The following is a 57,671-nucleotide window of genomic DNA, read 5'->3' as shown; positions in this document are numbered from 1 at the left end:
TAAAATGAAATAAATCTGTGTTTTTTTCTTCTTCTTTTAAGACCATTGTCATTAATTCCGATAAAAACATCACTATAGCACTTTTATAGATGTTACTATACAATGTGTTATATATGTAATTAGACTTTATGTCTTTTAAGTAATGTAATGATTGGTTAGGTTTGTAATTTTCTTCAACTGCTAGCTGCATTAAAGGTTGAAAATAAACGCTTTTAGCTCGGTTAGTTTTTGAAGATTTGAGCCCTCCTTTTATAAGGTAGCTTAATGCACCTCTATGCTTAGTATATGCACGAACAATTAAATCGTAATCTTTATACTTTATTTTACTAAGTACAATAATATTGGATTTAATGAGCATAAGAACTATAATTATCTTATAATAAGAAGCTTTATTATTTTACTTTCAAAAGAATCTAAATCATTAATTATGACAAGATATACTCCTGAAGCTACTACATTATTTGCTAAGTTCTTACCGTTCCATATTGCGGTTCCCCCATCAATAGCAAAATTAGTTCTGAGGTTAGAGTTACGCCTATTAACTCGTGATTGCGCTTCTGCCACAAGATTACCTTCAATGTCTGTGATTTTAATATTTACATTTTCCGTTAAACCAACAACCTTAACACCTTTATTAATATCGTTTAAGTCATTTGCTCCTAAAATATCGTACTCTGGTCTAACAGGATTTGGATATGCATACGCATCATCTAATTCTTCTACTGGAGACGTACCTCCAGCCTTAAATGAAAGCAAGCCATTAGGTGTTGACAAATAAACAGTACCATTACTCTCATCTATTGAAATATCATTAATAGTATTTGTTGGTAATGGTGAGTTTGCTGTAGTAAAATGATAAATAGTTGACTGTCCATTTGGACTAACGTAAAATACTCCAGAGTCTACTGTACCAATCCACTTATTATTAGACCCATCTACTTCAATATCAGTAATTTCTTGATTTTCAAGTAATTCTCTAGCTAAACCGTCCTCTAAAAAAATTATTGGCTCAACAAAAGGGTTTTCTTCTTCATAAAAGCCTGAGGTATTAAAAAGCACTCTAAGCCCATTTCTTGTACCTATCCAAAGTTGATTTGATTTATCTAGTGCTAATGCTCTAATTCTAGATGAGGTTAACCCTTGGGTTTCGTCTTCTATTTGTCTTATCCTAGTGTCTTCATTTTCATTAAATGCAATAAGCCCATTACTAGCTGACCCTATCCATTTTGTCCCAGTATTATCATCAATCACTATATCGTAAAACCCTAATTCATCATTTACTGGGTCGACAATAAATGATGCAAAACTAAATGTTCGCCATTGATTATTAGAAGGATTATAAGATTTTAATGCCAAATCCACTCTACTTGTCATGTTCCAAAGATTTCCATCAATATCAAAGGCAGAAGCTCCTGTTCTGATATCAATTAAATCTGGTAAAGAAGGGATAATAAGTGATTGAAGCGGACTATTTGTTTCATCAAAAAAATTAGTAGGTTCAAAATTGTTAAACTCTAATATCCCATCTATAAAAGAGCTTACAAATACCTGATTAGGGTTAGATGGGTTAATTGTAATTTTGTTTAACTCTCGCATTCCTAGAAGGCTATCAAATGGTATATTTGTCCATTCATCCTCCCTTAATATACTAACACCTCTACTATTAAGTGGGTATGGATTTAATCTATCTGTATACTCCCCAAAAGTAACCCATAAGCCTTGTCTAAAAGCTTGAATTTTAAAGCCATTATTTCTTAAAGGTCCATCTGGTCTAATCTCAACAAAAGTACTCGTGTCACTAATGTTTGTTCGCAACACTCCAAAAGTACTTGTGCCAATGTAAATGTCTGTACCAAAACTAATTGCTGATGAATATTGTGTCTCAAAATCTGTTGTTTGATTTACCTGAGTAATTAGATTTGCTGAGGAATTAAATACATAAACAGAATTACTATTTGTATATAACAACTGGCCATCAACAGATTCTGAATCTAGTGGTAATACATCAAAATTAAAAACAGGTGTTAATACATCATTAATAAACTCTATTAGATTTCTATCTGTACGTAAACCATATAAACGGTTTTCTACGGTTTCTACCGATGTATAGCTTCCACCTGTAACTGTTTGCCATTGATTGGCATCTATTAAATTTGGATTGGTTAATAATCCTTTTCTAAGACCATTTCCATCATTACAAGCTGCATATATAAAGCCGTTAAAAACCGTTGTTTTCTCAACAGGTATCTGTGTGTTATTATTTCCTATGAAATAAGTATCACCAAACTCTAAACGTTCTAAATCATAAACCGAAATGCCAAAATCTGTAGATATATATGCCAAACCTTCGTACTCATAAAAATCATTAATGGTTTTTATACTTGGATCGATACTTTCCTTTTCAAGAATATCTACTACAGTTAATACGCTTTGGTCAGACTCGAAATAAATTTCCATAAGACCTGTTTTATATCCAATAAGTAGTAATTGATTTTCCTCGCTATATTGTATTGTAGAAATTAATTCTCCTGAAAGTCCTTGTATGGTTGTAATCTTCTCAATTTCATTAGAGTTTACATCATAGCTGAAAATTACATTTTCTGAAGCTGCGAAAATTTTAAACTCACTACGCGATACATCAATAATGTCGTAGTAAGAAAAAAAGTCTTGCCAGAGTGCAGTAAAATCTTGCGCTCCTGATTTATAAATCGTGAAGAAAATCACAAAAAAAACGAGAATGTATCGTTTTATCATTTCAATTTAAGTTTGTTCAAATATATTTATTACTAACGTTATTTTTTGCGTTATCATATATAAAAAAAGCTCCTACAAGTTTTGCAGGAGCTTTTTTAAGTATCTAGTTATAAATTAAACCACACCTTGGGCTAACATAGCATCGGCTACTTTAACAAAACCTGCAATATTTGCTCCCGTTATATAATCTATAGAACCGTCATCATTTTTACCATATTTAACACAAGAATCATGTATATCTTCCATAATATCTTTTAGTCTAGCATCTACTTCCTCTCTAGTCCAACTTAATCGTAATGAATTTTGACTCATCTCTAAACCTGAAGTTGCAACACCACCAGCATTAGATGCTTTCCCTGGTGCAAACAAAATCTTAGCTTTTTGGAATTCATGAATTGCCTCTGGTGTTGATGGCATATTTGCGCCTTCAGATACACAAATACAACCATTATCTATAAGTTGCTTAGCTTCTTCTCCATTTAACTCGTTCTGAGTTGCACAAGGCAATGCAATATCACAAGCCACTGACCATGGTCGCTCTCCTTTGAAATATTTTGCATTTGGATACTTATCTACGTATTCGCTAATTCGTCCTCGTTTTACATTTTTAAGGTCCATAACATACGCTAACTTATCCGTGTCTATACCATCTTCATCTAAAATATAACCTCCAGAATCAGAAAAGGTTAACACAGTTGCACCTAATTCAATTGCTTTTTCTGCTGCATATTGTGCTACATTTCCTGAACCAGAAATCACAACCTTTTTCCCATTAAAAGAATCGTTTTTAGTTTTTAGCATATTTTGCGCAAAGTAAACGTTTCCATAACCTGTAGCTTCAGGACGAATTAATGATCCTCCCCAAGAATGTCCCTTACCTGTTAATACACCTGTAAAAGAATTCTTTAATTTTTTATACATTCCAAACATAAACCCAATCTCTCTCGCGCCTACTCCAATATCTCCAGCTGGTACATCCGTATTATGACCTATGTGTCTAAAAAGCTCTGACATAAACGCATGGCAGAAACGCATAATTTCATTATCACTCTTACCTTTAGGATTAAAGTCAGAACCACCTTTACCGCCACCCATTGGTAATGTTGTTAAGGCATTTTTGAAAACTTGCTCAAAAGCTAAGAACTTTAAAATACTTGCATTTACTGAAGGATGAAAACGTAAACCTCCTTTGTATGGACCAATAGCAGAGTTCATTTGTATTCTATAACCTCTATTTACTTGAAGTTCTCCAGTGTCATCTACCCAACAAACTCTAAAAGAAATAAGCCGTTCTGGCTCAACCATGCGAAGTAAAATATTCTTTCCATGATAAATATCATTTTTAACTATATAAGGAATCACTGTTTCAGCAACTTCTTCTACTGCTTGTAAGAATTCTGGCTCATGGCCATTACGCTTCTTTACTTCGTCTAAAAACGCTTCAATTTTATCTTTCATTTGATATATTATTAGTGTATTCTTAATTTTAAGTCACAAAGATACATTATCTGTAAAAAAATTGATTTATTTTTTTAATATTATCAATATCTTTTTAATATTTAATTTTTAGCTTCGTTTAATCTATGTACACAATAAATATGCATTTCGTCCGTTTTATTTTGTATTTCGTCGATATTTTTTATATTTGTCCATGATTAAGCCCAAAAAAGAGCTAAACCTATGATTATTAACCTGAGGCAGTTACTCATTATTTGCGTTGTAATTTTAACAACACAAGTTTCGCAAGCACAACTTGGTTTTTCTCACGAAGTGGGTGTCATTACTGGACCAGTGCAGTTTCGTTCAGATTTTGGACAACGCTTTAATGAAGAAAATAACATTGGAAATACTGGTTATGGTATTGGACTAATCCATTATATAAACTTTTCTTATAGAGCAGATTGTAATTGCTATACATCTGATACATATTTTAACGATCATTTTAAACTAAGAAGTGAGATTTCTTATAATAAAACTAAATTAGACCACTTTGGTCGTTGGGTTGATGGAAGTCAGTTTGGTATAGATGGACAGAGATTAAGAGCACATTCTGGCGAAGCCAATAATTTTGATATTGGTATGCAACTTGAATACTTTCCGCTAAGTATTAGAGCTTTTTCGTCTCATACTGGTGGTTGGGCTCCCTTTATTAGTTTAGGTGCTCATTATACCATGTCATCACCTAAACAGTTTACAACCTTTGGGCGTGATGGAGGCCCTTCTGATAATAATATCTTTAATCCTGATAACATATATGGCCCTTGGATTGCTGCCAGTGGTGGTGAATATCCAATAAACGTAGACCCAATAAATGCTTGGTCAGTAGTTTCTAGTATTGGAACACGATACAAATTGACCATACTTTCAGATTTAATGATAGATTTAAGGTTTCAATACTACTTTAGTGATTGGATTGACGGTTTAAATCATAAATTACCATCTAATAAGTTTAATGACGTATTGATTTGGTTAAACTTTGGCTATATCTATTATTTGGACTAAAAATTAAAAACATAAGCAAAAAAGACCGAATTTCCATTCGGTCTTTTTTGCTTATATAGGTAAATAATTAACCTATGGCTTGTTTTAAATCTGTAATTAAATCTGCTTCATCCTCAATACCAACACTTAATCTTATTAGTGCGTCTACGACACCCGTTTTTTCTCGTTCTGCTTTTGGTATACTTGCATGGGTCATACTAGCTGGATGACCTGCTAAAGACTCGACACCACCTAAAGATTCCGCTAGTGTGAAAATCTTCAAATTTTCAACAATTTTAATCGCTTCATTATAATTATTTCCTTTAGTGACAAAAGAGACCATACCACCAAAATCTTTCATTTGTGATTTTGCAATATTATGGTTTGGATGACTTTCAAAACCTGGCCAATATACTTTTTCAATCTTGGGGTGATTTGCTAAATATTCTGCGACAGCTTTACCATTTTCGCAATGACGTTGCATACGAACATGCAGTGTTTTTATTCCTCTTAAAGCCAAAAAACTATCCTGAGGTCCACAAACTGCACCACTAGCATTTTGTATAAAGTACAAACGTTTAGCCAAGTCTTGATCTTTAACGACTAATCCTCCCATAACCAAATCGCTATGACCTCCAATATATTTTGTTGCAGAATGCATTACAATGTCTGCACCTAAATCTAAGGGTTGTTGAAGATAAGGTGTTGCAAATGTGTTATCTACTGCTAGCAATACATTCCTTCGTTTTGCAATTTTAGCAGTCGTCTTAATATCAATGATATTCATCAGTGGGTTTGTTGGTGTTTCTACCCAAATGAGTTTTGTGTTTTCATTGATATAGTCTTCAATTTGTTCGGCATTTTCCATACCAATAAAATGAAACTTAATTCCAAAATTCTTATAAATACTCGTAAACAAACGATAGCTTCCGCCATATAAATCATTAGTTGAAACCACTTCATCTCCAGGTTCGAGTAATTTTAAAACGGCATCAATTGCTGCCAATCCAGAACCAAAAGCCAAGCCATAACTTCCGTTTTCTATGCTAGCTAATGCATTTTCTAAAGCACTGCGAGTTGGGTTGTGCGTTCGAGAATACTCATAACCTTTATGACCACCTGGTGTAGATTGTGCATATGTAGAAGTTTGGTAAATTGGTGGCATTACGGAACCATAAGCAGGATCGTGTTGTTGGCCACCATGTATCGTTTTTGTATTGAATTTCATAAAAAATAACTTTCAAAGCATAACAAATTTAACCCTTAATTCGTTGTATTCAAATGTATAGTATACCTTTATTAAATATTAAATAAAAGTCCTTTTTGGTTTGAAAAAAATAGTTCTACTCCTAATCTCTTCAATTTTCTTTTTTGCATGTAACGAAGAGGTAAAGCCACTCGAATTTGAAACTTCTGTAATCGATAACTCCTATAAAGCAGATATTGAAGTTGCTTTTGATAAAGCTAAAGCAACTTCTGATATTGCCAAAAAAATAAATACTTCAATCACTTCAGAAATATTGAAATCTATACCTAATTCTGAAACTCATAAAACTATTGAAGATGCCTTAAAGGCTTTTGATACAGACTATACTGATTTTAAAAGTAAATTCCCTGAAAGTGAACAAAGATGGACCTTAGCAATAGAAACGGAGGTTTTATATAAAACTGAAAGTATAATAACAATGGGGTTAAGTACCTATTCTGATACTGGTGGTGCTCACGGTAATGATAGTATTCACTTTTTGAATTTTAATCCAGAAACCGGAAACCGATATACAAATGAAGAATTATTTAGTGACTTAGAAGGTTTTAAAAAACTTGCTGAAACCTACTTTTTAGACCATATGAAAAATGAAGGTTCTGATATTTCAGAATTTTTCTTTGGGAAGCCTTTTCAACTTCCTGAAAATATTGGTTTTAATGAAGAAGGTATCATTTTATTATATAATGTGTATGAGATTGCATCCTATAATCAGGGATATACAGAGTTTGTAATTCCTATTGAACATGTAAAACAATTTCTAAAATCTAACTAGAGTATCTTTTTGTAATTCCTTTTATAATAGGGCCGACCGTTAATCCTTGGCCTACGATAGAAACAATAACAACGATATAAGTCATGACTAGAAATAAATCTTTGTTCATGTCTGCAGTTAAACTAAGAGCCAACGCAATAGATATACCTCCGCGTAACCCTCCCCAAGTCATAATCAAAGTTGTTTTTGGCACGAAATCTAAACGTTTTGCAAAGATTTTTACCGGTGCAAAAAGCGATATATACCTACAGGCTAAAATAACAGGTATGGCTATTAAACCAGCATAGAGATAACTTGTATCTAGTGTTAGTACTAGCATTTCCATACCAATCATTACAAATAAAATTGTGTTTAGCAACACATCTATTAATTCCCAAAACTTGTCTACATAAGCTTCTGTAACCTCAGACATTGATGTCTCTCTAATGGTATCATTCCCAACAATTAAACCTGCAGTAACCATAGCTAAAGGTGCAGATAGATGTAATTTATGAGCTAAAAGTGTTCCGCCCATAACAGCTGCAAGTGTAATAATAACCTCTACTTCATAATTATCAATGGACTTCATTAATCGATAAGCAATCCAACCTAATAATCCTCCAAGTAATATTCCTCCACCAACTTCTTGAATAAAAAGTGTAGCAATTTCAGAAACTTCAATAACAGCATCTGGTTTCTTTGCAATGGCATAAATGGTTAAAAATATAACAACACCAACGCCATCATTAAATAGAGATTCTCCAACTATTTTTGTTTCTAATTTTTTTGGCGCACCTACTTTTTTTAAAATTCCTAAAACTGCTATTGGATCTGTTGGAGAAATTAATGCTCCAAAAAGTAGACAATGAATAAAAGTTACATTAAAACCCATTGCTGTTAAAAGTGGATACATTATAGCACCTACTAGAAGTGTGGACCCTAAAACACCAATAGTTGCAAAAGCTAAAATAGGCCAGCGCTGTATTTTAAGTTGGTCAAAATTAGTATGCAATGCTCCTGCAAAAAGCAAAAAACTTAACATAACGTCTAAGAGTAAAGTTCCAAAATTTATATTTGAAATAAATTCGCGTTCGGTTTGCAAAATAGTGTCATCAAATTGTCCAATAATGACAGCCCCCAGAGTGAATATAATCGTAATAAGCATTAAACCAATAGTAATCGGCAACTTTAAAAACTTAACATTTATATATCCAAAAAGCGCAGATATAACTACTAATATTGATGCAATGCCAAAGTAATCCATAATCTTAAAGTGCTTTTATTAATGCTAAAATATAGCCGTAGTGAATACCTTCATGAAAATTATTAAACGCCAAAGCTTCGTCCACATTTGTCAATATACTTCCTGTTGAAACAGTATAGCCTTTAAAGTCTTTAAAAACACCTTTATTATAATCTTCTTCAGTTTGGTTAATCGGGGTATATAATAAATTTCTTATCTCATCTACTTCCGCTTGGCTTACGTAATGCTCTGTTTTTGTACCTTTTCTATATAGAGAAATCATTTCGTCAGACAATACACTTTCTAATCCAGACAATTTATAAACCAATAATTGTTGCGTTACTATACAATGCGCGATATTCCAAATGATATTATTTTTGAATCCTGTTGGCACTTTATTTAACTGTTCTAAAGTAAATCTATCTAAAAACCCTTCTAGCAGAATTCTATTTTTTCTGGTAATATCAATATCGTAATGCATTGTCATATATTTTTATTAAAAGTACAGTATTTTACTTTGAAATGGAGTTTCTTTGCAATTGCAAATTAAGTGATTCTTTAAAGATGAAAAAAATATATTACCTCAGTACTTGTGACACCTGTAAGCGTATTATAAATGAGTTAAACTTGCCTTCAGATTTTATACTTCAAGACATCAAAACAGAAAATATAACCAAAGCTCAAATAGAAGAAATGAGAGCTCTGACAGATAGCTATGAAGCTTTATTTAGTAAACGTGCACGTCTATACAAAGAATTAGGATTAAAAGAAAAGTCGCTTTCAGAAGAGGGTTATAAAAGTTATATTTTAGAGCATTATACATTTTTAAAACGTCCTGTGATTTTATATAAAAATCAAATCTTTATTGGCAACTCTAAAAAAACTGTAGAATCTGCTAAACTCGCTATAAATGAATAGTAGAGCTTTTGCTATAGTTGCATTATTTCTTGTACAGCTTTTGTATGGTCTTAACTATACGTTTGCAAAAGTGATTATTAACGAAAATTTTGTAAAACCTCTTGGCCTAGTAATATTACGAGTTGGAGGTGCTACATTACTATTTTGGTTAATTAGCCCTCTAATCCCAAAAGAAAAGATTGATAAGAAAGATTACATCAAGTTCTTTTTTGCTGCAATATTTGGGGTAATGATTAACATGATATTATTCCTAAAAGGTCTTGAGTTAACTACGCCTATACATGCAGCAGCAATAGTAACAATCACTCCTGTAATTATCTTAATATTATCCTCTTTTGTTTTAAAAGAAAAAATTACACTTTTAAAAGTCATAGGTGTTGTTCTTGCCTTTAGTGGTGCAATCGTATTAACTATTTATGGCAAATCTGCTCGAGCTGGCGATGATATTGTTTTGGGTAATACTCTAATTTTTATCAATGCCATTTCTTACAGCATCTATATTATTTTAATTAAAAAACTAACAGAAAAATACCATCCGTTTACGTTTATAAAATGGTTATTCTTGTTTGGTTTTATACTAGTGCTTCCTTTTGGGTTTAAGGATATTACTCAAATGGAATGGACCACCTTTACACCATACGCATGGATAGCTTTACTATTTGTTGTTGTTGGTGCTACCTTTGCCACTTATCTTCTAAACCCTTTAGCATTACGTAAACTTAAGGCTACCACAGTAGGGGTATTTATCTATTTACAACCTGTAATTGCTGGTTTATTTGCCATTATTATGGGTGCTGATGTAGTAGATACTGTAAAAATCTCAGCTATGGTTCTAATATTTTTAGGAGTATATTTAGTTACCATAAAACCAAAAAAGGTTAAATCTTGAGTTTAAAAACCGAAATATTTAATACTGTAGATAACATTCCTCAAGCCTATTGGGACACGCTTAACTGCTGCACAAATATTTATTATTCTCCTAAATTTTTAAAAGCTTTTGAGCTAGCAAATACAGATATAGTTTTTAACTATGTTTTTGTAACGAGAAATGGTGAAGCCATAACTTTTGCCAATACACAATTAGTTACAATTGGTGTTGAAACTATTACTCAGAATATAAAAATGAATGCATGGATAAAACGAAATATTAATCGTTTGTTTTGTGACAACCATATACGAATTTTGTTTTGTGGTAATGTTTTTTTAAGTGGAGAGTATGGCACATTTTTAAAAGAGGGCGAAGAAAAAATTGAAGCGTTTGAAACACTTGCCGAAGGTATTAAGCGGCTTTCAAAATCGTTAAAAAAGCTTAATGGTCTTTTTGTAAAAGACTTTAAAAACGAATCGCTTTATATTACAAAACACCTCAGCAAGTTTGGTTATACACCTATGCAAGTAGAGCCAAACATGATTATTACTTTAAAACCAGAATGGCAAACTTTTGAAGATTACAAAGCTGCATTAAAATCCAAATACCGTGTAAAAGCAAACAAAGCAGATTCTAAAAGTGCTGTTTTAGTTTCTAAAAAGTTTAATGCACAAGATATAGAAACCTATAAATCGCAGTTGCAAGAGCTCTACCAGAACACGATTGACAATGCCGATTTTAATGCACAAATCTTAAACTTAAATACCTATACTTTTTTAAAAGAAAGCTTTAATGACGAGTTTACAGTAATAGGCTATTTTTTAGAAGATAAGCTCGTTGGATTTTTATCTGCTATGAAAAATGAAGACCATCTAGATGCTCATTTTATTGGTATAGATTATAGCAACAACAAGGCATTTGGCATCTATCCCCGAATACTCAATGATTATGTAAGGCTTGGCTTAGAAACAAAAGCTAAGCGCATTAATTTAGGGCGTACAGCATCAGAAATAAAAAGTACACTCGGTGCAGAACCAGAAACTTTAACCTGTTATTTTAAACATAAAAGAGCAATTCCAAATACACTAATAAAGCCCTTTGTAAAAAATGTAACGATTAAAACATTTAAACAGCATAAGCCTTTTAAATAAAATTATTTTTTAGCTAAACGTTTCTCCAGCCAAACTATTTGGTCCTCCTCGACATATTTTAGCGGTATAATTATTTCTGGATAGCTTTTATGGTAATTTATTGAGTATATTTTGAGATATTGGGTATCAGTTTTGTAGTAATCAAAAGATTTCCAATTTCTACTCCAGTTTTTTATTTTACTTGAAAGTTCGAGTTCTTCATCATTTAACTTAAATTCAATTTCGGAATTAACCTCTTTCAGTTCATCTAATTTATCACGAAATAATTTTTTTACAATACTTCTTTCTCTTCTATTCTTATAAAAACCATAAATACTATGTAACAAAAAAACAATACCGATAATAATAAAAAAGTAGTACTTCTTATAAAAGACTTGTTTTGTCTCATCAATAAAAACTATACTCTTTATATAGTTGTCACCCGTAAACAATGGATATATAAAACTAATAGCTAAAATGAACTCAATTATTATAGGAGTTAAAGATTTAATTCCAAAAAAATGATTTACATAATTTTTCTCTCGTTCTATGAAATAGTAATCAATTTCAGATGAGGCTATTTTAATTACATTTTTCACAATTTGAAATTACAAAAACAGAATGATTAAATACTCATGTTCTTAGGTTTAACACCATGCTTCCGGGTATCTTCTTTAGTCAATACTTTAAACCCTTCAGATTTAGGAAATTTGTCTGCTAATTCAAGTAAACTTTCAGGTAACCCACATAGCTTTCTAGCTTTCAAGTCTATCCAACCACCTTGCATTTCGCAATAGGCAAGGTTTCGGCCTTTATGATTATAAAAATTATGTTCAAACATAAAAAACATACCATCTTCACTCAAGCCAGAAACTTCTATTGTTACGGTTATCGGCATGCCAATAAACGATTCTTTAAAATAGTACATGTGCTCATAAAACACTACTGGTCCAATACCGTGTTTATGTATTTCTGGCATAGAAAATCCTTGCTCTGCAAAGAAAGACATCCGTGCATGACTCATAAAATTGGTATACGCAGAGTTTGCTAAATGGCCATTAGCATCAACATCACTCCAACGTATTTCAAATTGTTTTTTGTACATATTTACGTTCATTATAATGAAGCCGTAAAGATAAAATAAAACCGTTCTATTTTGTACCTTTGGCCAACTTTAAAGTTCTGTATTATATGATACAATCCATGACTGGTTATGGAAAATCTGTGCTTCAGCTTCCTACCAAAAAAATAACAATAGAATTAAAATCGCTTAACAGTAAAAATCTAGACCTCAATGTACGCATGCCATCTATGTATCGCGCAAAAGAGTTAGATATACGTAAGCTCATTGCGAAACATTTGGTAAGAGGAAAAGTGGATTTTTCGTTGTATGTCGAAGTTACAGGAGAAGATACCAGTTCAAAAATTAATAAAACCGTAGTTAAAGAATATATAAAGCAGCTGAGAGATGTGGTTGATGGCGGTGACACAACAGAAATGCTTAAAATGGCGGTAAGATTACCAGATGCTGTTATTACTGAGAGAGATGAAATTGATGAAGATGAGTGGTCTTCAATTCAGTCAGAAATTAATAATGCTCTTAATCATATTAAGTCTTATCGTGAAGACGAAGGTGCCATTTTAAAGCAAGATTTTGAAACTCGTATTGCATCATTGCGAGATTTGCTAAACCAAGTTATAAAAATGGACCCTGAGCGTATCGATGGTGTTCGCTCAAGACTTGAAAAAGGCATTGCAGATATTAAAGAAAAAGTTGATGAAAACCGTTTTGAACAAGAACTCGTTTACTACATCGAAAAATTTGATATTACTGAAGAAAAAGTACGGCTAGATAATCACTTGGATTACTTTATATCCTCTTTAAATTCTGCAGATTCAAACGGTAAAAAACTTGGGTTTATATCGCAAGAAATAGGAAGAGAAATAAACACAATTGGTTCAAAATCTAACTATGCACCAATGCAAAAATTGGTCGTACAGATGAAAGATGAGCTCGAAAAAATTAAAGAACAAATGCTAAATGCTCTCTAAACATGAAAGAAGGTAAACTCATTGTATTTTCGGCACCATCAGGCTCGGGAAAAACAACTATTGTACGTCATTTGCTTAAGCAAGAAGAGCTTAACTTAGAGTTTTCAATTTCTGCTACATCTCGAGAAAAACGTGGTAAAGAAATTAACGGCAAAGACTATTATTACTTATCGCTTAAAGAATTTAAGAACAAAATTAAAGCTGACGAATTTTTAGAGTGGGAAGAAGTTTATCGCGATAATTTTTACGGGACTCTAAAAGAAGAGGTTGAGCGTATTTGGGCAAAAGGGAAACATGTAATTTTTGATATTGACGTATCTGGTGGCTTACGTATAAAGCGGAAATTTCCAGAACAAACCATTGCCATTTTTGTAAAACCTCCTGACTTAAACGAACTGGTAAAACGACTAAAGGAGCGTGGTGAGGAAAGCGAAGAAAAAATAAGCATGCGTGTTTCTAAAGCACCAGCTGAGCTAGCCACTGCACCTTTGTTTGATGAAATTGTAGTAAATTCAGATTTAGATTCGGCATTAGAAAATGCTTATAACTTAGTTTCAGAATTTGTAAACAAGTAGTACATGAAAATCGGTCTTTATTTTGGTACATTTAACCCTATTCATGTTGGGCACTTAACCATTGCCAATCATTTAGCTGAGCATAGTGCCTTGGATCAAGTTTGGTTTGTGGTTACGCCTTTAAGTCCTTTTAAAAAGAAAAGTAGTCTACTAGACAATCATCAACGTTTAGAGATGGTTTATAGAGCTACAAAAGACTACAATAAATTAAGACCTAGTGATATTGAATTCTCATTACCTGAACCAAACTACACTATAGATACACTAACTTATTTGCTTGAAAAATTTTCAGAACATGAGTTTGCTTTAATCATGGGAGAAGACAATTTAAAGAGTTTTCATAAGTGGAAAAATTATGAGGTTATTTTAGACAATCACGACATTTATGTATATCCTAGAATTTCTGAAGGTAATATTGAAACTCGGTTTGATGGCCATCCAAAAATTCACCATGTAGATGCACCTATAATGGAAATTTCTTCAACATTTATACGTAAATCTATTAAAGCTGGTAAAAACATAAGACCTCTTCTACCCGAACATGTTTGGGAGTATGTGGATGAGATGAATTTTTATAAATAGCTAGATGAGCTTCTTCACGGCGTTTAGAATGACACAAACGTTTTTAAAAATGGTAAAACGCATTTTCTAAATGTTCAATCTTAAATGCTCCTTTTTCTTTTACAATAGCTATAATATCAAAACGCACCTCAACGTCTAAATCATTAACGGAGACATATTCATCAACTGCTTTGACTAGATTCTTTATTTGTTTAGGTTTTACAAAATCTTGAGGGTTTCCAAAATCTGTTGTTGAGCGCGTTTTAACTTCAACGACAGCTAATATATCATCTTTTTGAGCGATAATATCTACCTCAGCTTTTTCAAAACGGTAATTCTGTGCAACAATATCGTAATTGTTTTCAATAAGAAAATCTACTGCTAATTGTTCGCCTTTTTTGCCAAGTTCATTATGTTGCGCCATATCCCTAAAATAGAAAAATAGTATTACATTTATTGTGTCAATCAATTCAATTTATTAAATCATCTATGGATTTCCCTTTTAGCTTTGGACAAAAAAGTTCATTACTATTAATATTCTTTTTTCATGGTATTGTGTTTTCGTTTTTATCCTTACGAAAAGGAATCGTTCACAATAATAAAGCAAGTAAATGGTTGAGTTTATTACTGTTTTTGTATGCCATGTATATCACACCTTATATGTTAGGTTATGCTAATTGGTATTCTAAAAAAATTACGGCAGACATTCTATTTTTTATACCATTTATGCAGGTATTATTAATTGGACCTGTTGTCTATTTTTACACCAAAAGTCAATTAAATTCAGGTTTTAAACTCGCTAAAAAAGACTATATTCATTTTATACCGGCCATATTATATGCCATATATAGCTTAATTGTTTTTGTTACCGATAAATTGATTTTAGATGAGTATTATTTCTATGCAGACTATCGAGACAAGGATATGTCAAATTGGTATCAAGCAACAGGATTAGTGTCTATGGCATTCTATCTTGGTTTGAGTTTGCGCTACTATTCAAATTATAAAAAATTGCTTTTTGACAAAGTGAGTTATGCGGATTCTATTTTGTTTAAATGGATTAGAAACTTCATGATTGCCTTTTTGGGTATTCTCATATTACGAGTGTTATTTTTTATTACTAATCCCGAATGGGGCGAGTTTGGAAGTCAGTTTTGGCACTATATTGCATTTTCATTTGTGTTTTATTATATCGCTGTTACTGGCTACAGTAACATTATAAAACAGACGACATTATCCGTTGAAAAATTTAAAGTGGTTAATGTCTTTGAAGATGACGTTTCAGTTTTTAAAGATGAAACTACAACAAACGGTAGTGAAAAAGACCATACAATATGGAAAGAAAAGCTTTCTAAATTAATGACAGAAAATCACTTATTCGAAAATCCGCGTTTAACACTTTCTGATGTCGCTAAAGAATTAAATACAACTACAAAGACCATATCTTCTGTTGTAAATTCTGGTTTTAATATGAATTTTAATGATTTTGTAAATCATCATAGAATTGAATCTGTAAAAGAAAAATTTGAAAATGGTGAGCAAAATACGACTACTCTTTTGGGGATTGCTTTAGATTGTGGTTTTAATAGTAAAGCTACATTTAATAGAGCTTTTAAAAAGAGTACCTCTCTTTCTCCAAAAGATTATTTAGAAAAATTAACAAAAGAATAGGTCTCAAATCAAGATTTGAAGCGTTTAGCGTACTATTTACCATGACATTTGTATCAAATCAAAATAACGTCATGAAAAAATTACTTACACTATTCGCTTTACTAATTTCAATTGTACTAGTTGCTCAACAACAGATAAAGCAAATTGATTCTATTGTTAACTCTAAACTATCAGACAATGATCCTGGGTTATTTGTAGGTGTTGTAAAAGACGGGGAAATCATTTACGAAAACTATAAAGGTTTAGCTAGCCTACAACACAATACAAAAATTGATGCCAGTTCACGCTCTAATATTGCATCTACAGCAAAGCAGTTTACCGCCTTAATGATATTAAATTTATCTCTTGAGCAAAAGCTAAGTTTAGAAGATGATATTAGAAAATACTTACCTAATCTCTATCCAAAGATAAAAGAGAAAATTAAAATAAGACACTTAGTTAACCATACAAGTGGTGTTAGAGACTTTTACGATTTAATGAGTATACAACAAGAGCCTTGGTGGAGACGTGAAGGTCTAGACAATGATAATGCCATTGAACTATTAGAAAAACAAGAAGATTTGGCCTTTGAGCCTGGCTCAAGATACATGTACAGTAATTCTGGATATACCTTGCTAACTAAAATTATTGAAGTAGCTTCAGGTGAAAAGTTTCATGATTATTCAGAAAAATTCTTTAACAATCTTGGGATGAAGAATACCATGTTTCTCAAAAACTATATGGCCGTTATTCCAAACCAAGCCTTACCATATTCTGATTGGGGTGATGGTGTTTGGCAACAATATCCTATGATAACAAATTTATATGGCGATGGTTTTTTGTTTACCTCACTTAAAGACCAACTTATTTTTGAACAGGCTATACAAAATGCAAAGTTTAATAATAACCGATTACTAATCGAGAGTCAAAGCCCAATACCTAATAGTGAAATAAAGACCTATGGTTTTGGACTTGAGCTAGGAGAAAGACTAAACTATAACTCTGTCCATCATTCTGGTGGGACAGGATCTTACCATTCGCAAACCATTCGCTTTCCTGAAGAAAAACTAACGGTCTTTGTAATGAGTAATAACAGTAATTTATGGAGTGGTGCTATTGCAGATGAAATAGCAAAATTACTGCTACCAAAAAAAGAAGCAGTTATTGCTTACGACAAACGTTTGAAAGAAGTCTCTAATACTATTGCAACAACCAAAATTTTAGGTCAATACCTTTCACCAGGAAACTATTTGATTAGAATAGAAAGAAAAAACAACAAATTAACTTGGAGAAACGGCAATAACAACCCAATAGAGCTTAAAAAAGAAGCACAAAACCTATACAGCATATCGTACAACTCTAAAACTAAAATAGGCTTTTATAAAAACGAATTAATCTTATTCTATCCATCTGGAAAAGCAAGTGTTTATAACAAAATACCTAAGCAAGAAGTGACACTTGCGGATTTAGAAAGCTATGTTGGGCAATATTACAGTACAGAATTGGATGTTAGTTTTACACTTACATTAAAAAATAATAAACTCATTATTGCACTTGATGGTTGGAAAAAGAAACATGAGGTAGAAATATTAAACCCTAATGAGCTTTTAGTCTTTGATTATATTCTCAAAATTGAGCGCGACCAATTCGACAGAGTTACTAACATTCTTCTCACGACCAATCGCGTTCTAAATAATAAATTCATCAAAAAAACGAATTTAAAATTTCAACCAAAAATTAAAACTGAAAACGGGTCTATTAATGTCACAACAATAGGCTCAAGAGATGGCCAATCCTCACAAATTTTACTCACAAAAAATTATGCCAATGGGAACGAGATATGGTCACAACAATTTGGTGGTAAAAGTTATGACAAGGCAAGTTCTATTTTAGCAACAGATGATGGCTATTTAATCATTGGCTCTACAAGTTCTTATGGCAAAGGCAACTATGACATGTTTGTTGTGAAGACTGATAAAAAAGGTAATAAAATATGGCAAAACTCCTATGGCGATTTTTATAATGAGTATGGATACTCTGCCGAGAAGACTGATTCTGGTTACATAGTAAAGGGCACTATTCAAAAATGCTCTTCTAATACAGATGTGTTTAATAGAACATGTACTACCAATGTATGGTATGTATATATTGATAAAAACGGAAAAGAATTATCAAACGAAATTTTAGAAGAGATTAATGAGACTTATAATTAGCATCTATATAATCAATAGCTTCTTGTTGGGTTAATACCGCAAACTTTTTGTAACGATTGTGTACATCTACAATTTCATCCAAGGCCTTTTCAACAAGGCCTTTGTTTTTCCATGTATTGAGATGTGCAACAACTGTTTTTAAACAGCCTTTCTTGTAAGCTATTTGCCCTAATACATGGATTAAGGTGTCTGATACACGTTTGGTTTCATCAAACTCTAAAGTTTTTAATAACGGTAGAATATCTTGTGGGTGTGTTCGCCCTCTCAATTCAATACCATGACAAATCTCTCGTCGTATTTCTTTGTCAGGATGTTTTAGATACATTTTAGCCCAAGCCAAAACAGGTTCAGGATTTCGCTCTCCCATTTTCTTAATAGATCCAATAACTGCATTACGCACTCTGTGGTGCGCATCAAATAAACCTATATCCATTATATGCTCAATCTTATCAAAATGAAATTTCCCAATCTCACCTGCAGCATTAATAATGGTTTGACGAATTAATTCGTCTTCATGCTTTACTAATTCATTTAATAGGTGAAAAATACTTGATTGTAATTTGGGTTGTGCGTAGAAAATTTTTCCGATAGCTAAATACCCTGTTTTACGAATATAAGTATCATCATCAGAAAAGTATTTAAGAATTGATAAGGAATTATTGTGTTTTAAATCATTTTCAATCTCTCGATTGATGCCTTCTACAAGTAAACTTCTCTCCTCTTTGGATAAATCGTAAAATCTCATATAATTAATTTACTAACACAAGTTTATAACCTACACCATGAACATTTTCAATAATAATAGATCTATCTGCCGAAAGCTTTTTTCTTAGTTTTGAAATAAAGGTATCCAAACTTCTACCAACAACAACGCCATTATCTTCCCAAACTCTTTTTGTTAGTTCGTCTCTTGTAATAATTTGATTTGGGTTGGTAACAAAGATGGCTAATAACTCGCATTCTTTTTTTGAAAGTGCAATTTCAACAGCTTCTTTAATTAACTTATTTTGGTTCTGATAAAACTGAAAACTTCCAATCTTAATATAGTCTTTATTCTGCTTTTTAGTTTTAATAGCTTGTTTCTTCTTATATATCAAAAACAGTAATACTAAAAAAGTAATTAAAGTACTACCATACAATATTGTCTTTCTATTCATCAATGAGGCTACTCTTCTTGTAAATCGCACTTCAATATGGTAACAACCCAAAGGTAAATTTCTACTCATACAAGGGATAATGGTGCTTTCTTCATCGATGCTCATCTCATAGCTATAAGCAACCTCATCATCTATACACTGAATAACTTCAACTAGGTAATGCTCAGGCAAATTTGCCTTCTCAAAATTAGTTTGTATAAGCGAAACAAGCCTGGAAGGCTCGAAAGATAGTTCTTCTTCAAAAGACAATCTATATTTAGATGGCTTTAGCGCAATGATGGGTAAAATCAAAGATGTAGAATCTTGATGAGATAGTAGTAACTGATTTCCAACTTCTCGAAAAGAAATTTTAACGCGCTCTGAAAATTCATCATTTTCATCATGTGAACAAGAAAACGTTAAGACAAAAAACAAAAAGATAGAGCTTAAGTAAATTGAGTATTTCTTCATAATTACTGTAAATAACATACAATTTCATGACTTTTTACAACTGTTGACACTTCTTTTACATTTTTTTGACACTCTTGTTTTTATCTACCTCTAGTTTTATCAAAACAAAAAATCAAAATCATGAAAAAACGACTATTATTTATCGCAATTATACTTTTTACAGCTTTTACTTATGCTCAGAATACGGCTTCTAACTCAATAGAAAAACTTGACATTAATACTTCTAAGAGTGAAATCAAATGGTCTGGCGAATATGCTTTCTATTTTGGTGGTCACAAAGGTATTATTGATTTTAAAGAGGGGTATTTCTTAAAGAAAAATGACCTCATATCTGGAGGTGAGTTTATTATTGACATGAACAGTATTGTATGTACTGATAATAATAAAGTCGATAAAGACTCTGGCTTAGTTAATCATTTAAAAGACCCGGATTTTTTCGATGTAAAAAAATATCCAACAGCAAAATTAGCAATTACTAGTGTAACGTATCACAACCATACACAAATGAAGATTTATGCAAATCTTACCATAAAAGATGTTACCTTACCAATAAATTTTCGGGCCGAAGTTGATTACCAGAAAAAAGAGATGACCACACGATTTAAAATAGACCGCACACTTTGGGGTATTACTTACAACTCTAAAGAGATTGAAGGCAAACTAAAAGATGGTCTTATCTCTGATGCTATAGGTTTTGAAGTAAAACTGAGTTTGTAAAAATTATGAAAAAAATCATATCAATTATTGCCATCCTACTATTTGCAGGACTACACAGTCAAGAAGAACATATAGGCATATTAGAAGCAGATAGCACTTGGAAAAAAGAGCTTATTAAAATGCCTTTAGGATTTGCTAAAGAAATCAATTACGAAGGTTTTGAAGACATTAGATTTGCCAATGGTTGGTCAAAAAAAGAAAGTCCCGAGTTTTGGGCTTATACTTTTGCTTGGCATGTAAAAGGCATACAAAAACAAACCGAAGAAAATTTAACGACACATCTAAAAGCTTATTTTGATGGCTTGATGCTACCTAATGATAACGCTAAACAGAACATCTCTGGAGCAGTAATATCTTTCAGTAAAACTAAAGGTCAAGAGTCTAGTTTTACCGGGGTAATAAAAACTTACGATAGGTTTCATACCAAAGCCCATATTACCCTTAATTGCACAGTAAAAGCCTATTATTGTAATACGCTAAACACAACCACTGTTTTATTTAGGTTTTCATTACAACCTTTTAATCATAAGGTTTGGGATACGTTTAATGACGTAAAACTTAGTGATGAGGTTTGTGAGGACTAATTATTTGAGAAGAATGAGTGCGTTTTTTTAATTCTAATTTTTATAAGTAACTGAAGACTTTTCTTTTGTTACTTCTAACTCAATTGTTTTACCAAAAACCATAGCTCTATTGTCTTTTTCATGACCAGCTGGCATATTAAACGCAATCGGAAAATCATATTCCGCTAAAGCATCTAAAACCAATTGCTCAACAGAACTTCCCCAAAGTGTAGTGTTTTTTCGCATTTTGGACATATCGCCAACAACAAGACCTTTACAGTCTTTAAAATATCCTGCACGTTTTAAGCTTTGTAGCATACGGTCTATATGGTATTTATACTCACCTATTTCCTCAATAAACAAAATCTTACCAGAGGTATCAATACTAGTTTCAGAACCTAGCATGGTATGCAACATTGTTAAATTTCCACCAACTAATTGCCCAGATGTATTACCAACCTTATTGTACTTAGAACCTTCTAATGTGTAATCAACTGGGTTACCGAAAATTGTAGATTTAAAAGTATTTAATGTTTCTCGAATATCATCCAAATCCTTGGTTAAGCTTACGCACATCAATGCATGTATCGATTGAAATCCTTGATTATGAAATTGGTTATGCAATGCCGTGATATCCGAATAGCCAATCAGCCATTTTGGCTTTTTTTTAAATTTAGTAAAATCAAGTTTGTCTAAAATTCTTACAGTTCCGTAACCACCTCTCGCACACCAAATAGCACTTATTTTAGGGTCGTCTAATGCGTTTTGAAAATCCTCACATCTTTGCTCATCAGTTCCAGCAAAATGGTCAGCCTTACTAAACACATGTTTGCCTACTACAGCATGTAAACCCCATTTTTTTAATAATAAAACAGCTTGTTGTACTTCGCCTTCTCTGTTTTTTAATATTCCTGAAGGCGCTACTATAGCTACTGTATCACCTGCTTTTAAATATGGAGGTTGGATCATTTCAGAATTTTGTTTTGTTGAGTTTTGAGCATAATTAATCAGACCTGCAAAAAGTAAAAAAAGTAGAGGAATGTGTTTGCTTTTCAAAATCATAAAAAGTGCTTTGCGTAAATATATAAAGTATAATTAGTAAGACCTCTAAAAGTTAAATTTAATATTATTTTAACGAAAAACATCTAAAGCCCCTGCATAATACGTAGATAATCAATATATTATGTATCCCAAATTATTTCTTAATTAAAAAATCTACTTATGGCTGTTATTACTTCATGTATCACAAGTTCATTACAACCTTACGTTCCTTCCACTGAAAACCCTTGGAATAAAGAACGCGTAAGGCATGTATACAGACGCCTTGGCTATGACGCATCTAAATCAGATATAGACAACGGATTATTGATTTCTCCAAATGAATTAATAGATCAACTAGTTGATGAGTCTAAAGACGCGCCTGCATTACCAACACCGCCTTGGGCTGATTTTACATATTTTGATTATCAAAATATGGGGCTTGATTTTGATGATGAAACTCAAGCTAATCATCAAGAATTAAGAATAGTCTTAAAAAATTTGATGCTCTCCACAGGTTTAAAAGCTAGGATGATGATGTTTTGGAGTAACCATTTTGTAACTCGGCTAGAAGATTATTACACGAGTAACCATCTTTATGAGTATTATGCCACTTTAGAGCAACATGCTCTTGGGAATTTTAAAGATTTTACTAACGATGTGGGTTTAACAAGTGCAATGCTATTGTATTTAAATGGTTATCAAAACAGAAAAAACAACCCTAATGAAAATTATGCACGTGAGCTTTACGAATTATTTACCTTAGGTGCCGATAACGGTTATACACAAACAGATATTACCGAAACTGCAAAAGCATTAACAGGCTATAACGATAGAGAACATTGGACAGCTCCAATTACATTTAACCCTAATAAGTTTGACGATTCTGTTAAAACTATATTTACTCAAGAAGGAAATTGGGGTTATGATGATGTGATACGCATTCTATTTGAAGAAAAAAGTCCATTAATAGCAACGCACATATGCCGCAAGCTATATACTTATTTTGTCAGTCCAACACCTAATGAAGATATAATATCTGAAATGGCTAATATTTTTGAAATTGACTTTAATATTTCTAATGTTTTAAAATCTCTATTTAAGAGCGACCATTTTTTTGATTCAAAATCTATTGGAGTTCAGATTAAAAGTCCTTACGATATGTTTATGTCGTACTTAAATATCACAAGATTTAGTATTCAACCTGATTATTTTGAAGGTTTTCAATGGTTTACCTCAACACTAGGCCAAACCATGTTTGAGCCCATTGATGTTGCAGGATGGCAAGGCGACAAAGACTGGATTAACTCTAGTACATTAACTGGCCGTTGGCGAATTTTGGAATGGGTTGTATGGCATACTTGGGAAAACTATACTGAAGAGTTAAGAACATTTGCAAAAATAAGTTCCGATAACAGTAATGACCCATATATAATTGCAAAAAGTATTATTGACAGATTTATGCCTCTAAATCTTCATACTACTGAGGATTATCAGACTGCTACTGACATCTTTAAACATGACGTCCCAGAAAATTACTACGAAGATAGCATTTGGAACTTAGATTGGGACTCCGCTCCTTTTCAAGTTATTCTTTTGTTATTGCATCTTATAAAAATCCCAGAATTTCAACTTAAATAACCTACTGCCATGTGTAATCACGATTTAAATAAACATAAAATAAAAACCGCCAATGCTCATGATATGGAGCATAAAAAATGGAATAGACGCTCATTTTTACAAGCTTTAGGGCTTGCAGGCGCTGGAACCATGATGATTGGTGGCGCTCCTTTATCTGCATCTACAAATACAAAACTTGCAGCTGCTATTAGTGCATCTGAAACTGATAGAGTATTAATAATTATACGATTAAAAGGTGGTAATGACGGGCTTAACACTATAGTCCCTATTTATGACTATGACAACTATGCCATATCAAGACCTTCTATAAAACATAATTTAAATAATCTTATAAACTTAGGTTCTGATTTTGGTATGCCTAATTACATGGGAGATTTACAAAGTTTATGGGATAATGGAGGAATGAAGGTTATCCATGGTGTTGGTTACGAAAACCCTAACCAATCTCATTTCTCGAGTTCGGATATTTGGGCATCAACAGATGCAAATAACACCACGCAATCAGGATGGTTAGGACGCTATTTTGAAGAGCTTTACCCTGAATATATATTAAATCCCCCTGAAGTTCCTGCTGCCGTACAAATTGGTAGTATTGGAAACCTAATCTTTGAAGGCGATTCCAACAATTATGCTTTTTCAGTTGCAAATCCTAACCAGCTTGAAGCAATAGCTCAAAATGGCACAGTTCACGATATGAACAATTTACCTGATTGTATTTATGGTGAGCAATTAGAGTTCTTAAGAGGCACAACAAATACAACTTATAAATACGCCAATACAATTCATGAGGCTTTTGAAAATGGCGTAAATACATCAGAATACTTAGATGAGAAATTAGGCAAACAATTAGCTATAGTGGCAAGATTAATAAAAGGTAATTTAGGCACTAAAGTATATATGGTAACTCTTGGCGGTTTTGACACACATGCCAATCAAGCAGAAAAACATCAAGAGCTTTTAACAGATTTATCACATTCAATTAATAAATTTTATGAGGATTTAGCCTCTATTGGCATGGATGACAAGGTATTATCAATGACAATAAGTGAATTTGGTCGTCGTACTTACGAGAATGGCTCTAATGGTACAGATCATGGTACTGCAGCTCCATTAATGTTATTTGGACCAGCAATTCAAGGCAATGGTTTTATTGGCAATCACCCAAGTTTAACAGCACTTGTAAACGATAACTTAGATTATGAACAAGACTTTAGAGCCATTTACGCTTCGATAATGGAAAATTGGCTATGTGTTAATAGCGATTTAGTTAATGAAGCCCTACTAAATGTTAATTATGAGCGTGTTGATTTAGGGTTTAATTGCAGCGCCCTAGATGTTGATGATTTTAATAGAGATCGTTTTAAACATTTTGTTATTTATCCAGATAATGATACCATTATTAAATTTATAAACCCATTTACACAACATACAGTCGTTAAACTCTACGATATAATGGGAAGAGAGATAGCCACGCTTAAAAACGAAATGTTATTTGCGGGGGAGCACAGTATTAATGTAAAAAACACAATAAAAACTAAACTTAGCCTTGGACAATATATCTATAGAATATCTGTAGGCAATCAAAATTTTAGCAAGTCTTTAATTATAAGATAGTCCCGTAAAATTATCCCTCATGAAGCCTCTAGTGATTACTAGAGGCATTTCGTTTTATAACTACAAGTAAAATCGTAATTTTGCGCTTCAGTAAAAATTAGAAAATTTATGTCTAAGCGTTATACCATTACAGCAGCACTTCCATATACTAACGGACCAATACATATCGGTCATTTAGCTGGTGTTTATGTTCCTGCAGATATCTATTCAAGATATTTAAGACTAACAGGTAATGATGTTGCTTTTATTTGTGGTAGTGATGAGCATGGTGTTCCTATAACTATTAAGGCAAAAAAAGAAGGTGTTACACCTCAAGATATAGTAGATAAGTATCATGCAATTATTAAGACGTCTTTTGAAGATTTTGGTATTACATTTGACAACTATTCGCGTACTTCAGCAAAAGTTCATCATAATACGGCTTCAGAGTTTTTTAAAACTCTGTATGATAAAAATGAATTTGTTGAAGAAGTTTCAGAGCAATTGTATGATGCTGAGGCTAATCAGTTTTTAGCCGATCGTTTTGTTATTGGAACTTGCCCAAAATGTGGTAACGAGGAGAGTTATGGCGATCAGTGTGAAAATTGTGGCACTAGCCATAACGCAACTGATTTAATAAGTCCAAAATCAGTAATCACGGGCAATGTACCTACTCTAAAAGAAACAAAACATTGGTTTTTGCCTTTAAATAAACACGAGCAATTCTTAAAAGAATGGATTTTAGAGGGGCATAAAAAAGACTGGAAACCTAATGTTTATGGACAAGTAAAGTCATGGATTGATGATGGCTTGCGCCCTCGTGCTGTAACTCGAGATTTAGATTGGGGAATTCCTGTACCTATAGAAGGTGGCGAAGGTAAAGTGTTATATGTATGGTTTGATGCTCCTATAGGTTATATCTCTGCTACTAAAGAGTGGGCTGCACGAGAAGGTAAAAATTGGGAAGATTATTGGAAAAATGATGATACGACTTTAGTTCACTTTATTGGTAAGGACAATATTGTATTTCACTGCATTATTTTCCCGGCAATGCTTAAAGCAGAAGGCTCATATATTTTACCCGAAAATGTACCTGCAAACGAGTTTTTAAATCTTGAAGGCAGTAAACTATCTACTTCCAAAAATTGGGCGGTTTGGTTACCAGATTATCTTCAAGATTTTCCGAACCAACAAGATGTGTTGCGTTATGCCTTAACGGCAAATGCTCCAGAAACAAAAGATAACGATTTTACCTGGAAAGATTTTCAGGCAAGAAATAACAATGAGTTAGTTGCTATTTTTGGAAACTTCATTAACCGAGTTGTAGTACTTACAAATAAATATTATAACGGCATTATTCCTGAGCCTTCAGATTTATCTTCTATAGACCAAGAAACTCTAGCTGCTGTAAAAGCGTATCCATCTGTTATTTCAAGCTCTATCGAACGTTATCGTTTTAGAGAGGCTAGTCAAGAATTAATGAATTTAGCGCGTTTAGGGAATAAGTATCTTGCTGACGAAGAACCATGGAAGACAATAAAAACTGATGAAGAGCGAACAAAAACAGTGATGTTTGTAGCACTACAAATTGCGTCTGCTCTTTCTGTTTTATGTGAACCGTTTTTACCGTTTACATCTGCTAAGATGAAAAACATATTAAACTCTAGAGATAACTCTTGGAATAATATTTCAAGTAAAGAAATTTTATTACCTGCTGATCATCAAATTGGTAAAGCCGAATTATTATTCTCTAAAATTGAAGATGCTCAAATCCAAGTGCAACTCGACAAACTAGAAGCAAGCAAAAAAGCTAACGAGGCAGCAAATAAAGCCATAGAACCTCAAAAAAAGGAAATTACTTTTGATGATTTCACTAAACTAGACATTAGAGTTGGCACTATCTTAGAGGCTGAGAAAATGCCTAAAACCAAAAAACTTTTAGTACTTACAGTAGATACAGGTATCGATACTAGAACAATAGTTTCTGGAATTGCTGAAAGCTTTAAGCCTGAAGATGTGGTTGGTAAACGTGTTACAGTTTTAGTGAATTTAGCTCCAAGAAGACTAAGAGGTGTAGAAAGTCAAGGCATGATTTTAATGACAGAAAATGAATCAGGTGATTTAGTTTTTGTTAATCCAGATATTGCTGAAGTAGACAATGGATTAAAAATTAGTTAAAAGTCTAGCTTAAGGAATAGTTTTTAATGAGATTTATATAAAATCTTTTATTATGCTCAAGACTACTTTCTTTAATATTTCATTATTTTATTTTCTATTACCACCTTTAGTCAGTGTTAATCTTAATGCCCAATCTAAAGATATTATAGGTGCTTTTGAAAATTATACTAAAGCACCTCGAGAGCTCGCCTATATCCATCTTAATAAATCTACATACATAAAAGGAGAGATGATTGGTTTTGCTGCATATATTTTAGACAAGACTAATAAAACACCTTCTACCAATACTACAAATCTATACGTAACGATATTGAATAACAAAGATTCAATAATTAAAAAAAAACTATTAAGAGTAAATAATGGTTTCTCAAATAACGTCTTCGAAATTGATAGTGCATTTACATCTGGAATATACACTTTAAGAGCTTATACAAATTGGATGCGTAATTTTGATGAAGATAATTTTTTTGAGCAAAAAATTGAAATAATTGATCCTGATACTCAAACTCAAATCGAGACAAAAAAACAAAATAGCTTATACCAAATCCAAATACTCCCCGAAGGAGGTCATCTTCTTAAAAATGTACAAAACACTGTTGGAATTATTGTAAAAAACAAAAATGGCATTGGTTTAGCTAATGCTAAAGGTCACATTACTAATAACGCAGGGGAGATTCTGTCCGAATTTACACTAAACAATTTTGGAATAGCTAAAACTTTGTTTATCCCAAAAACTAATGAGCCGTACCAAATAGTAGTTTTTAATGATGATAATATTACCCATAGCATTGATAACATAAAAAATAGAGGAATCAATCTTTCATTAAACAAAGCTAAGAATGGAATCATTCTTACTTTTAGGACTAATGATAGCACAGTAAGCTCTATTAAGGCTAAAACATTCAAAATAATTATACATAACGGTTACGACTTTTATGATATCGATTTAAATTTCAATAAAGAAAAAGAAATCAGTAAGTTGATAAAGGAAGAATATTTATTCAAAGGGGTAAATATTATAACCGTTTTTGATAATGACAATACGCCTATTTTAGAGAGAATGTATTTTAATTTTAATGAGATTAAACCCTTAAAATCAAATATATCCTTTATAAAAAAGGACAGCGATTCCTTAAATATTAAATTTAGTATTCCGACAAATAATTATGAATCCAGCCTAAATAACGTAAGCGTCTCCGTTTTACCCAGAAAAACGAAATCATATAATTTCCATTCAAATATCCTCTCTAAAGTATATTTAGAGCCTTACGTTAGAGGATTTATTCAAAACAGTGGATACTATTTTGAAAACATATCTGATAAAACATTATATGATTTAGATAATCTACTATTAACGCAAGGATGGAGTAGCTATAACTGGGATAAGATTTTCAGTCATAAGCCCTTATATAAATATAATTTTGAAAATGGTATAAGTACAATTGTAAATATTAATGGGAAAGACAAATCGGGTAGTTACTTAACTTATCCTTTAAAAAACAATAGCTCACAAATATTTGTTATTGACGATAGCAGAAATAGCTTTAACCAAAATGGATTATTTCCCGAAGACATAGAGTATTATGGTATATCTAAATCTGATAAAAAAAGAAAAAAAAATAAGCCAAAAATATATGTTAATTTTTCTCCATCAAAAATACCTGTATTTAATATTAAACGTAATTTCTCTAAAAAATCACCTGCTAATTATAAGAAAACCAAACAATTAATTTCTAAAATCGAACCTGCATGGAATAATACAGATACTGAGCAACTAGATGAAGTTGTGATTACTGCTAAAGATAAAGAAGCAACTAGAATAGAAAAAATAAAAAATAGCTCTTGGGGAAAAGTTAAATTTTTGGACGATAAAATAAGAAGAGGTGGAATGACACTAGCCATATATCTTAATTCTTACACACCTTATAATGCAAGCGACTGGGATGGTATATTGCGAATAGTAGACCCTAGTCCTCGATTTTTTAATAATCCTATTCCTTACATTATTTTAGATGGTGTTATTATAAATGATTTTGGTTTTTTGGGTAGGTTTAGCCTTGCCAATGTAGATTACATAGAAGTAAATAGAAGTGGACTTGGTTCAGGGCTTAGTGGCGGTGGCGGAGGTTATATCAAGATTGTGACTAACCCATTAAAAGTTCAAAAAAACAATCAATCTACAGCAACCAACACTGTACGATATCCTTTTCCATTAACATTTAGTAGTTCAAAAAAATTCTATACTCCTGTTTACAAAAATTATAATTCTTCATTTTTTAATGAATATGGCACTATAGCTTGGTTTCCTAATTTACAAATTGATGAAAATGGATTGGTGAAATTTAATTTTCACAATCCTGATATGGTTCCAATAACACTATATATTGAAGGAACTTTAGGTAATGGTAAATTCATTTCAGAAAGTAAAACTATACAACTAAATAATTAATTTGCTTAAAATAGCATATCATCCTATTTACAGACATCAACTTCCTTTGGGACACCGATTTCCTATGGAAAAATACGAATTGTTACCCCAACAATTACTTTATGAAGGCACCTGTACAAATCATAATTTTTTTGAACCTACTCGGCCTAATGACAAGTATATTTTGGCGGTACATGAACCGGACTATTTTTATGATTTACTAAACATTACACTCAATCAAAGAGCTGCTAGAAAAATTGGATTCCCGCTCAGTGAAATCTTAGTAGAACGAGAACGTTTTATAACAGATGGCACAATTAAAGCAAGTGAGTTTGCATTAAAAAACGGTATTGCTATGAATATTGCTGGTGGTACACACCATGCTTATACCAATCGTGGAGAAGCTTTTTGCATGATTAATGACCAAGCTGTTGGTGCAAGATATCTTCAAAGTAAAGGCTTAGCAAATAAAATTCTTATTGTAGATTTAGATGTACATCAAGGCAATGGCACTGCAGAAATTTTTAGAGATGATGCTTCTGTTTTTACATTTTCAATGCATGGTGCTAGTAATTATCCTTTTAAAAAAGAGCAAAGTGATCTTGATATCCCTCTTGAAAATAATACTGATGATAACTTATATCTCAAAATTTTAAAAGACACTTTACCTCGGCTTATAGATGCGCAACAACCAGATTTTATTTACTACTTATCTGGTGTCGACGTTATAGCTAGTGACAAATTAGGCAAATTAGCGATGACTATTAATGGTTGTAAAGCTAGAGATCAATTTGTATTAGAACAATGTAAAGCCAATAATATTCCTGTTATGTGTAGTATGGGCGGAGGCTATTCTCCAGATGTTAAAACTATAGTAGATGCACATGCAAATACATTTAGATTAGCGCAGGAACTATTTTTCTAAGCAGAATTCCGACTTGCGTTAATATTGCCAAACATAGCACGCGTAACAATTTTTTCAAAAATGGCTATTTGAGCTTCGTCTCTAACAGCACTATTTTCAAGGTCTTTGATTTTTTTTAATGCATATTGTTGTATCGTAAGTAAGGGCAACACTATAGACTCTCTAACCTCTATAGATGATTTACCTACTGGCTCATTTTCCATTAACGTATTGTATCCCGAGAGCTTTAAAATTAGGCGCTTTGATGTTTTGTATTCTTCGTGTATCAAGGTCCAAAACTCACCAAACTCCTTATTTTCTTGCATATATTTTGTCAAATCAAAAAAGGACTTGGTTAAAGACATCATACTATTTTCTATTAATGTTTTAAAGAACTTAGATTCATTGTAAAGTTGTTTCACTTTATCAAATTCATTATTATCTTCATAGACCTTGAGTGCTGTACCGACACCAAAAAAACCTGGTACATTCTGTTTTAACTGGCTCCAACTTCCTACAAATGGGATTGCTCTTAAATCTGAAAAGACAAGTTCATTGGATTTGCCGCGTTTAGATGGCCGGCTACCTATATTGGTTTTTGCATAATATTTTAGCGTACTCATATGCTGTAAATACGATAAGAATTTTGGATGACTCTTAAAATCTACATATGCCTGATAACTTATTTCTGCTAGTCGGTCCATTAAGACTTTATGCGCTTTAGACATCTCAAGATTTTTATCATTAAGGCTATTAGAAATTCCCGAACTTATCAATTGTTCCATATTGTATTGAGAAGATGCTAATGTTCCAAAATTAGAACTAATCGTTTGCCCTTGAATCGTTAATTGTATTTCTTTATCTTCAATCGTTGGCCCAAGTGAAGCATAAAATTGATGTGTTTTTCCACCACCTCGCGCTGGAGGCCCTCCACGTCCGTCAAAGAAAATAACATCTATATTGTATTTACGAGACATCTCTGTCATAGCTTCTTTAGCTTTAAAAATAGCCCAATTTGCCATTAAATAACCACCATCTTTAGTTCCATCACTAAAACCTAACATAATAGTTTGTTTGTTCCCTCGATGCTCTAAATGTTTTCGATAGCTAGGGTTTGTATATAACTCTTCCATAACCTTTGGAGCTGCAATTAAATCCGGAACAGTCTCAAAAAGGGGAACAACATCTGCTGTAAGCTCATCGTTAAAAGCTATTATTTTTAGCATTGCAAACAATTGCAGTACATTTAAGGTCGTTTGATTATTACTAATAATATATCGGTTACAAGCGACTTCTCCATTTTTATCTTGAATGGTTTTCATTGCTCTAATGGTCTCTACAATGTTTATAGCCAACTCATCTTTAAATTTAATATGACCTATTGACCCTTTTACCTCGGAAAGATGTTTTAATTGCTTTGATATTTCAAAATCGAAAAAATCCTCAGGAAACAACTCGCTTTTATTCTCAATAAGCTCTGCAACTAAATTTCTAAACATGGCATCGTGCACACGACTGTCTTGACGAATATCTAAGCTCGCAAAGTGATACCCAAATAATGTTGTTTTATTTATAAGAGACGTAACTTTATTTACATAAAGTGATTGATGTTCTGTTATTAATAGCGTTCTTATTTTTTTTAGTTCAGTAACAAAGGCATCATAAGAAATCTGGTCTTCTTTGTCTAATAATGTATTATGAAGCTGATGATTAAGCGCTATAATTTGCTCCCTAACACCTTTAAAAGTAAGGCGTCGTCTTAAATACTTAACATCCTTTATGTATTTTTTAATAATAGATTCTTTAAGTTTTTTGGCAACATTAAGTGTTATTTGAGGTGTTACAAATGGGTTTCCATCTCTATCTCCTCCTGGCCAAAAGCCAATATTTAAAATTGAATTGTCGATTTCTTCTTCATCAAAAATATTTTGTTGTGCATAATCATAAATACTTCCAAATGAATGATAAAATACATTCTTTAAATACCAAATGAGGTTTACCGCCTCATCGTATGGCGTCGGTTTTTTTTCTTTAAAAAAAGGGGTTTTACCCAGTTGTCCTAATAGACTATTAATTTCCTGAAGATTATCTTCTTTGACAGCTTTCGATAAATCTGTAATTATACCAAGTACTGTTCCTGGATAAAACTGAGTCGGATGGGCTGTAAGTACAATCCTTACCTTAAACGTTTTAAGATACTCCTGTAAGAGTTGTTTTTTGTTTTCAGCTTCAGCAGTTTCCTTTAAATTCCTGAGTGTTCCTATCCCTTCCATATTATTTACTACAGGGAAAGCCGCATCCTCCACTGCATCAAACAAAACAACTTGCCGTTCTATATATTGAATAAACCTAAATAATAAATTTATTTGACTCTTTGCACTGCGTCTAGCTTGATATTTTTTAAAAAAAGTATCTACTATTGTAGTTGGATTTTCACCAGCATCAAAGCCTTTCTTGCAAGTCTCATAAAACAATGGTAACAGGGCAACTGTTTTAGAAAGTGTGTCAAAAGGCAAGTTCATAAAAATGCCATTATATATCTGGTACTTTTGTAACACTTGAGTATTAAATCTAGATAACTTAGGCTTTATAAACATTTTGTATATATTTTCTCATTAAAAATACTAAAGAGAAATTAGACTAATTATGAATTAGCTGAAAAAAAGCTTAAGTCACTTTACTATTATTTTATTTGTCTTTTTTACTATGTATCTTTGATAAAAACATAAATTATGCTATCAAAAACTATAGAAACTGCATTAAACAAACAAATAAAAATAGAGGCAGAATCCTCTCAAGTCTATCTAGCCATGGCTGTATGGGCAGAAGTGAAAGGCTTAGAAGGGATTTCTAATTTTATGTATGATCAATCTGATGAAGAACGTGAGCACATGCTTAAATTGGTAAAGTTTGTTAATGAACGTGGTGGTCATGCACATATTAGTGAACTTAATGCGCCAAATGTATCGTTCGATTCTTTTCAAAAGATGTTTGAAAAACTTTTAGAACATGAAATTTTTGTGTCTGAGAGTATTAATGAATTGGTACACATTTCTCTTCAAGAAAAGGACTATGCGACACATAACTTTTTACAATGGTATGTTGCTGAGCAAATTGAAGAAGAAGCTACCGCAAGAACCATCCTAGATAAGATAAATATGATTGGTGACGATAAAGGTGGACTTTATTTATTTGACAGAGACATACAGCAGTTGACCGTTGTTAGTTCTGCTGCTCCAGACCCAGGCGTTTAAATGTTAAAATTTATTTAGATTAAATATAAATAATTACATTTGCACAGTTATTTAATTAAATAATTGTGGGCAAAAAGAAAGATAAAAAGCTTAAAAGTGAACGAATCAAAGTCCTTGAGACTTCTGGTTTAGATGCTTTAGGTAAAATCAAGTCTAAATGTTGCAAAAAATATAAAAAGGCAGAACACAAACGCTGCAAAAAGTGTCCTTGCTTTGATTTACTTAAAAAAGTAGCTTAATTAAGCTACTTTTTTATTTTCTATATAAAATTATAATTATTCGTAATTTTTGGCAAAGCTTTTAGACTAAGCAACAATGCAATATCAATTTAAAGAGTTTTCTACTGAAGCTATCTTTTATCTTAATGACCAAAAGGCTCTAGAATCATTTAAAACTCCTAAACAAACAGAACTTTATACTTTTATATGGGCAAAATCTGAGCCTATTGAATTAATTATAGATAGTGTTCCTTTTACTTTAAACCCTCAAAGCATTTTAGCATTAACACCTATTCAATATCTTCAGGTTAATGATAATTCCGAAGCGATTATCTATCAATTCAATCGTGAGTTTTATTGCATTAAAGATCATGATCAAGAAGTAAGTTGTGTTGGTATTTTATTTTTTGGTAATACTAATATTCCTGTTATTACACTTAATAAAAAGGAACAGCGCAAATTTGAAATACTTCATGAAGTATTTATTGACGAACTAGAAACTAAAGATAATATACAAGCCGAAATGCTGCGTATGCTCATGGCGCGATTTATTATAAAAAGCACACGTTTATTAAAAGCAAAAAGTGGCATTGTAGAAACGCCTAAGAGCTCTAAAGTAGATTTACTTCGATCATTCAATTTTTTGGTTGAGCAACATTTTAGAAAAGAACATAGTGTTGGTTTTTATGCCGATATGCTTTTTAAGTCTCCAAAAACTTTGTCCAATAACTTTGCAAAACTAAATCAAAGTCCTCTTCAAATTATACATGAACGGATTGTTTTAGAAACAAAACGGCTCCTTATTTATACAGATAAAACTGCCAAAGAGATTGCCTACGAAGTTGGTTTTGATGACGCTTCACATTTAAGTAGGTTATTTAAAAAGCATACTGCTCAATCACCTTCCGACTTTAAAAAAAAGCTAAAAACATCTCCTTAGGAAAAATTGACAATTATTAGGGCAAATTCTTCATTTTTCAGATAGGTTTACTGTCTCATCTTTGCATTGTAATTATAAAACAATAATACGATGAAAGAGACACACAAATCCATATTTAATTTAATAGAAATATTTAGAAGTACTCCTAAAAAAATTCTTAACACAATAAGTGCCGCAACATATTGTGAGCACAAATCCATACATGACTACTATTGTGATTCTGAAAAACCTTATATAAGTAGCAAAGATTCATAAAGGGAAATATTGACAAATCAAAAGGAAAAACAAACATTCCTTAACCCTTAAAACGGTAGCAACTTTGTACCAACAAAAAAACACTGAAATAGTTTCAGTTTATCAAACAAATAATAACAATTAAAAAAATAAAATTATGAGCACATTTAATGTTCCAACAAGAGAAGACGTAAGCACAAATAACCAAGCAATTTTTGACAACCTCAATAAAGGACTTGGTTTTGTACCAAACTTATATGCAACTTACGCATATAGCGATACAGCATTAGAGAACTATTTAAACTTTGCTAATGCTAAAACATCTCTTTCTGCAAAAGAAAAAGAAGTAGTAAACTTAGCTGTTAGCCAGGTAAACGATTGCATTTATTGTTTATCAGCACATACTGCAATTGGTAAAATGAATGGTTTTACTGACGAACAAATATTAGAATTAAGAGCAGGTTATTCTTCTGTTAATAACAAATTGGATGCTTTAGCTAAGCTTGCAAAGAACATTACAGAGCTTAGAGGAAAGACTGACGAAACAGTTTTAGAAAACTTTTTTAACGCAGGATATACAAAAGCAAACTTAATAGATACAATTTCATTAGTTGGAGATAAAACCATATCAAACTATATACATAGCACAACTAAAGTCCCTGTAGACTTCCCTGTAGTAGCTCAACCATTAGAATTAGAAACTATATAAAAATTATAATTAACCAAGCGCACTAAAGCGCAAAAACACAAACAATAAAATATCATGAAAAAAGTAATTTCAATTTTAGTAATCGCATTAACTTTCACAGTAATAGGTAATGCTCAAGAAACAATGAAAAAAGATACAATGATGAAAGATGACAAAATCAAAGTTGTTTCTTTAGAACAAACAAAAGGAGCTTTTACACAAGAGTCTATTACATTAGCTGAAGGCTCTTATGTTTTTGAAATCTCAAATAATAATGTAGGTCATAAAGTAGGTTTTGTTTTAGTACCAAAAGGGAAAGACGCAAGCAAGCCAGAAAACCATATTAAAACGGCTTATGTAACTAAAGCTGTAGAAAATAACACAAAGGGCACGTCAAAAACTACAAACTTAGCTAAAGGAGAGTATGTATATTTTTGCCCTCTAAACCCGACACCACAATACACATTGATTGTAAAATAATATTGATATAAAATTAAAAAAAGGAGGGTTTTTCTATAAAAAGCCTCCTTTTTTTGTTAAATGAAAAGAAAAAATGTTAGTGTTTCGTTATTTTTGCGTCTCAAAAAAGGAAAGTTTATAGTTATGAAAAGAAATTACATAAAAACAATATCGTTATCATTAATGTTTTTTATGACATTTTTGTCATCAAATGCGCAAAATACTACAGAAAACATTCTCACAGTTTGTACAATGCCTACAACTGATGAAGTTAATCGGACTTATACACCTACTTCAGAATCAATATTAAGTAGATCCACACCCTGCTCTGATTTTCAAGTTACATACATAGGTTTTGCTGGTTTTCCTGAAGCCCAAGCTGCCTTTGAACGAGCTGTAGCTATTTGGGAGAACGTATTAGACTCTCCTGTTACCATTAGAGTAAGAGCTGAATTTGAAACTTTGGGCGCTGGTGTTTTGGGTAGTGCTAGACCATTTACATATCTCGAAGTACCTGGCAAAGAACCAGGCGTATTATATGCTGCTGCTTTAGCTGAGCAGTTAATAGGTGAAGATAGAGATGGTCCTGGTGGGATTTCATTTGATATAACCTGTAACTTTAGCAATACAACCAATTGGTATTTTGGAACTGACCCTAACTCAATTGGAAATAATCAATTTGATTTTACTACAGTTGTCTTACACGAGCTTGGACATGGCCTTGGATTTGCAGGATTTGGTGGACGATCTAATAATTTAGGAGCTCTGCGAAGAAGTTCTAATGGTGCCTTTTTTAATAATACTGCTAGTGGAGGATTTATAAGTATTTGGGACACATTCATAGAAGGCCCAAATATAATCTTACAAAAGTTTCCTATAACTGATGAAAACACTTTCCCTGACCCCTCAAATCAAATGTTAGGTGCTTTTAGAAGTGATGAGTTAACTTGTACTAGCCCTATAGCAATTGCCCAAAATGGTGGAGATGAACCAAAAACTTATGCTCCTTCAACTTTTAATCAAGGTTCAACATATAGTCATTGGGATGAATCTACTTTTAATTCTACCCCAGACGCCTTAATGACTCCTCAGGTTGCTAGGGAAGAAATTAATTTAAACATCGGTAATGTAACTCAAGGTTTTATGGAAGATATGGGATGGTCATTATGCCAAGGCTCTTTGAGTACAAATAATTTTGCTTTAGAGAATGTAAAAATAAGTCCAAATCCTTTTACGCAATCTATTACTATAGAATTACCTTCTCAGATTACAAATCAAGAATTTAATGTGTCTATAGTAGATATTAATGGACGTATTGTTTCGAATTCTGAAGCTAATAATACAAATGGTCAAATCACAATCTCTAACTTAGATAATCTTAAAAACACACTTTACTTTTTAACTATAGAAAGTAAAACATCAGACCTAAGTATTACGAAAAAGATTATTAAGCAATAATTTCTTTAACAAATTATATGAAAAAGGGAAGCATAAATGCTTCCCTTTTTCTTTTTCAGTTGTTATAGAGTTTTCTATTTCCCTAACATTAATAGTTCATTACAAACAACTTCTGTAGTATATCTTTTTATACCATCTTTATCTTCCCAAGAACGTGTGGTTAGTTTACCTTCTATAGCAACCTCTTTTCCTTTACCAACATACTTCTCTACAATTTGCGCTGTTTTCCCCCAGGCCACAATATTATGCCATTGCGTATCGGTTACTTTTTCGCCTTGATTGTTCTTATAACTTTCATTTGTAGCGATTGAAAATTTTGCCAGTGTTTTTCCTGATTCAAGATTAATAATTTCTGGGTCATTCCCTAAGTTACCAATCAACTGTACTTTGTTTCTTAATGTGTTCATGTTTTCTAAAATTTTAATGTTAAACAGTTAATACTATCGAGTTTAGGTACTGAAGCTATTCCAGTAGTATTTCGACAGTACAAATATTAGTAGGTAACCTAATTAAAGTCGGTAGTTACGTATTTAAATTCGTTTGTAAATATTTGTAGTCGTTTGTAAATGGATAATTTGTATATTGTAATAGTTTAATATCCCTTAAAAATTAGATGTTATCAGTAGAAAACCTATTTATATAGAAACACCAAGACTTATACTTAGGGAATTTAGAAGAGAAGATATTAACTCACTTTTTGAACTAGATTCTAATCCAATTGTGCATAAATATTTGGGAAATAAACCAGTAAAAGATATAAGTGAGTCAGGGGAATATATTGAAGAATGCTTACAAAAATACATCAGTCACGGCATATGTCGGTTAGCTGTTATTGAAAAGCAAAGTAACGCTTTTATTGGATGGTCTGGTTTGCGATTTATTGATGATTATACTTTTAATAACAAATCAAATTTCTATGATGTTGGCTATAGATTCATCCCTAAATATTGGGGCAAAGGCTACGCTACAGAAGCAGGAAAAGCATCCGTAGACTTTGGATTTGATATTTTAAATCTTAAAACGATTTATGGCATTACAGAATTAGGCAATATAGCATCGCATAAAGCTTTATTAAAAATAGGTCTGAATTATATCGAAGACTTTAACTATAAAAATGAAGAAGTTTTAAGATGGTATAGCATTAAAAACCCAAGATTATGAATAAAACATGTCCAGAATGTGGAGACAAAATAATTGGCAGAGTAGATAAAAAATTCTGTAGCGATGGTTGTAGAAATGCTCATAACAATCGTATAAATAAAGATTCTAAAAACTTAATTAGAAACACTAATAATAGATTACGAAAAAATTACAGAATACTTGAAGATTTAAATCCTGATAAAAAAACAAAAACCTCAAGAGCAAAACTTATAGAAAAAGGATTTGATTTTAATTATTTTACAAGCATATATACTACTAAAGCTGGAAAGATATATTACTTTGTTTACAACCAAGGTTATCTCCCTTTAGATGGCGATTATTATGCCCTAGTAAAACGTGATGACTAACCTTTAGTACTACTATTCCAGTTTTCGGATTTAAGTTGCAGTGCCGCTTTAAGGATGTCTTTTTGACTAATCTGCCCTACTAGCTTACCATTTTCTACTATAGGAAAACGACGTCTCTTAGAATTAAGAAACTTATTTGCAGCATCAAAAATATCCATGTTTCCATCAATGGTTTCAACATTTTTAATCATGCGGTTTTCAACCATATCTTCTTCTAATGGCATATTGTAATAGCGACTTTCACTTAATTGTTTTAAGCAATCACCTTCAGATATTATGCCTACTAATTCGTTTTTTTCATTGACTACAGGTCCTCCAGAAATTTTGTTTTTAATTATAGCCTCGACTACAGAATGTACTTTTTGATTAGGGCTAAAAGTTATTAAGTTTGTGGTCATATAATCTTTAACCTTAAGTGCTTTTTGAGGCATACTCGCTTGTTGCTTACGTGCTCCTTGAAAACTTTTAATACCCATAACCTATGTTTTTAAGAGTGAATATTAAAGTTACTTAAAATTAAGGAGTTAAGCAAAAAAATGATATTGCAAGCTTATATTTGCAATTCAAATAATACAATGAGTATAGGCAAAAAAAATAATACAATAAGTATCATTGGCTGTGGTTGGTTAGGCCTACCATTAGCAAAAAAACTCATAGAAAATGGATTTGATATTAAAGGCTCTACTACATCAGAAAACAAGCTCAAAGAGCTTGATAAACTTGGCATTACATCTTTTTTAATTCGTCTTAATGAAACTAAAATAGAAGGAGATATTTTCGAATTTCTAAATAACTCTGAGACCTTAATTATAAATATTCCTCCGGGTTTAAGAAGAAACCCAAACAAGAATCATGTTTTAGAAATAAAGCAACTTGTTAAATTCATTGAGAAAAGCAGTATTAAAAATGTACTCTATATAAGCTCTACTTCAGTTTATAATAATGATTCTAAATTCCCGATAATTACAGAAAAAACGAAACCTAATGCAATATCAAATTCAGGAAAACAACTTATTGAAATAGAAAATATACTTAAAAATAATTCAGTTTTTAATACAACGATTTTAAGATTTGCAGGCCTTTTTGACCAAGATAGGCATCCAGGGAAAATACTTTCAGGAAGAAAACATATTTTAAATCCCGAAGCACCCGTTAATCTTATTCATAAAAACGATTGTATTTCTATTATTGCTCAATTAATTGAAAAAGACTTTTGGAACGAAGAGTTTAATGCCTGCTACCCTAATCACCCTACCAAAGAGCAATACTATAAACAGTATTGCCAAGCACATAACTTAGAGCTTCCTAAATACAATAGAGAAAAAGTTTCTACAGGAAAAAAAATAGATGCCTCAAAGTTGGCACAACTCTTGAAATATGATTACAAAACTGGCCTCTAGGAAATTAATAACTTTTTAAGACCTATTCGTATTAATTTTCATAGATTTGGCGCATTAAATTTTAAAACAATGAAGAAGATTACAATTGCCTTAGTTATGCTTGTTTCAGCAATGAGTTTTTCTCAAGGTAACGCAGATTTAAAAGCACATTACGAGGCTTATTACAAACAAATGAAAAATCAAGGAGACGTTCAAGGTGTTATCAATGCAATGACACATTTAGAAGTTTTAACGCCTTCTCAAGCCCGAAGAGATACTTTAGCTTACTTATATTTATCAGAAGGTAAATACCTTCAGGCTCTTAACACTATAGGTATTGAAAAGAATGCTGCGGACTCAGACTTAAACGTTGAAGTAAAAGCAATTTCTCTTAAAAACCTTAACGAAAGTAAAAGAGCTCTTGAGCATTACAATGTTTTATTTAGCAGAAAAGCTAATCCATCTTTAGCTTATGAGATTGCTGATTTAATGCTTCAAAATGCTGATATCGTTGGCGCAAAATCTAAAATAGAATATGGTATCGCTAATGCTAAGGACGATATGAAACGTGCTTTTTACGAGACGCAACGTCCTTACGAAACGTCCTTAAAAGCTGCTTTCTTATACTTAAAAGCTCTAGCCGTTTTTCAGGAAGACAATACTAATGTAGACTCTGCATTAAAATTGGTTAATGATGCGTTAGCTATTGACCCTAATTTTAATATGGCCAAGCGCACACGTGAAGCTTTAGAAGCTAAAAAAGCTACACCAAAAAATTAAGTATAAATTTGATTATGTAAAAAATGCAGCTTAGATAAGCTGCATTTTTTTATGGATTTTAAATACGTTCTTCTACCAGATCCTAACACGTTGTTCTGGTGGCAAATACATGGCGTCTCCTTCTTTAATATTAAAAGCTTCATAAAACGCATCTATATTTTTTAGAGGCTGTGTTGCTCTTATATTACCCGGTGAATGTGTGTCTGTTTTAATTTGAGTTCTTAAAGCATCTTCTCTAATAAGTGTTCTCCAAACTGTTGCCCATGACATGAAAAATCGCTGTTCTGGTGTAAATCCATCAATATCATCAGGCCTTCCATTCTCTTCATAAAACAATTGCAACCCGTCGTAAGCTCCAAGAACTCCACCTAAGTCACCAATGTTTTCTCCTAAAGTAAATGGTCCATTTACATAAACACTGTCAAGCACCTCTAATGCAGAATATTGGTCAGCTAAAGCTTTTCCTCTCTTTTCGAACTCTGTAAGATCCTCAGGGGTCCACCAATTGTTTACATTACCATCACCATCAAAACGTGCTCCAGAATCGTCAAAAGCATGAGATATCTCATGACCAATCACCGCTCCAATTCCACCATAATTTACCGCTTCATCAGCTTTGTAATTGTAAAACGGTGGTTGTAAGATAGCTGCAGGAAATACGATCTCATTGTTTAATGGGTTAAAGTATGCATTAACAGTCTGTGGAGACATACCCCACTGCTTTTTATCTACTGGTTCATTAATCTCTGATAAGTTTTTCTTCTGTGACCATTCACCAACTGCTAGCATATTTTCAGCATAAGAATTTCCTTCTTTAACTTGCATTTCAGAATAATCTTCCCATTCATCTGGGTATGCAATCTTGACCGTAAACTTATCTAACTTTTCAATTGCTTTAGTTTTTGTTTCATCTGTCATCCAATCTAATTTTTGGATTCTGTTTTGAAATGCTTTAATAACATTAGCAATCATTTTTTCAGCTTTTTCTTTTGCTTCAGGCGGAAACTTAGAATCTACATATAGTTTTCCTATAGCTTCACCAACACTTCCATTCACAGTTCCTAGCGCTCTTTCCTCTGGTGTTCTTTGTTTTTTAGCTCCTCGTAATGTTTTGCTGTAGAAATCCCAATTTGCTTTTTCAATTTCTGTTGTTAAGATACCCGCAGCATTATCTAATGTACTCCATGTCATTAAAGTTTTAATATCCTCAATAGGGGTCTCTTTTAAGAAGATATTTAAGGATTTCATGTATTTTGGTTGCATTACTAAAAGTGTATCCACTTTCTTTTCAATACCCATATCATCCATAAGTTTCTTCCAATCAATTGATGGTGCCATTTTTTGCAAATCCTGAAGAGACATAGGGTTATTAAAGTTTCTAATATCTCTACTTGCTACCTTATCTAATCTAGGTTCTGCCAATTGTGTTTCTAATTCTAATATACGTTGGGCAGCCTTACGAGCATCAGTCTCTGAATAATTAATAAACTGAAGCATACGCGTCATATGATCTACGTATTTCCCTCTAATTTCTTTAGTTTTTTCGTCTTGATCTAGATAATAATCGCGTTGTAATCCTAATCCACCTGGAAATACCCAAGCGGTATTCATAGTACTATTATTTAAATCGGGGTTAGCTCCAATGCCTGCAAATGGCGCAGAAACTCCCAAAGTAGAAGCATAAACTTCTTGCATTTGATCGAGATTAGATATACTACTAATCTTCTCTAATAAAGGTTCTAAAGGCTTAATACCTGCTTTATCTCTTGCAACAGTATCTAATTGAGAGTCAAAGATTAAAAGTGCTTTTTTCTGATCAGACCCTTCTTTATAGGTTCCTAATTCTTTTGAGACATTAAGAATTTCTAGCACATCATTTCTGGTAGATTTACGTAACACACCAAACCCTCCCCAACGTGTTTCATCATCTGGGATAGTAGTGGTTTTCATCCAATTACCATTTACGTAATTGTAAAAGTCTTCGTTAGGACTCACGTCTTTATCCATGTTTTCCAGATTGATTCCTGGAATTTCTTCGGACATTGCAGTCTCTTTTTTGGCATCTTCTTTACATGCTATAAATGAAAAACATGTAAAAACCATTATCGCCAAGAGGCGACTAAAATTAGTTTTCATGGGTAGTTAATATTTAATTTTATTAAAAATAGTTATTATTTAGACCTGAAAAATCAAAATTTGTTACATCTTAACAAAGATTTATTGCTATTACAGCTAACAATAACAGACTTATTCTTCATAAGGCCTTATGGCTTCCTTATCTCTTTTATCAAATTCTAGTTTTTTATTTATCACAAAAATGAGATTAGAATTTGCAATAAGTAAATCCTTTATACTTCCTAATTTATTATCAACAGAATAATTATCTAATGTCAAATCGTTATTTAATTTCAAAAGTTTTGTTTCCAAAACTGAGATTCTGGAGTTAATTGGGTTTGTATTAATATTTTCGGGTAAACTTACTTTAAGGCTATCTAAGAAAACTTTTAAAGTATCTTTTTCAGCTGCAAAGAATGTAACATCTGCTTTCTTTAAAAAAGAAATTTGCGTAGACAACTCCTGAAATCTCGACCATTGTGCAACTTCTTCTTTTGCATCTTCGCTTAAGATATAGTCATTGTATTTAAAACCCTCTATAGCCTTAGCCGTTATGGTTTTAGTTTTACGTTTTTGTTCTTCTAAAACATTAGGAGTAGTTTTTGAGTTATCATCTCCGCAGCTATAAAATACTACCAAGACCAAAATGCATAGAAATTTTATTCTCATTAATACAATAAATTACTGATGTGGTAAAGATAAATAAACTTAAATAGCATCTAACTGTATTTCAAAGCCTATAATATCAAATACTAAATTCTTATTAAAACTATATTTTTTCTGATTTATTATTGAAAAACTAGTGTTAATTCTTGTTATTTTTGATAATCATTTAAAAATTTGATATGTCTTCAAAAATATTAATTATTGGCGCTTGCGGACAAATAGGTACTGAACTTACTACAAGATTAAGAGAACTATACGGCGTTGAAAATGTCATTGCTAGTGATATTAATACGCGTAATCTAGACTTGGTTAATTCTGGTCCTTTTGAAATTATTGATGCAAAAAATTTTAATGCGGTAAAAGATTGTTGTAAAAATTATAATATCGATACTGTCTATCTCATGGCGGCATTACTCAGTGCTACTGGAGAAAAATACCCAATGGAAGCTTGGGACCTAAACATGAATTCCCTCTTTCACGTTTTAAACTTAGCTAAAGGCGGTACTATCAAAAAAATATTTTGGCCAAGTAGTATAGCCGTTTTTGGACCAACAACTCCTACAGAAAATACACCTCAGCATACCACCTGCGAACCCACTACAGTATATGGTATTACTAAACAAGTTGGTGAGCGTTGGTGCGAGTATTATCATGAGAAATATGGTGTAGATGTACGTAGCATTAGATATCCAGGTATTATTAGTCACAAAGCGATGCCTGGTGGTGGAACTACAGATTATGCTGTTGAGATTTACCATAAAGCTGTAAAAGAAGGCTCTTATGAATGCTTTCTTTCTGAACACACTGAACTTCCCATGATGTTTATGGACGATGCTATAAAAGCCACTACAGAATTAATGCAAGCTTCTACTGAAAAAATTAATATACGCTCGGCATATAACCTCTCGGCCATATCATTTACACCTCAACAAATTTTTGAAAGTATTAAAAAATATATTCCGGAGTTTACAATTACTTATAAACCCGACTTTAGACAAGCCATTGCTGACAGTTGGCCGTCTTCTATTGATGATAGCACTGCTAGAAATGACTGGGGTTGGCAACATGATTTTGACCTAGACAAAATGACTCAAGAAATGCTAGAAAATTTACAGAAGCAAGTTTGTAAGGTAGATTTTGAATAACATTTTACTCACTCATAAAAATTAAAATGCCTAATTATTCCTTTAATAACTTAGTATTATAATTTTATTTATTCTTCAGTTTATTGCTCAAGTGAAACACATAAGTGGCGTTAAATCCAAAGTGTAAATTAGGGTCTTTAAAGTTAAAGTTATTTCTGGTTTGGGTGATAAACGTATCCTCAACCATATTACGTGTATTGGTAAGCATCAATTGAATTAAAATATCTCCTAATTCCCAATTAACACCAATTGCAAATGGATCGTAAGTATCAAAAGAATCTATAGGGTTAAATGTTCTGTAATACTCTGAAACTAATGCCAAATGAGGTCCAAGCTTATACCTTGCTCCAAAACCTAGGGCGAAGAAATTCTTATTATCTTGATTAGACACACCTAAAGGTTTATGAACAAACGTTGGTGCCAATTGCAAAGAGAATTTTGAAGACATTCTTCTTGAAACAAGTACTTGAGATGTAAAGGCTAATCTCTCTGAAAAATCTCCAGATAAGCCTGAGTATATAGAGCCTGAACTGCTATTATAACTTCCAGTTTGTAATAAAGCAACATTAAAAGGCATAGATTTCTCTCCCTTTTGCTGACGCCATAATTTATACTTAAAATAGCTATCAAAAAGACCATCAAATGTAGTGCCTCCAATACCAAAAGATAATCGGTCTGACACCCCATATTCTAATGCAATTCTTGTCGTTATTTTATCCGCTGCAAAACTTTGTGAGCGATCACCAGGTAAATTCCAAAAGCGAGTTGCAGTGAATAATTCCAATACACCTTTACTCCTAACCTCTGTTGAGTGCCCAAAAGCAACTCTCGTCATTTTAAAAGCTGGAGGTACATAGTTTGTGATACTTTTTTGCTCTTTATTTAAAATCTCTAATAAATCCTGGGCAGTAGACATTTGAATACTACCTAAAAGTAAAAGACATGCTATTGCTGTTTTTTTAATTGTCATATGGCAGATATTCAAATTTAAAATTTACCTCTATACTTTTTGCAATATTACCTGCTAGTAATGGTGGTATATTTATGTTATAATCTTCTACAAAAGTTTCGAAAACACCAGATAGTAAATAGCTATCATTATTGTTTTCGATTTTAGTTTTAATTTCTATTTCTTTAGACACGCCATGCATCTTAAATACACCTTTAATCATCTTAACTTGCGTGCCTTGAATATTAGCATCAAAATTTAATATTTTGCCTTCAAACGTAGCTTTTGGATAAATGTCAGACTCTATATAACTCTCATTAAAATGCTCTCTCATTAAAGCTTTTTCAAAAATAAAAGCATTCATAAGCATGTCGACAGCAATAGTGCCCTCTTGTAAATCTATGATACTAGAAACTTGATTGTTTTCTGCTTTAATGTTTTCGACAGAAGTATATGAAAAGAATGACACTTGACCTTGTCTAGCAATTACCTTCTCAGAATTTTGGGTAATAACAAAACCTAATATTATTAGTAGCGCCAAAAAAGATTTATTCATTTGTTTTTGGTTGGGGAATTATACAATTTAAGAGAATGACATCGTTTAAAGTCCCTTTAAAGATTCCTTTAATGCTAATTTCATCTCCCAAATTTAAGTTATTTATCGCTAATTTTTGATTTTTCTGCATGTCGCAAATCACCAGTCTATCGGTGTCTTTTTTCCCTTTTAGGATAATTGTAGAGCGATTATTGAGGTTATTTATATCTTGAATAACACCTTCTACTAGTACAATATCTTCGATTAGGTTATCTTCATTAAAATTTAAATTTCTTTCAATAATTTGATCGACATTAAATTGTTTTACATCTAAAGACTCACTCACCATTTTATCAGAGTTTTTGGTACAGCTATTTAATCCTAAACCTACTGATACGACAAGTAGAAGCTTTAGAATAAATAATTGTCTGTATGCATTTAACGACATTAACATTGTACTACAAATTTACTGACTCTTTTCTTTAGTTATTGTCATGGGACATAAAATTAATCCCCAAAGTTTTTATGTCTTTGGGGATTACAAAATCAACCAATAAAACTAAACTCTAAATAGTCGTTATTATTTTCATCTTAATTATGGCAATAAGAAGCATTAACAACTACAAAGAGATTTAGAAAACTCTTCTTCAATCCGTTCACCTTTTTCAGGATATCCCAATTTGGACAGAACGTTTAAAGCGGCAGATAGTTTATCTGCCTTGATAAAATTGAAGGTAATAAGAGACTCTTTAGGATATAGTCTTACATTTTTTATGTTTTCTATAACCTGTAATTCTTTTTTTATACAAACTGAACAATTTTTACAAAAGCGCTGTTGTACTTCTATTTTTGCTGTTGATGTCATATCCTTAATGATAATAATTAAAATACCCTTGATAAATTGAAGCCAAAGAAAATATCTCCATCTCCCCAATCTCCTGTTGCTTGACCCAAAAATGCATTTGTATTCATTGGCTGTGCATTGGTAAAATGCAATTGAAATACATGGCCACCAGTTTCTAAATCAAACCCAATAGAAAGTGGATTTTTAAATGGTGACGTATCTGCTCTGTTTAAATGTGCACCGTAATCAAAATTTATTGACCATCTTTTGGTAAGCTTATGTCTACCTCCAAAGCCTATAACATATTGTGAGTTGTTTTGCTCATTAACATCTACATAATTATCATGGAAAAATGTAGGCATTAACTGTAATGAAAAATTCTTATTAAACTTCTTAGAAATTAATAATTGTGTGGTATAACCTAGTCTATTCTTAAACTCTAACCCAGGTAAAAATGCATCATCTAAAGATGTGTTAATTAAAATATTACTGGAACTTACAACTGTAAATGGCGAACCTCCTTTTTTCTCTCTAAGTAATCTTATTTTTAAAGAAGACTCATAAATTTTGCGGAAAGAACTTCTTGAAACACCAATATTAATTGCATCTGTAATACCATAGATAAAATTAAGTCTTGTTACAGCTTGATCAAGGCCAAAAAAGTCCTTTAAACCTGTCTCAAGGGACCCAAATCTATGAGATACTACAAAATAAAGTTCCTTTTTAGATATCATCTTAGTCGATTCAAAATTTACAATTTTGAGCCCTTTAAAAGCAGCCGTTTTATAGTCCTCTTCTACTTCTGAGTCTATTTCTGAAAATAAGTCTTCTTGTGCAAAAAGTAAAGCTGGAAACAAAAAGGTTAGTATATATAAGTATTTCATTTTAGTTGATTTATTTGATTAGTGTTGATTGGTCGATTTTTACGAGTTCTAGCAACTCATCATAGCCTACGCATCTGCCTTTTATTGTTATTTGCTCTCCTTTTTGAAACTTTAAAGTTTCTTGAGAATTAAAACTCACTTGTACAGCGCTACTAAGTACAACATCATTATCTTCTATTGAAGTAACATCTCCTTTCATCTCTATCACTTGGTCTAAATAGTTGGTAGTCGCTAATGCTTCGTTAGTTTGAAATTGCTCAAAGATGGCTTTAGCAGAAAGGCTTACAGTGGCTTCTTCATTAGATATATCTCTATGCGCACTATTAAAAACATAATTGTAAACTAGAACTGCTGATATTAAGCCTGTAATTAAAACCCCAAGAAGCATACGTCTTTTCTTTCTCATTTTATTGTAGGTTAAAGTCTAGGTAGACAATTATTTCATTTGCTATTTTCTTTCTTACTATGCTTGGTATTTCGATATCAAAATCAGCTGGGGTCACCTTGAACGACCCCTGCATGATTATTGACCCATTGGATTTCTTAATGTTAAGCGTTGTTCTAATTTGTTTTTCTTTTCCACGCAATTCAATTTTCCCATCGACAGTAACACTAGTTGTATTCTCACCTAAGTTAGAATAGTCGAAATCCAATAGTTTCCCCCTAAATTTAGCTTTCGGATATGTTTCCGATTCTATATAATTTTCGTTAAAATGCTCTTCCATTAAAGAGTTTTTAAATCTAAAGCCCTTCATTAAAGCCAACGAAGCCATTTCACCTGTGCCTGTATTTAAAATAGCAGTAACTGAAGCATTAGTGGCTTTAACAGGCTCGAATGTTTTTTCTGAAGCTTCAAAAGTTATCTTACCCTTTTTGTCTATTAGTTTTTGAGCAGTTACAGAACTCGTTATAAAAACCATAGCTACAAAAAGTATCTGTAAAAAAGTTGATTTTGTATTTTTCATGTTTATTGATTTGTTTAGTATAAGATGCTTTACCATTTTCTGTTAAGAATCATCTATAGCTAAGGGTATTTCTACCCTTAGTTACAGACTTAATCAATCTAAAAAACATAACTTAATTATGTATAAAATGGAAAGCTTGGTGTTAACCCAAAGCCTATTAGTTCTCTGGTTTACCGTCATCAATCCATTGTTGAATTAGGTCGATAGTAGATTGTGGCAATCTGCCTGAAGGTGGCATTGCTCCTGGAGCTCCACTAGATAAGTTCATTCTATTAAAAATACCGTTTGCCCTTTGACTAACTTGAGTGAAATTTACCAGAGCAAAAGGAGCGCCATTTGTTGGTGGAGCACCATGGCAGTTTACACAAGCTGCACTCATTATAGGCGCAATATCATCTGTATAATTTATTGTAGAAGCTTGTTGACCTCCTCCATCTCCGTCCCCATCTCCATCATCAGGGCTCTCTATATCATTCCCAGAATCAACAAAATCATCTTCGCTATCGCTAGCACATGCAAAAATGCTAAGTGCAAATACCATTAAAAAAATTAGTCTAACTGTTTTCATTATATTGTTTTGTTTTGAGTTTTTCAATGTTGCTTCCAAATAAAAAATTGTTCAACATTTATACTGCAATACTACGTTCATGAAATGGGTGTTAAAAAAGAAACTGGCTGAAGAGGAAAAAACGCGTCTGAAACAGAAAAAAACTACTTGAAGGAACACTATTATTCCACTTTTAAGGAATAAATTTGATTAAAAGCGAAAAAATAAGCTTAAAAAATTACTTCTAAAACATAAAATATGCTTTCATATTTTAAAAAAACAGATGTCAAACCTAGCCATGCTTCTTTAAGTTTATGCTCACAAAATTTATATATTCGCATATATTTTTAGATGTCCATGCGTAAAGACAAACTTTACTTACTCACCTTTTTATCGTTGTCATTAGTGTTTTTAATTATCTCTAGTGTGGCAATTAGATATTTTGTTAATGAAGCTGCAGAAAAAGTTTTAGAAACTCAATTAGAGTTTAGTCAGCGAGAAGCCAAACAAGTCGCTATGCTAATTGGTAACCAATTAGAAAATGGCATGTCTAAAGAAGTATCGATAAAAAGCATCCAACAAAGTATAGAAAATTCAAACTTAGATGCTGGCTTTGTAAGTGTATTTAATTGGTCTGGTGATATCGTCTGTCATCCTGATGTAAAACAATTAGGACAGTCCATAAGTAACAAAGAATCTTTCATTTCTTCTGTATCAGATAAAGTTACTTCGCAAGATTTATACAAATTATTACAAAAGCGCGAAGACATAGATGATACTCCAAGTCTTAAAAACAATCAAGACTCAGAGGTTATATTTATTTATCCGGTAGCCAACTCTGATTGGATTGTTGGTGCACACGCCAATACGTTTAAAGTATCTCAACAAATAAAAAAGATTAGAAGTAATTTTCAGATTATATTATTAGTTATGGGCTTTCTATTTATACTTTCATCTGTATTGATAGTGCGTTTAATTGGTAGTAAGTACGAAAAAAAGCTTGAGATAAAGAATGAAAAACTATCTGACGAAATTATAAATCTTTCAAAATTAAATAGTGCTTTAGACACCTATCAGCAACAAGTATCTGATAGATCTTTACTAAATGAAGATGTTGATAGCAGCACCAAAAAGAGAATCCTTACATATGTTAGAAACGAGCTTGTATCTGTATCTACAGAAGATATTGCTTACATCTATACGGATATGGGGATTACATATGTTCTTTGCTCTGATGGCAAGCGCTCCACATCTAACTCTAGCTTAGATGAGCTATATACCAACCTTGATAACACTTATTTTTTTAGAGCAAACAGACAGTTTATTATCGCTATATCATCAATTGATAAAATTGTAAAGTATGGTAACAATCAGTTAAAAATACTTATTAATCCAAGCTCTGAAGTTGATATTATTATAAGTAAAAATAAAGCTGCAGAGTTTAAAAAGTGGTTGAACTTATAGGCTAAATTCTATCCATTAAAGACCCATAACCTTTTTTGGTGTTTTGAATAATTTCCAGTAGAACTAGTTTAACAGAAAAATAACAATTTCTATTTAATTGACAATCAGTTGATTATTAACTTTGCAATAATTGCTTTTGCTAAGAAAAAAGATACATATGAAGAAAAATTTAAAATACTTACCCGCCCTTGCATTACTCATTTTAATGAGCTGTGCTTCTAATGTTAGAACAAAAAAATACACAAATGACAATTTTAACGAGTTTAAAACCTTTGCTTATTTACCTAATACTGGATTTAATGCAACTGATTTTAATAGCGATTTAGATAAATCTGTTGAAGAATCTTTAATTACCGTTATGAATACTAAAATGGTAGAAAATGGATTCTCCGTTAATAAAGATAATCCAGATTTATTGGTTTTGTTAACCACTTCAAACGACATTAAAAGTAATCTTAACAACAAGAATAAGAATAATTCTGAACAAGCAGCAACTGGTGGTGGTTTCTCTAGTAGTCCAAATTATGCTACAGTAAGTGTATCTGACTATAAAAGATATTATAGTAAAGGTGGTGAAGAAATAAGCAATAGACCATATAAAAAAGGTAGTTTGGTCGTTGAAGTGTTTAATAGAAAGTCCAAAGAGTTAGTATGGATAGGTATTGCTGAAGATTTTAAATCTCACATCTCAGACCAGACACTTATGACTAGAATGATAAATGAGATTTTTAAAGAGTTTCCTAATTAATAATCATTCATTAGTAATGATTCATATATTTAAAACAAAAACCCCGATACAAAAGTATCGGGGTTTTTGTTCCGCTTCATACCACACTCTCGAAGCAAATTAAAAGGATATTTGATTATCAAAATATAATTATCCTAATTTAAGTAGCGCTACTTACAATATACGTACTGGCTCGTATGTAATGTCTTTATAATTAATCCTAAATTTGTTAAGCTAACAGAATTATTAGTTATTAATAATGAAAAGTAGAATCCATAATTTTAAGCAATTACTGTTATTAGTTAATATATTTTTCCTTTTTTCTTCTTTTGTAAACGCTCAAGAAAAAACTCTATCCCAAAAAATAGAGGAACTTAAAAAAGAGATAAATCATTTAAACGGATATCAAAAACTAAGGCTATTGGACAGTTTATGCTTCATTACTAGAGATAAAATTGAGTTTAAATACGATTCTATTATAAAGGCAACCATAGACTATGCTATAGATATAGATTCCTTTGATATTGCTAATAGGCATGCTGCTCGATTGGTTTGGTCCTACACTAATCGGCTAGGGAGACCAAATGAAGGCAAGGCATTTTTTGAAGATTTTGACGCTAAAAAATTGCCTGTTACCAATAATGCTTTATTGGCTAGATTTTATCTCAATGGTGGTGATAGTTATTATTTTTCAGAAGAAGTTGAGAAAGCTATAGATATATATAATATTGCTTCTGAATATGCGAGTAAAGAAGGTGATTCAATATTATATGGTATTTCAAAAAAATATATTGCAGATGCCTATACACGCATAGGAAAATTAGCAGCTGCTTCTAAGATGTTACAAGAAGTAGAGGCAATTTATCTGAAAACAAAAGATACTATTAGATTAGTAAATACAAAAAGTTCTAGGGCTGACCTATATAGTATGAGTGGTTTTTACAACGAGGCTAAAGTTGAAAGGAATGAAGTCGTAAAACTTGCAAAAGCTATAAATTATGAATCTGGAATAATATCTGCACTTTTAAATGCCGCAATAGATAATAGTTTTACTGAAAATAAATCAGAAGCGTTGCATAATTTAAATTCGGCACTGGATTATGCTCAAAATTCTGTTGAGGTAAAAGATAGATATGAACCGCAAATACTAAACAAGTTACTTCAGGAATATTCTATTTTAGATAGTTTAGAAAAAGCTACCCAGATTTTAAAAAAGATACAAGCTAATCCAGAACGTTATACTAAAGGCTACTTTGAAGATGCTTATAACAAAAGTCTTGGGTACTATTATTTGGCAAAAAAGGAGTATTCGAAATCTTTAGAGTATGCTAAAAAACATTATGATTTTCAAATAAAAAATAGGTCAGTTGAGCAAAAAAAGAGCGCTCATACATTACTCTATAAAGTTTATCAACAAATGGGCAATTCTAAGTCAGCATTGTATCATTATGAGCAGGCTACTGTAATTAATGACTCTCTTATGGCTATAAAGCGTTCAAATGCACTATCGTATTATCAAACCTTGTACGAGACCGAAAAGCGTGATGCTAAAATTGCTAGGAAAGAATCTGAAATTGAAATTTTAAATCATGAGAATAGAGATAAACAACGTTGGATAATTTTTGGAGGTCTTTCTTTACTTGCAATATTCACGATTATATATCTATCACGTATCCGAAAATTTGAACATAAGAAACAAAAATTGCAAAACAAATTTTCTCAAAATTTAATAAATGCGCAAGAAAATGAGCGAGGCCGAATTGCAAGAGAATTGCATGATAGTGTTGGTCAAAAATTAATGCTTCTTAGTAAATCGATGAAATATGTGGGGGATGAAAATACAAAAACCCTAGCTAAAGATACTTTAGAGGAAGTGAGAAGTATCTCTAGAGGATTACATCCATCAAATTTAGAACGCCTTGGACTAACTGAGTCTATTAAGGTGCTAGTCTATAATATTAATGCTACTACTGATTTGTTTTTTAGTGAAGACATTGAAAATATTGATGGCACAGTTTCTAAAAATGTTGAACTACATGTATATCGAATAATTCAAGAAACACTTAGTAATATAGTAAGACACTCAGAAGCCAAAGCTGTAAAAATAAAAATTAAGAAACCCAAGGGCGAAATAGATATTACGGTTAGTGATAATGGTAAAGGTTTTGATTTTCAAACTAAATACAAGGATATGAGCTTAGGTCTTAAGACTTTAAAAGAGCGTGCTAAAATTATAGGCGCAAAACTATATTTTGATAGTCAAGACAACAACGGTACTATAATGCAGTTAAATATTCCTATATGAATAAAGAAGACATAACAATCATTACTGCTGATGATCATCCAATGCTTTTAAAAGGCCTGAATGATGAACTTGAAAAGAACGGCTATAGCATTATAGGTCAAGCTAATAATGGTATACAAGCATTAGAATTAATTTTAAAACTTCACCCAACTCTAGCGCTTTTAGATATAGATATGCCAATGTTAAACGGTTTTGAAGTTATAAAACTGGCTAGGGAAAAAGGCTCTAAAACCAAATTCATAATCTTATCTTTTCATAAAGAATCGTATTATTTAGTTCAGGCTAAAACATTTCAGATTAATGGCTACTTACTAAAAGAAGATAGCTTTTTTGAGATTGAGCATTGCATTAATGAAGTCGTTTCTGGTAATGTTTACTTCAGTAAGTCAATTGATAGCCAACCCATAATAGAAGCGACCGAAGAGTTAAAAAGACTTAGCCTGTTAACACTTTCCGAAATAAAAATTTTAAAATTAATTGCGCAAGAGATATCTAATCAAGAAATAGCAAATACATTATCATTGTCTATAAGAACTATCGAAAAACATAGAAGTAATATTATCGAAAAACTAGGCTTAAAAAAAGGCAATAACGCCTTAACAAATTGGTCTTTAGTGAATAGAAGTACAATATTCTCTCAATAATACGTGCTAACACTTAGTATTTAAGAGCCAATACGTATTTATAAGTTTTTGGCATTGTTTTTACTTCGTAGAGATTAATCCGAAAACTATTATAACTATTATAATTGCTCATAGAAATAAAGCGCTTACCCAAAAATTAAGACAGTTTTTGTTAGAACATAACTTTAATAACATTGTCATATATCATAAAGGCTTTGAGGCTCTTGAATATGTTATAAGTAAACGCCCTAGATTAGTAATTATAGAGAGTAAACTTCCTGAGCTCTCAGCTAATGACATTATTAAAGCTATAAAATTTAAAGGGATTAAATCAAATTTTATAGTATTAACAGATGACAATAGTACGCATTGTAAAAACAGCTTTTCAGTTAAAATAAAATATATAAACCCTGAAAGTAAAGATTTTGAATCTACACTTGTTAAAGAGTTAAATCTAATTAAAATAACATTAGTTAGCGATAATCAAAAACCTAATAATCAACTACGTATTAATACTTAAAATTTACGTGTTATTACGTATTTGGTATTATGTAATACCATCTTAATTTGCAATTTATTATCGTTAAAACATAGTTACGGTAATAGTTAATTCCCTATTGTGTTAATGGGTTAATAGTTGACAGATACAAGCTTGGTAATTTGTTAAAGGGAAAATTAACTAAGTATGTGTCAAGACCTCCTTAAATCATTAAGGAGGTCTTTTTTATCGTTACCATAAAGTCTACGTACCACTACGTAAAAATTAAGAGTTGTCACTTATTTCTTAAGCTATATCTCAGAGATAATTTTGTATATGATTTTAAACTTATAATCATGAAAATAAATACCCCTTTAGTTTTATGGCTTGTCATTGTATCGTTATGGCAAATCAATGTATCTGCACAAGACAGTCCATTTGTTAATTGTCGTGAAGACCGATCCTTTGCTTTAGGTGCTGATGGTACTCGAACCATTACATTTAGCCAGATAAGTAATGGTAGTGGTGCTTCTGCTGGAGAATCGGTTATCATACGTTCTATCAATCCTTCTTTCTTTGATTGTGATGATGTAGGTCCACAAACCGTGAGTCTTATTGTTCAGGACACCTCGGGTCAAAACGCATTTTGTAGTACTACTGTTTTTATTACAGATGGACAAGATCCTGTAATCACATGTCCAGATGATATCTTATTGGAATTACCCTTTGGTAATACGGAAACTATAGTGACCTATGATACCCCAACAGTGGTTGATTGTACCACAGAAACACCGAATGATTTTATACATTTAGGTGTCTATACCGATCCTGATGGAGATATACGTAACTACTATCTGTCTGATTTTCCTATACTATTAGAAGACGGTTTCAATGAAGCAAATCTCGCTGGTGGTAATCTTGTAACTGTCATTGATCAAGAACATAATGATTGGTTAAGAGAAGCTGTAAATTTTGTAACGGGAGCAACCAATGTTCAGGTGTTATTAGGATACACAGATCGATTTATTGAAGGTTCTTTTCTTTGGTATGCGGGTTCAGAAAATGACGGTTATGAGAATTGGGCTTCTGGCGAACCCAATAATTCTGGCAATGAAGATTATGCAGTCATGTTACCTAACGGAACATGGAATGATAGAAATGCAACTGTTGAAAGACGTTTTCTTATACAAATTGAAGGGCAATCTTCAGAAGCAACTCTTACTTCGGGCATCGCATCTGGCGGAACATTTCCAGTAGGTACTACCACCAACATGTTTGAAGTGACCGATGCCTATGGAAATATAGCTACCTGTTCTTTTGATGTGACTATAGAAGAAAATCCTGCTGAGACACTTGTTGTATTTGATGGAGGAT

Annotated in this window: 59 protein-coding genes (2 of these 59 running past the window's edge); 34 read left to right on the top strand and 25 right to left on the bottom strand. The window is 32.1% G+C overall.

Going from position 1 to position 57,671, the window contains the following annotated elements; genetic code table 11:
• From recO to gdhA, 3 genes are all read right to left on the bottom strand, one after another.
• Positions 1–358 carry the beginning of a DNA repair protein RecO gene (gene recO / locus IEV10_RS03930; protein ID WP_188373387.1) on the bottom strand. 365 nt of this gene lie to the left of the window's left edge, so only the first 358 of its 723 coding nucleotides appear in the window; the start codon lies at positions 356–358; its stop codon lies beyond the left edge, outside the window.
• An 11-nt stretch (positions 359–369) separates the two neighbouring features.
• Positions 370–2,754, bottom strand: a complete 2,385-nt coding sequence (gene porZ, locus IEV10_RS03925) for a type IX secretion system anionic LPS delivery protein PorZ (RefSeq protein WP_188373386.1) — start codon at positions 2,752–2,754, stop codon at positions 370–372.
• A 114-nt stretch (positions 2,755–2,868) separates the two neighbouring features.
• Positions 2,869–4,212 carry an NADP-specific glutamate dehydrogenase gene (gene gdhA / locus IEV10_RS03920; RefSeq protein WP_188373385.1) on the bottom strand — a complete coding sequence of 448 codons (1,344 nt, stop codon included), beginning with the start codon at positions 4,210–4,212 and terminating at the stop codon, positions 2,869–2,871.
• Positions 4,213–4,434: 222 nt separating this feature from the next.
• On the opposite strand from gdhA, the gene IEV10_RS03915 reads away from it, so the two are divergent.
• On the top strand, positions 4,435–5,256 hold the full coding sequence (locus IEV10_RS03915) for a THC0290_0291 family protein (protein WP_188373384.1): 822 nt from the start codon (positions 4,435–4,437) through the stop codon (positions 5,254–5,256).
• 67 nt (positions 5,257–5,323) lie between these two features.
• On the opposite strand, the gene IEV10_RS03910 is transcribed toward IEV10_RS03915, so the two are convergent.
• Positions 5,324–6,463 (bottom strand): cystathionine gamma-synthase, encoded by a 1,140-nt coding sequence (locus IEV10_RS03910; protein ID WP_188373383.1) that lies wholly within the window; start codon positions 6,461–6,463, stop codon positions 5,324–5,326.
• 100 nt (positions 6,464–6,563) lie between these two features.
• Between IEV10_RS03910 and IEV10_RS03905 the strand changes: the two genes are divergently transcribed.
• The gene (locus tag IEV10_RS03905; protein WP_188373382.1) at positions 6,564–7,274 is read left to right on the top strand and encodes an RsiV family protein; all 711 of its coding nucleotides are present in this window, start codon (positions 6,564–6,566) and stop codon (positions 7,272–7,274) included.
• Here the strand turns inward: IEV10_RS03905 and IEV10_RS03900 are convergent.
• On the bottom strand, positions 7,267–8,517 hold the full coding sequence (locus tag IEV10_RS03900) for a cation:proton antiporter (RefSeq protein ID WP_188373381.1): 1,251 nt from the start codon (positions 8,515–8,517) through the stop codon (positions 7,267–7,269). The genes IEV10_RS03905 and IEV10_RS03900 overlap by 8 nt on opposite strands.
• Before the next feature lie 4 nt (positions 8,518–8,521).
• Complete coding sequence (locus IEV10_RS03895; RefSeq protein ID WP_188373380.1) at positions 8,522–8,977, bottom strand: DinB family protein; 456 nt, start codon at positions 8,975–8,977, stop codon at positions 8,522–8,524.
• An 83-nt stretch (positions 8,978–9,060) separates the two neighbouring features.
• Between IEV10_RS03895 and IEV10_RS03890 the strand changes: the two genes are divergently transcribed.
• The 3 genes from IEV10_RS03890 to IEV10_RS03880 are packed head-to-tail and all read left to right on the top strand — an operon-like array spanning position 9,061 to position 11,433.
• Positions 9,061–9,414, top strand: a complete 354-nt coding sequence (locus tag IEV10_RS03890; protein ID WP_188373379.1) for an arsenate reductase family protein — start codon at positions 9,061–9,063, stop codon at positions 9,412–9,414.
• The gene (locus tag IEV10_RS03885; protein ID WP_188373378.1) at positions 9,407–10,303 is read left to right on the top strand and encodes a DMT family transporter; all 897 of its coding nucleotides are present in this window, start codon (positions 9,407–9,409) and stop codon (positions 10,301–10,303) included. Before IEV10_RS03890 ends, IEV10_RS03885 begins: the two co-directional genes overlap by 8 nt.
• The gene (locus IEV10_RS03880; protein ID WP_188373377.1) at positions 10,300–11,433 is read left to right on the top strand and encodes a hypothetical protein; all 1,134 of its coding nucleotides are present in this window, start codon (positions 10,300–10,302) and stop codon (positions 11,431–11,433) included. The genes IEV10_RS03885 and IEV10_RS03880 overlap by 4 nt, the downstream gene beginning before the upstream one ends.
• Positions 11,434–11,435: 2 nt before the next feature.
• On the opposite strand, the gene IEV10_RS03875 is transcribed toward IEV10_RS03880, so the two are convergent.
• Both IEV10_RS03875 and IEV10_RS03870 read right to left on the bottom strand, forming a co-directional pair.
• Positions 11,436–12,011, bottom strand: a complete 576-nt coding sequence (locus tag IEV10_RS03875) for a hypothetical protein (protein WP_188373376.1) — start codon at positions 12,009–12,011, stop codon at positions 11,436–11,438.
• A gap of 26 nt (positions 12,012–12,037) precedes the next feature.
• Positions 12,038–12,517: an acyl-CoA thioesterase gene (locus IEV10_RS03870; RefSeq protein ID WP_188373375.1), complete on the bottom strand. Its 480-nt coding sequence runs from the start codon at positions 12,515–12,517 to the stop codon at positions 12,038–12,040.
• An 86-nt stretch (positions 12,518–12,603) separates the two neighbouring features.
• Between IEV10_RS03870 and IEV10_RS03865 the strand changes: the two genes are divergently transcribed.
• The 3 genes from IEV10_RS03865 to nadD are packed head-to-tail and all read left to right on the top strand — an operon-like array spanning position 12,604 to position 14,621.
• Positions 12,604–13,464: a YicC/YloC family endoribonuclease gene (locus tag IEV10_RS03865; RefSeq protein ID WP_188373374.1), complete on the top strand. Its 861-nt coding sequence runs from the start codon at positions 12,604–12,606 to the stop codon at positions 13,462–13,464.
• A gap of 2 nt (positions 13,465–13,466) precedes the next feature.
• A complete protein-coding gene (gene gmk / locus IEV10_RS03860) occupies positions 13,467–14,039 on the top strand; it encodes a guanylate kinase (RefSeq protein ID WP_188373373.1) in 573 nt (190 codons plus the stop codon).
• 3 nt (positions 14,040–14,042) lie between these two features.
• A complete protein-coding gene (gene nadD, locus IEV10_RS03855; RefSeq protein WP_188373372.1) occupies positions 14,043–14,621 on the top strand; it encodes a nicotinate (nicotinamide) nucleotide adenylyltransferase in 579 nt (192 codons plus the stop codon).
• 43 nt (positions 14,622–14,664) lie between these two features.
• On the opposite strand, the gene IEV10_RS03850 is transcribed toward nadD, so the two are convergent.
• On the bottom strand, positions 14,665–15,024 hold the full coding sequence (locus tag IEV10_RS03850) for a YraN family protein (RefSeq protein WP_188373371.1): 360 nt from the start codon (positions 15,022–15,024) through the stop codon (positions 14,665–14,667).
• Positions 15,025–15,089: 65 nt separating this feature from the next.
• On the opposite strand from IEV10_RS03850, the gene IEV10_RS03845 reads away from it, so the two are divergent.
• Both IEV10_RS03845 and IEV10_RS03840 read left to right on the top strand, forming a co-directional pair.
• Positions 15,090–16,271, top strand: coding sequence for a helix-turn-helix domain-containing protein (locus tag IEV10_RS03845; RefSeq protein WP_188373370.1), 1,182 nt, complete (start codon positions 15,090–15,092; stop codon positions 16,269–16,271).
• A gap of 71 nt (positions 16,272–16,342) precedes the next feature.
• The gene (locus IEV10_RS03840) at positions 16,343–18,463 is read left to right on the top strand and encodes a serine hydrolase domain-containing protein (protein ID WP_188373369.1); all 2,121 of its coding nucleotides are present in this window, start codon (positions 16,343–16,345) and stop codon (positions 18,461–18,463) included.
• Here IEV10_RS03840 and IEV10_RS03835 read toward each other — a convergent pair.
• Positions 18,444–19,208: a HEAT repeat domain-containing protein gene (locus IEV10_RS03835; protein ID WP_188373368.1), complete on the bottom strand. Its 765-nt coding sequence runs from the start codon at positions 19,206–19,208 to the stop codon at positions 18,444–18,446. The two genes, IEV10_RS03840 and IEV10_RS03835, sit on opposite strands and share 20 nt — an antisense overlap.
• 4 nt (positions 19,209–19,212) lie before the next feature.
• Positions 19,213–20,070: a winged helix-turn-helix domain-containing protein gene (locus IEV10_RS03830; RefSeq protein WP_229719582.1), complete on the bottom strand. Its 858-nt coding sequence runs from the start codon at positions 20,068–20,070 to the stop codon at positions 19,213–19,215.
• 120 nt (positions 20,071–20,190) lie between these two features.
• On the opposite strand from IEV10_RS03830, the gene IEV10_RS03825 reads away from it, so the two are divergent.
• Together IEV10_RS03825 and IEV10_RS03820 are read left to right on the top strand one after the other, a co-directional pair.
• Complete coding sequence (locus IEV10_RS03825) at positions 20,191–20,787, top strand: YceI family protein (RefSeq protein ID WP_188373366.1); 597 nt, start codon at positions 20,191–20,193, stop codon at positions 20,785–20,787.
• Between the two features lie 5 nt (positions 20,788–20,792).
• The gene (locus IEV10_RS03820; protein ID WP_188373365.1) at positions 20,793–21,371 is read left to right on the top strand and encodes a hypothetical protein; all 579 of its coding nucleotides are present in this window, start codon (positions 20,793–20,795) and stop codon (positions 21,369–21,371) included.
• Positions 21,372–21,404: 33 nt separating this feature from the next.
• Here the strand turns inward: IEV10_RS03820 and IEV10_RS03815 are convergent, their stop codons facing one another.
• Positions 21,405–22,412: a S66 peptidase family protein gene (locus IEV10_RS03815; RefSeq protein WP_188373364.1), complete on the bottom strand. Its 1,008-nt coding sequence runs from the start codon at positions 22,410–22,412 to the stop codon at positions 21,405–21,407.
• 159 nt (positions 22,413–22,571) lie between these two features.
• On the opposite strand from IEV10_RS03815, the gene IEV10_RS03810 reads away from it, so the two are divergent.
• From IEV10_RS03810 to IEV10_RS03790, 5 genes are all read left to right on the top strand, one after another.
• Positions 22,572–24,029, top strand: coding sequence for a DUF1800 domain-containing protein (locus tag IEV10_RS03810; protein WP_229719581.1), 1,458 nt, complete (start codon positions 22,572–22,574; stop codon positions 24,027–24,029).
• Between the two features lie 9 nt (positions 24,030–24,038).
• Complete coding sequence (locus IEV10_RS03805; protein WP_188373363.1) at positions 24,039–25,643, top strand: DUF1501 domain-containing protein; 1,605 nt, start codon at positions 24,039–24,041, stop codon at positions 25,641–25,643.
• A gap of 108 nt (positions 25,644–25,751) precedes the next feature.
• Positions 25,752–27,800, top strand: a complete 2,049-nt coding sequence (metG, locus tag IEV10_RS03800) for a methionine--tRNA ligase (protein WP_188373362.1) — start codon at positions 25,752–25,754, stop codon at positions 27,798–27,800.
• Positions 27,801–27,852: 52 nt separating this feature from the next.
• A complete protein-coding gene (locus IEV10_RS03795) occupies positions 27,853–30,249 on the top strand; it encodes a hypothetical protein (protein ID WP_188373361.1) in 2,397 nt (798 codons plus the stop codon).
• 1 nt (position 30,250) lies between these two features.
• A complete protein-coding gene (locus tag IEV10_RS03790; protein WP_188373360.1) occupies positions 30,251–31,153 on the top strand; it encodes a histone deacetylase family protein in 903 nt (300 codons plus the stop codon).
• Here the strand turns inward: IEV10_RS03790 and IEV10_RS03785 are convergent.
• Positions 31,150–33,729, bottom strand: a complete 2,580-nt coding sequence (locus IEV10_RS03785) for a phosphoenolpyruvate carboxylase (RefSeq protein ID WP_188373359.1) — start codon at positions 33,727–33,729, stop codon at positions 31,150–31,152. The two genes, IEV10_RS03790 and IEV10_RS03785, sit on opposite strands and share 4 nt — an antisense overlap.
• Before the next feature lie 135 nt (positions 33,730–33,864).
• On the opposite strand from IEV10_RS03785, the gene IEV10_RS03780 reads away from it, so the two are divergent.
• From IEV10_RS03780 to IEV10_RS03755, 6 genes are all read left to right on the top strand, one after another.
• Positions 33,865–34,386 carry a ferritin gene (locus IEV10_RS03780; RefSeq protein ID WP_188373358.1) on the top strand — a complete coding sequence of 174 codons (522 nt, stop codon included), beginning with the start codon at positions 33,865–33,867 and terminating at the stop codon, positions 34,384–34,386.
• A 65-nt stretch (positions 34,387–34,451) separates the two neighbouring features.
• Entirely contained in the window at positions 34,452–34,625 is a 174-nt protein-coding gene (locus IEV10_RS03775) for a hypothetical protein (protein ID WP_188373357.1), read from the top strand.
• Positions 34,626–34,701: 76 nt separating this feature from the next.
• The gene (locus tag IEV10_RS03770) at positions 34,702–35,544 is read left to right on the top strand and encodes a helix-turn-helix domain-containing protein (RefSeq protein ID WP_188373356.1); all 843 of its coding nucleotides are present in this window, start codon (positions 34,702–34,704) and stop codon (positions 35,542–35,544) included.
• 391 nt (positions 35,545–35,935) lie between these two features.
• The gene (locus IEV10_RS03765) at positions 35,936–36,487 is read left to right on the top strand and encodes a carboxymuconolactone decarboxylase family protein (RefSeq protein ID WP_188373355.1); all 552 of its coding nucleotides are present in this window, start codon (positions 35,936–35,938) and stop codon (positions 36,485–36,487) included.
• 54 nt (positions 36,488–36,541) lie between these two features.
• Positions 36,542–36,946, top strand: a complete 405-nt coding sequence (locus tag IEV10_RS03760; protein ID WP_188373354.1) for a hypothetical protein — start codon at positions 36,542–36,544, stop codon at positions 36,944–36,946.
• Between the two features lie 123 nt (positions 36,947–37,069).
• On the top strand, positions 37,070–38,383 hold the full coding sequence (locus IEV10_RS03755) for a T9SS type A sorting domain-containing protein (protein WP_188373353.1): 1,314 nt from the start codon (positions 37,070–37,072) through the stop codon (positions 38,381–38,383).
• Between the two features lie 74 nt (positions 38,384–38,457).
• Here the strand turns inward: IEV10_RS03755 and IEV10_RS03750 are convergent, their stop codons facing one another.
• Positions 38,458–38,790 carry a single-stranded DNA-binding protein gene (locus IEV10_RS03750; protein ID WP_188373352.1) on the bottom strand — a complete coding sequence of 111 codons (333 nt, stop codon included), beginning with the start codon at positions 38,788–38,790 and terminating at the stop codon, positions 38,458–38,460.
• 211 nt (positions 38,791–39,001) lie between these two features.
• Here IEV10_RS03750 and IEV10_RS03745 point away from each other — a divergent pair, with 211 nt between their 5' ends.
• Positions 39,002–39,544: a GNAT family N-acetyltransferase gene (locus IEV10_RS03745; protein WP_188374183.1), complete on the top strand. Its 543-nt coding sequence runs from the start codon at positions 39,002–39,004 to the stop codon at positions 39,542–39,544.
• Complete coding sequence (locus IEV10_RS03740) at positions 39,541–39,891, top strand: DNA gyrase inhibitor YacG (RefSeq protein ID WP_188373351.1); 351 nt, start codon at positions 39,541–39,543, stop codon at positions 39,889–39,891. Before IEV10_RS03745 ends, IEV10_RS03740 begins: the two co-directional genes overlap by 4 nt.
• Here IEV10_RS03740 and IEV10_RS03735 read toward each other — a convergent pair.
• Positions 39,888–40,367, bottom strand: a complete 480-nt coding sequence (locus tag IEV10_RS03735; protein ID WP_188373350.1) for a CBS domain-containing protein — start codon at positions 40,365–40,367, stop codon at positions 39,888–39,890. The genes IEV10_RS03740 and IEV10_RS03735 overlap by 4 nt on opposite strands.
• A gap of 99 nt (positions 40,368–40,466) precedes the next feature.
• Between IEV10_RS03735 and IEV10_RS03730 the strand changes: the two genes are divergently transcribed.
• Together IEV10_RS03730 and IEV10_RS03725 are read left to right on the top strand one after the other, a co-directional pair.
• The gene (locus IEV10_RS03730) at positions 40,467–41,291 is read left to right on the top strand and encodes an NAD(P)H-binding protein (protein WP_188373349.1); all 825 of its coding nucleotides are present in this window, start codon (positions 40,467–40,469) and stop codon (positions 41,289–41,291) included.
• A 69-nt stretch (positions 41,292–41,360) separates the two neighbouring features.
• Positions 41,361–42,050, top strand: coding sequence for a hypothetical protein (locus IEV10_RS03725; RefSeq protein ID WP_188373348.1), 690 nt, complete (start codon positions 41,361–41,363; stop codon positions 42,048–42,050).
• A gap of 72 nt (positions 42,051–42,122) precedes the next feature.
• Here IEV10_RS03725 and IEV10_RS03720 read toward each other — a convergent pair whose 3' ends face one another.
• Entirely contained in the window at positions 42,123–44,186 is a 2,064-nt protein-coding gene (locus IEV10_RS03720; RefSeq protein WP_188373347.1) for a M13 family metallopeptidase, read from the bottom strand.
• Between the two features lie 111 nt (positions 44,187–44,297).
• Positions 44,298–44,834 carry a hypothetical protein gene (locus IEV10_RS03715; protein WP_188373346.1) on the bottom strand — a complete coding sequence of 179 codons (537 nt, stop codon included), beginning with the start codon at positions 44,832–44,834 and terminating at the stop codon, positions 44,298–44,300.
• A gap of 176 nt (positions 44,835–45,010) precedes the next feature.
• On the opposite strand from IEV10_RS03715, the gene IEV10_RS03710 reads away from it, so the two are divergent.
• Complete coding sequence (locus tag IEV10_RS03710) at positions 45,011–45,976, top strand: NAD-dependent epimerase/dehydratase family protein (RefSeq protein ID WP_188373345.1); 966 nt, start codon at positions 45,011–45,013, stop codon at positions 45,974–45,976.
• A gap of 64 nt (positions 45,977–46,040) precedes the next feature.
• On the opposite strand, the gene IEV10_RS03705 is transcribed toward IEV10_RS03710, so the two are convergent.
• The 8 genes from IEV10_RS03705 to IEV10_RS03670 all read right to left on the bottom strand — a co-directional run bounded on the left by IEV10_RS03705 (position 46,041) and on the right by IEV10_RS03670 (position 50,721).
• The gene (locus IEV10_RS03705) at positions 46,041–46,946 is read right to left on the bottom strand and encodes a DUF5777 family beta-barrel protein (protein WP_188373344.1); all 906 of its coding nucleotides are present in this window, start codon (positions 46,944–46,946) and stop codon (positions 46,041–46,043) included.
• Complete coding sequence (locus tag IEV10_RS03700; protein WP_188373343.1) at positions 46,936–47,481, bottom strand: YceI family protein; 546 nt, start codon at positions 47,479–47,481, stop codon at positions 46,936–46,938. Before IEV10_RS03700 ends, IEV10_RS03705 begins: the two co-directional genes overlap by 11 nt.
• On the bottom strand, positions 47,474–47,908 hold the full coding sequence (locus IEV10_RS03695) for an OB-fold protein (protein WP_188373342.1): 435 nt from the start codon (positions 47,906–47,908) through the stop codon (positions 47,474–47,476). Before IEV10_RS03695 ends, IEV10_RS03700 begins: the two co-directional genes overlap by 8 nt.
• Positions 47,909–48,073: 165 nt before the next feature.
• Complete coding sequence (locus IEV10_RS03690) at positions 48,074–48,325, bottom strand: hypothetical protein (protein ID WP_188373341.1); 252 nt, start codon at positions 48,323–48,325, stop codon at positions 48,074–48,076.
• A 17-nt stretch (positions 48,326–48,342) separates the two neighbouring features.
• Positions 48,343–49,188 carry a DUF5777 family beta-barrel protein gene (locus tag IEV10_RS03685; protein ID WP_188373340.1) on the bottom strand — a complete coding sequence of 282 codons (846 nt, stop codon included), beginning with the start codon at positions 49,186–49,188 and terminating at the stop codon, positions 48,343–48,345.
• A gap of 10 nt (positions 49,189–49,198) precedes the next feature.
• Positions 49,199–49,594, bottom strand: coding sequence for an OB-fold protein (locus IEV10_RS03680; protein WP_188373339.1), 396 nt, complete (start codon positions 49,592–49,594; stop codon positions 49,199–49,201).
• 1 nt (position 49,595) lies between these two features.
• On the bottom strand, positions 49,596–50,153 hold the full coding sequence (locus tag IEV10_RS03675; RefSeq protein WP_188373338.1) for a YceI family protein: 558 nt from the start codon (positions 50,151–50,153) through the stop codon (positions 49,596–49,598).
• Between the two features lie 157 nt (positions 50,154–50,310).
• Complete coding sequence (locus IEV10_RS03670; protein WP_188373337.1) at positions 50,311–50,721, bottom strand: hypothetical protein; 411 nt, start codon at positions 50,719–50,721, stop codon at positions 50,311–50,313.
• 336 nt (positions 50,722–51,057) lie between these two features.
• Here IEV10_RS03670 and IEV10_RS03665 point away from each other — a divergent pair, with 336 nt between their 5' ends.
• The 6 genes from IEV10_RS03665 to IEV10_RS03640 all read left to right on the top strand — a co-directional run.
• Positions 51,058–52,164: a LytR/AlgR family response regulator transcription factor gene (locus IEV10_RS03665; protein WP_188373336.1), complete on the top strand. Its 1,107-nt coding sequence runs from the start codon at positions 51,058–51,060 to the stop codon at positions 52,162–52,164.
• A 157-nt stretch (positions 52,165–52,321) separates the two neighbouring features.
• Positions 52,322–52,912 (top strand): DUF4136 domain-containing protein, encoded by a 591-nt coding sequence (locus tag IEV10_RS03660; RefSeq protein ID WP_188373335.1) that lies wholly within the window; start codon positions 52,322–52,324, stop codon positions 52,910–52,912.
• Positions 52,913–53,150: 238 nt separating this feature from the next.
• Positions 53,151–55,196: a tetratricopeptide repeat-containing sensor histidine kinase gene (locus IEV10_RS03655; RefSeq protein ID WP_188373334.1), complete on the top strand. Its 2,046-nt coding sequence runs from the start codon at positions 53,151–53,153 to the stop codon at positions 55,194–55,196.
• The gene (locus tag IEV10_RS03650) at positions 55,193–55,840 is read left to right on the top strand and encodes a response regulator (protein WP_188373333.1); all 648 of its coding nucleotides are present in this window, start codon (positions 55,193–55,195) and stop codon (positions 55,838–55,840) included. Before IEV10_RS03655 ends, IEV10_RS03650 begins: the two co-directional genes overlap by 4 nt.
• Before the next feature lie 148 nt (positions 55,841–55,988).
• The gene (locus IEV10_RS03645) at positions 55,989–56,339 is read left to right on the top strand and encodes a response regulator (protein ID WP_188373332.1); all 351 of its coding nucleotides are present in this window, start codon (positions 55,989–55,991) and stop codon (positions 56,337–56,339) included.
• Positions 56,340–56,653: 314 nt separating this feature from the next.
• Positions 56,654–57,671 carry the 5' portion of an HYR domain-containing protein gene (locus tag IEV10_RS03640; RefSeq protein ID WP_188373331.1) on the top strand. 4,796 nt of this gene lie beyond the right edge of the window, so the window shows 1,018 of its 5,814 coding nt (coding positions 1–1,018); its start codon is at positions 56,654–56,656; the stop codon falls past the right edge of the window.

The sequence above is a fragment of the Winogradskyella haliclonae genome, assembly GCF_014635865.1.
Lineage (GTDB): Bacteria > Bacteroidota > Bacteroidia > Flavobacteriales > Flavobacteriaceae > Winogradskyella > Winogradskyella haliclonae.
This window is presented reverse-complemented; position numbering and strand designations above follow the sequence as displayed.

Excerpts from the sequence above, each read along its gene's own strand:
- porZ (WP_188373386.1), bottom strand. The coding sequence starts at position 2,754 with ATGATAAAACGATACATTCTCGTTTTTTTTGTGATTTTCTTCACGATT.
- gdhA (WP_188373385.1), bottom strand. The coding sequence starts at position 4,212 with ATGAAAGATAAAATTGAAGCGTTTTTAGACGAAGTAAAGAAGCGTAAT.
- IEV10_RS03915 (WP_188373384.1), top strand. The coding sequence starts at position 4,435 with ATGATTATTAACCTGAGGCAGTTACTCATTATTTGCGTTGTAATTTTA.
- IEV10_RS03910 (WP_188373383.1), bottom strand. The coding sequence starts at position 6,463 with ATGAAATTCAATACAAAAACGATACATGGTGGCCAACAACACGATCCT.
- IEV10_RS03900 (WP_188373381.1), bottom strand. The coding sequence starts at position 8,517 with ATGGATTACTTTGGCATTGCATCAATATTAGTAGTTATATCTGCGCTT.
- IEV10_RS03895 (WP_188373380.1), bottom strand. The coding sequence starts at position 8,977 with ATGCATTACGATATTGATATTACCAGAAAAAATAGAATTCTGCTAGAA.
- IEV10_RS03890 (WP_188373379.1), top strand. The coding sequence starts at position 9,061 with ATGAAAAAAATATATTACCTCAGTACTTGTGACACCTGTAAGCGTATT.
- IEV10_RS03885 (WP_188373378.1), top strand. The coding sequence starts at position 9,407 with ATGAATAGTAGAGCTTTTGCTATAGTTGCATTATTTCTTGTACAGCTT.
- IEV10_RS03870 (WP_188373375.1), bottom strand. The coding sequence starts at position 12,517 with ATGTACAAAAAACAATTTGAAATACGTTGGAGTGATGTTGATGCTAAT.
- IEV10_RS03865 (WP_188373374.1), top strand. The coding sequence starts at position 12,604 with ATGATACAATCCATGACTGGTTATGGAAAATCTGTGCTTCAGCTTCCT.
- gmk (WP_188373373.1), top strand. The coding sequence starts at position 13,467 with ATGAAAGAAGGTAAACTCATTGTATTTTCGGCACCATCAGGCTCGGGA.
- nadD (WP_188373372.1), top strand. The coding sequence starts at position 14,043 with ATGAAAATCGGTCTTTATTTTGGTACATTTAACCCTATTCATGTTGGG.
- IEV10_RS03850 (WP_188373371.1), bottom strand. The coding sequence starts at position 15,024 with ATGGCGCAACATAATGAACTTGGCAAAAAAGGCGAACAATTAGCAGTA.
- IEV10_RS03845 (WP_188373370.1), top strand. The coding sequence starts at position 15,090 with ATGGATTTCCCTTTTAGCTTTGGACAAAAAAGTTCATTACTATTAATA.
- IEV10_RS03840 (WP_188373369.1), top strand. The coding sequence starts at position 16,343 with ATGAAAAAATTACTTACACTATTCGCTTTACTAATTTCAATTGTACTA.
- IEV10_RS03835 (WP_188373368.1), bottom strand. The coding sequence starts at position 19,208 with ATGAGATTTTACGATTTATCCAAAGAGGAGAGAAGTTTACTTGTAGAA.
- IEV10_RS03830 (WP_229719582.1), bottom strand. The coding sequence starts at position 20,070 with ATGAAGAAATACTCAATTTACTTAAGCTCTATCTTTTTGTTTTTTGTC.
- IEV10_RS03825 (WP_188373366.1), top strand. The coding sequence starts at position 20,191 with ATGAAAAAACGACTATTATTTATCGCAATTATACTTTTTACAGCTTTT.
- IEV10_RS03820 (WP_188373365.1), top strand. The coding sequence starts at position 20,793 with ATGAAAAAAATCATATCAATTATTGCCATCCTACTATTTGCAGGACTA.
- IEV10_RS03815 (WP_188373364.1), bottom strand. The coding sequence starts at position 22,412 with ATGATTTTGAAAAGCAAACACATTCCTCTACTTTTTTTACTTTTTGCA.
- IEV10_RS03810 (WP_229719581.1), top strand. The coding sequence starts at position 22,572 with ATGGCTGTTATTACTTCATGTATCACAAGTTCATTACAACCTTACGTT.
- IEV10_RS03805 (WP_188373363.1), top strand. The coding sequence starts at position 24,039 with ATGTGTAATCACGATTTAAATAAACATAAAATAAAAACCGCCAATGCT.
- metG (WP_188373362.1), top strand. The coding sequence starts at position 25,752 with ATGTCTAAGCGTTATACCATTACAGCAGCACTTCCATATACTAACGGA.
- IEV10_RS03795 (WP_188373361.1), top strand. The coding sequence starts at position 27,853 with ATGCTCAAGACTACTTTCTTTAATATTTCATTATTTTATTTTCTATTA.
- IEV10_RS03785 (WP_188373359.1), bottom strand. The coding sequence starts at position 33,729 with ATGTTTATAAAGCCTAAGTTATCTAGATTTAATACTCAAGTGTTACAA.
- IEV10_RS03780 (WP_188373358.1), top strand. The coding sequence starts at position 33,865 with ATGCTATCAAAAACTATAGAAACTGCATTAAACAAACAAATAAAAATA.
- IEV10_RS03770 (WP_188373356.1), top strand. The coding sequence starts at position 34,702 with ATGCAATATCAATTTAAAGAGTTTTCTACTGAAGCTATCTTTTATCTT.
- IEV10_RS03765 (WP_188373355.1), top strand. The coding sequence starts at position 35,936 with ATGAGCACATTTAATGTTCCAACAAGAGAAGACGTAAGCACAAATAAC.
- IEV10_RS03760 (WP_188373354.1), top strand. The coding sequence starts at position 36,542 with ATGAAAAAAGTAATTTCAATTTTAGTAATCGCATTAACTTTCACAGTA.
- IEV10_RS03755 (WP_188373353.1), top strand. The coding sequence starts at position 37,070 with ATGAAAAGAAATTACATAAAAACAATATCGTTATCATTAATGTTTTTT.
- IEV10_RS03750 (WP_188373352.1), bottom strand. The coding sequence starts at position 38,790 with ATGAACACATTAAGAAACAAAGTACAGTTGATTGGTAACTTAGGGAAT.
- IEV10_RS03740 (WP_188373351.1), top strand. The coding sequence starts at position 39,541 with ATGAATAAAACATGTCCAGAATGTGGAGACAAAATAATTGGCAGAGTA.
- IEV10_RS03735 (WP_188373350.1), bottom strand. The coding sequence starts at position 40,367 with ATGGGTATTAAAAGTTTTCAAGGAGCACGTAAGCAACAAGCGAGTATG.
- IEV10_RS03730 (WP_188373349.1), top strand. The coding sequence starts at position 40,467 with ATGAGTATAGGCAAAAAAAATAATACAATAAGTATCATTGGCTGTGGT.
- IEV10_RS03725 (WP_188373348.1), top strand. The coding sequence starts at position 41,361 with ATGAAGAAGATTACAATTGCCTTAGTTATGCTTGTTTCAGCAATGAGT.
- IEV10_RS03720 (WP_188373347.1), bottom strand. The coding sequence starts at position 44,186 with ATGAAAACTAATTTTAGTCGCCTCTTGGCGATAATGGTTTTTACATGT.
- IEV10_RS03715 (WP_188373346.1), bottom strand. The coding sequence starts at position 44,834 with ATGAGAATAAAATTTCTATGCATTTTGGTCTTGGTAGTATTTTATAGC.
- IEV10_RS03710 (WP_188373345.1), top strand. The coding sequence starts at position 45,011 with ATGTCTTCAAAAATATTAATTATTGGCGCTTGCGGACAAATAGGTACT.
- IEV10_RS03705 (WP_188373344.1), bottom strand. The coding sequence starts at position 46,946 with ATGACAATTAAAAAAACAGCAATAGCATGTCTTTTACTTTTAGGTAGT.
- IEV10_RS03700 (WP_188373343.1), bottom strand. The coding sequence starts at position 47,481 with ATGAATAAATCTTTTTTGGCGCTACTAATAATATTAGGTTTTGTTATT.
- IEV10_RS03695 (WP_188373342.1), bottom strand. The coding sequence starts at position 47,908 with ATGTCGTTAAATGCATACAGACAATTATTTATTCTAAAGCTTCTACTT.
- IEV10_RS03690 (WP_188373341.1), bottom strand. The coding sequence starts at position 48,325 with ATGACATCAACAGCAAAAATAGAAGTACAACAGCGCTTTTGTAAAAAT.
- IEV10_RS03685 (WP_188373340.1), bottom strand. The coding sequence starts at position 49,188 with ATGAAATACTTATATATACTAACCTTTTTGTTTCCAGCTTTACTTTTT.
- IEV10_RS03680 (WP_188373339.1), bottom strand. The coding sequence starts at position 49,594 with ATGAGAAAGAAAAGACGTATGCTTCTTGGGGTTTTAATTACAGGCTTA.
- IEV10_RS03675 (WP_188373338.1), bottom strand. The coding sequence starts at position 50,153 with ATGAAAAATACAAAATCAACTTTTTTACAGATACTTTTTGTAGCTATG.
- IEV10_RS03670 (WP_188373337.1), bottom strand. The coding sequence starts at position 50,721 with ATGAAAACAGTTAGACTAATTTTTTTAATGGTATTTGCACTTAGCATT.
- IEV10_RS03665 (WP_188373336.1), top strand. The coding sequence starts at position 51,058 with ATGCGTAAAGACAAACTTTACTTACTCACCTTTTTATCGTTGTCATTA.
- IEV10_RS03660 (WP_188373335.1), top strand. The coding sequence starts at position 52,322 with ATGAAGAAAAATTTAAAATACTTACCCGCCCTTGCATTACTCATTTTA.
- IEV10_RS03655 (WP_188373334.1), top strand. The coding sequence starts at position 53,151 with ATGAAAAGTAGAATCCATAATTTTAAGCAATTACTGTTATTAGTTAAT.
- IEV10_RS03650 (WP_188373333.1), top strand. The coding sequence starts at position 55,193 with ATGAATAAAGAAGACATAACAATCATTACTGCTGATGATCATCCAATG.